Origin of the sequence: Sphingomonas sp. SORGH_AS_0950, assembly GCF_030818415.1 — a bacterium.
GTDB lineage: Bacteria > Pseudomonadota > Alphaproteobacteria > Sphingomonadales > Sphingomonadaceae > Sphingomonas.
Genome location: NZ_JAUTAE010000001.1, coordinates 3,164,448 through 3,222,118, shown reverse-complemented (window position 1 = coordinate 3,222,118; position 57,671 = coordinate 3,164,448). Strand labels below are relative to the sequence as shown.

Below are 57,671 nucleotides of genomic sequence, written 5' to 3'. Positions count from 1 at the left end.
GAATTAGGTTCGTTGGAGGAGCGATCCCGTTCCGTCACGCGAAGGGGCGTATATGTGACGCATATCCGTTACGCGCGGGCATCCAACGCGGACGGCAGCCACGTCCACGATCTTCAGCGCGATGCGCTGATTGCGGCCGGCGTCGATCCCGATCCTATCTATGACGACAGTGCATCGGGTCGGCTTGGCAGCGGCCCGGTCTCGATGGCGCGGCTGACCACGACCAGATCGCCATCGGCGATGCCCGCGTCGGTCATCGAGTGACGCGCATCACATAACTCACGGCCGGCTGACCGATCAGCCAAGCGGCAAGATCAATCGGCTGATTCAGGACGCCCTGGGCAGGAGACGGCAAGGCGATGCTCGCCGGCGTACCCTTTGTGATCGCCGAGGGCGATGGTCCGATATTCCAGCGCGTGTCCATCGAACGTGTCGACATGCTCCGGCTCTGCCGGTTGCAATTCGACCATGCCGCGTGGCCGGATCACTTTTCCAGCGAGGTTATCTTGGAGGACGCCCTGGAGATTCTGAATCTCACTTCGAAGCACAGGGACGTCGTTTTCTCGAAGCGTGTCATCGGCAGAATGCCGAAGCGCATCGCCCTCAATGACGTGCTCGACCTTGCGACAGTCTACGTTTCCACGACGGAGCTGATGGCGCGAACCCGCAAACCGCCGCTCACCGTCCGGAACTTCTTAAACGATAGTGGCCTCGAACAGCCCTACCCCGGATGCTGGAAACGGATGAGTGCGGAAGAGCGGCTGATACTTGCCAGCTGGAACGTCAGCGAAACACCTCCGGCGAGCAGAGATGATTTATGAAACGGGGCGGTTCTTCCAAGAGCTTAGAAAATCCCTTTGCAGACATCGATAGAAATCCTTGCTTTAGTCTCAAGGATCCGGACTCGGCTCTGCCCGGCATTCTGCTTGCTAAGGCCTTCCGGCAACCACGCCGGCTTGGTGGCAAATCAATCATCACACCCCTGCCGGGCCACCGTCGGGATTCGGAAAAGTCAACATCCACCACTCACAACCTGATCTGGCCCCCGTTTCACCGGACGGATTCAGGCGGTTGCAGAAACCAGTGCGCGATGTTCGCGCGGTGAACGCATTTTGAGCCCTGAATGGGGGTGGTTGTCGTTGTAGTCCTCGATCCATCCGGCAAGCGATGTCAACGCGGTGGGAGCATCAGGCAGCGGCGAGACGCGGACGTAATCGCGCTTGAGGGTATGAACGAAGGCCTCCGAGATGCCGTTGGACTGCGGGCTGCGAACGGGCGTGAAGCAGGGTTTGAGGCCCAGCTGCCGGGCAAAGGTGCGTGTTTCGCGGGCAGTATAGGCCGAGCCGTTATCGGACAGCATCTCGACCGGCACGGGCGCGCGCATACCGCCGAAGCGGGTTTCCACGGCTTCCAGCATGATGTCGCGCACGTCCGAGCCGCTGATGCCCGCATTGGCGATCGCGCGCCAGGCGATGATCTCGCGGTCATGGGCGTCGATGATGAAGGCGCCGCGCACGACCTCGCCGTTCCAGCAGGTGAACTCGAAGCCGTCCGAGCACCAGCGCAGGTTCGAGCGGATCGCCACCACGACGCCGTCATGGCCATAGTCGGCCCGCTCGGTGTAGCGCCGCGCCAGCAGCAGGCGGTCCGCGGCCATGATGCGATAGACGCGCTTGTGATTGACCGGCGCCAGTCCTTCGGCGCGTTGCTGTCGATTGAGGACTGCCGCGATGCGGCGGTAGCCGTAGGTGGGCCGCTGCGCGGCGATCTGGCGTATGCGGGGCAGCAGGTCCGCGTCGTCGGCCTTGGCGTACGGCCCGCGCGTCCGGGTGCGGCCGGTCAGGCGGTCGTACACCGTCGAGCGCCCGACCCCGAGCGTCTTGGCGACCAGGCTCACCGGATAGTCTCCGGCAACGGCGAGTGCATGAGCAAGCTCGCTTTTTTTGGGCGTGAGCGCTCCAGCGCCTCCTTCAGGATCTCGACCTCCAGCGTCTTGCGGCCGAGCTGGCGCTCCAGTTCGCGGATGCGGGTCTCCATCTCGCGGACCTGGCGATTGCTGGTCACGTCGTCGTCGCCGGCGACCGCGACGCTCCCGCCCTCCAGCATCAGCCGCCGCCAGCGGTACAGCAGGTTCGGCGCCACGCCGTTGCGGCGTGCCACCACCGATATGCTCTCGCGACCATCGAGCGTCTCCTCGACGATCCTCAGCTTCTCAGGCGTGCTCCAGTGACGGCGACGACCGCCGTCGGTGATGATTTCGGACACGGACATAAGCCTATGCTTAGGGGATAGCCCCAAGCCTCCTTCTTAGGCTTGAATCCGTCCGGTCGAAATGGGGGCCAGCTCACAACCACGGCGTAACGCCCCGTCTGAATGCCACGCAAGCCGTAGTGACAGCATCGCAAAAAGATGCGATATGGTGCGACATGGCAGAACGTGCTGAGAACAAGGCTGAGCATTATCCCGGGGGCAAGGGGCGGTCGTATCAGCACGTCATCAATCTCATGCCTCCCCACCGCCGCTACATCGAGAGCCACGTCGGCGGCGGGGCGGTCCTCCGTCGGAAGCGGCCCGCGGCAGAAAGCATCATCATCGATTTAGACAGAACCGTCACGGATCGATGGCAGGCAAGGAACATGAAGAACGTCGTGGTTAGGAACGGGGACGCTCTGCGTATCATACCCGAGCTCGACGTCTCGCAAGACGATTTGATTTATGCAGATCCACCGTACCTACCGGCGACCCGGCGAACGCGCCGGTACTATCGCTACGACTACGACGAGGCAGACCATGTCGCTCTGCTGAACCTGCTGTCAGGGCTGCCTTGCAAGGTGGTACTGAGCGGGTATCGCAGTGACCTGTACGATCGACATTTAGCCGGATGGACCCGCACTGACTACACTGCACTCACTCACAATGGCCTAGTCACGGAGTCGGCCTGGACCAACTTTCAGCCTGGATCCGTCCTCCACGATTATCGCTACATAGGAAGCGACTTCCGCGAGCGCGAAGCCTCGAAGCGCCGGAGGGAGAACCTCTTTCATCGTATCGCGACGGTCGATCCAGTCGAACGCAACGCCGTACTCGCTGAGCTAGCCGCCACCCACCCAGAGGCCGTCCTGCAGGCCGCTCGGAGGATTGCCGCATGAGCATGCAACAACCATCTGTCCGCATGTCGACCGGTCCGCGCCCGGCCGTTCCGCGCGGGATCGTGGGCACTTGGACGAACGAAGATCTCCATCTGTATCTCGATCGCTGCCAGGTGGACACGCCGGACCGGCTGGTTCAGGCGACCTGGAACCACATCCTGGAGCGTCGCGACAAGGTCGGATCAGTTGTGGACTTCGGCGCAGGTGATGGGCGCTTCGCGCATCATGGCCGATACGAAAGCTATGTCGGCTACGAAATCGACAAGGACCGCTCTCGGAACGCTAAGTTGCCCGCCAACGCCAAGCTGGTTCACCGCTGCGCGTTCTCGCGCGACGTCACCGATGCATCGGTCTGCATCGGGAATCCGCCCTTCGTCCGCAATCAGGACCTGCCGCTCGGTTGGCGGACCGAAGTTGCCTCGAAACTGCACAAGCGGGCTGGCATATCTATTTCAGGCTTGGCGAATGCTTGGCAGTACTTCTTCCTCCTGTCTATTGTTAGCGCCGCCGAAGACGGTCTGGTAGCGCTCGTCATTCCCTATGAGTGGGTTTCGCGACCGTCCGCCGCGCTATTGCGGGACTTCATTCACGCCCAAGGTTGGGAGGTCGATGTCTACCGCCTTGTCGATGCCGCTTTCGACAGCGTGCTCACGACCGCGTCGATCACAATCGTCGACAAGGCTGCGAAGACTGGCACTTGGCGGTATTTCGAGGAGAATAGCGACGGGTCATACCGCCCCCTAAATTCAGCCAGCGGATCCTCGCTCGGCTATCTACCCTATGAGTCGGGACGCAAGGTCTGCAACGAAACCCCTCGGGCGATACGCGGCCTCAGCCCGGGAACGCAGAAGGTATTCACCCTCACTGAGGCCGAGCGCTGCCGCTTTGGCCTCCGGATCGAGGAGGACGTCGTGCCGTGCGTGACATCGCTGCGCGGCGTCGGCGCCAGTGGTGAGATTCTTGATGAGGTCACGTTCAACCGCCTATTCAGACAAGAGGGTCGACGTTGCTGGCTTATCCGAGCAGACCGAGAACCCTCCCGGCAACTTAGCGACTATTTGCAGTCAGTGCCTGAATCGGACTACCAGACGGTCACGTGCCTTCAGCGGGATTCATGGTGGAAGTTCAAGATGCCCAGCGTTCCTGAAATCCTGATTGCGACCAGCTTCAAGGGCGGGGCCCCCAAGTTCGCGCTGAACCGTATCAGAGCACGTGCGGTCGGCGGCGTAGCGGGCATTCATCATCTCTCGCCTTCGCAAGAAAGCGCATTCTCATACGCTATTGCGGAACTGGACATTCGCGATCGGATCGTCGCGCATGCGAACGGCCTGCGGAAGATCGAAATCAATCAGCTTAACGCCCTGTTGACGGGCATCGTCGCATCAGCTGAACAATGACCGAGAAGATCCTCGTTGAAGGCACAATCCCATTTTCGATCGAGGCTCGCATCCTGCGCGAACTCGGCGAACGGCTGGTCAAGGAGCCCGAGGTAGCTATCCTCGAGCTGATCAAGAACGCCTACGACGCAGACGCCAGCAACTGCTCCATATCCCACGACTACCCCAATCAGATTGTGGTTCAGGATGATGGCGTCGGCATGACCTTCGAGCGGTTTCGCGATGGCTGGATGCGGATCGGCACCAGTTCCAAAGAAGGGGACAGCCTGACCGCTCAGTACGGCCGCAGAATCACCGGCGAGAAAGGCATAGGTCGCTTCGCAGTACGCTTCCTCGGTATGACGCTGACGCTTGATTCCGTCTGCGACGACCCGGAGCGGGGTGTACGCACCCGTCTGCGCGCGACTTTCGACTGGGCGTCTTTCGATCGACATCAGGATCTCGGAAAGACGGAGGTGGATTTTGTCGTCACGCAGGTTGGAAACGATGTTCCGACTGGTACGATGCTCACCATCGGCGCACTGAGGCCAAGCTCAAGGCACATCCGCTGGAAAGACATCGGCACCGGATCCGTCAACGTCGTCTCCGCCGCGCGCGCGCTGCCCCCGCCTCCCGACTGGCAGCAGCTTGATCGCCGATCCACGCGCGATCCCGGTTTCTCGATCAGGTTGAAGGTCGTCGAGGAGGACGGCGAGATCGACCTGTCTGGCGAGATACTCGAGCATTACGTCCTTCGCGCAGTCCTGAGACTTGACGGCACCGCGCTCGAGCTGAAAGTTTATAAGGGCGGGGGCGATGAGCCCTTCGTCAGTGTCACCGACGAGTATGTCAACGACATCGGCCGAGTGTACGCTGATATCCGGTTCTTTCCCCGCAGGCCGGGGACATTCGAGGGGGCGCTCGTTGACGGTCGCAAGGCCTACAACTGGGTTCGCAGCAACAGCGGGGTGCTGGTGTTCGACCGGGGATTCCAAGTTAGGCCATATGGCGTCGAAGGCGACGACTGGCTGAGCCTTGTCGCCGATGCTGCGCGGAATAGGCGTGATCCGGAGTCAACGATATCGAAGCATCACTTCGGAATGACAAAGGCCGTCGCCGCCGCTCCTTCGGAAAACTGGATGTTGCGACTGCCTGAGTCGGCCCAGCTAATAGGCGCAGTTCATGTAGAGGGTGCTCGAAGCAGCGTAACGGACGATAGCGGCCTTCATGCCGCCGCGGATCGAGAGGGCTTCGTCATCAACAATGCCTTCCTGCAACTGAAGGACATCGTACGTGGCGCGGTCGAGGCGATCGCCTATGCGGATCGCCGCCTTCAGCAGGCGCAGGCCGACGAGAAGGCGGCCGCCGAGCTTCTGAAGAGCCGCGGCGAGACTCAGCAAGCGATTGAGGAGATCGAGGCAGATCCCAACCTCTCGCGACCGCAGAAAAACCGCATCGTCGCGATGCTGGTTGAGAGCCAAGAACGCGTCGAACAAGCCGATGATCACAACAAGGAAAAGCAAAAGCAGCTGGAGATCATGAGTCTTCTGGGCGTGATTGCCGGCTTCATGACCCACGAATTCGGCGTAGCGATAGGCAGCCTCAAGGAAGCTCAGGCAGAGTTAGATAACGTTGCGAAAGAGCTACCTCAGTTCGCCGACCGAGCCAAGGCATTTCGGCGCCATGCAACGACACTGCAAAACTTCGTTTCCTATTCACGTGCCTACGTTGAAGGCGCAAAGATCAAGCCCACCAAGCCGTACCGCTCGATTCCTCGCCTACGGCAGGTCGTCAAGGTATTCGGCGATTATGCGCGCGATCGCGACATAGAAGTTGAGATCGGTGTCGAGCCCGAAGTCATGGTGCCGCTAATACCAGCGGCGCTGTACAATGGCATCGCCCAGAATCTATTCACCAACGCCCTGAAGGCAGTGACAGCGAAGGATGGCGGTGAGAAACGCATCGCGTTCAGAGCCTGGAACGACAAAGGATATCACCATCTTCAGGTCTCAGACTCTGGTGTCGGCATCCCCAGCCCTGTGAAAGCCAAGATCTTCGATCCGCTCTTCACTACCACGGAATCCCGGAACGATCCGCTTGGGTCCGGGATGGGATTGGGGCTAGCACTTGTACAGCGCGGCGCCGAAGCCTTCGGGGGCAAGGCGCAGCTCGTAGCGCCTCCACCGGGCTTCACAACCTGTATGGAAGTTCGTTTTCCCCTCGATTCCTGAGGATTACAACCTTGACCGACATTGGTGCGGAGAGGGACTTCGTCCTCCTCATCGACGATGAAGAAACTCAGATGAAGAGGCTCACCGACGCCGTCGAAGCTGCGCTGGCGGGCACCGGCGTCGCGGTGCGCTGCTGGATGCCCCGGCCAGAGGACAAGGGCCTCGAACGGCTAGAGGCACTCACAGCCGAAAAGCCGCTGCTGGCAGTGACGGATTACGACCTGACGCGGGGCGGCAAGACCGGTCTGTTCGGATTCAGCATCGTCGCTTTCGCACAGAAGGAGGCAATCCCTGTCGGCGACTATTCTAGGCAACTGGGCGCCCTTACTGACGAACCCGACGTGTTCGAGTTCCGCCTTCCTGACAATGCCGACCAAGCCGCGCCAATAATCGCGTCGGTTGCGCTTGGTTTCCGCTGGATCCGCGACCAGCTTTTGGCAAAGCTCGAGCTTCTGGACGACGGAAGCCCCGCCTCGCTTTTGGCCGATCTCCTAGGACAGCCGGACGTGGGATCTGCCTTTTCCCTTTATAGTTCGCGCCTAACTTCCGGCAACTCCGCGCTTATTCAGATGCTGCGGAATGCGACAGGACATCGTGATGAGGTCCGCGTGCGGATCGCCTCCTATGTGGCCGGCCATCTCCTCTTCAACTCGATCATGCGCTATCCTGGGCCCATCCTTCATTCCGACGCGCTGCATGCATATTTCGCTACTTCGCCTACCCCGGACGCTGAACTAGACTCCCTCCTTGCTGCCTCCAAGTACGATGGCCCGTTCTCAGCGATCGGCCCATTTTACTGGCAGACGAAGATTGATGACATCATCGAGAAGCTCGCGGTAAAAAAAGAACTTTCGCTTGGTCAGCACGATCCGGACGAAACGTTCGACCAGTTCCGACGTCGAGTGGCAGAGATTGCCCTCAACCGCCAGATGGAGCGACATGACTGTGCGCGATGCGGTGGCGAGCGTGGCGGCTACTGGTGCCCACTTACGAAGCGTCCCGTCTGCGACAGATCCGACTGTTCCGTGCCCTCAAGCAGCTGGATCCCCGAAGGTGCCTATCTCACTCGCGTAGAATGTGACTTCTACGAAGAGTGGGCGACATTGATCGGCCTCTGACGGTGGCCTCAAACCTGTTCGCGCTCAAGCGGCTGATCGACAATGCTTGGCGCGACTTCCAGGCAAAGCTCAAAATCATGGCTCCGAGCTGCGCGGTACGCCCCAGCCGAGTGGACGAGATATTCCACTACGTGGATGGCGATCCAATCGTAGTGACGATTAGGCCGGTAACGTTCCTTTTGAAAGAGAAACCTGAACATACGCGCCCCTTGCTATACGCCGTGGTCGAAGGACTTATTCACTTTCAAATAGAACCTGAAGGAAATTTCAGGGCTATAGAATCCAAGACTAGGGTTGGCTATTTCGTGAAGCGCAATAGCGAGCTTGCGCACGTTTTCGGAGTGCACCACGATTTCGACGCTACACACGTAGCACACCCGGTGTTCCACTCACAGATGGCTCCGATGAAGGAATACCGCGAAAACATTAACGAGGTCTGGAAAGAACGCTTCGAAGACGTAACAAATCATGTCGCAAATGTTCTTACAAACGTTCGTATCCCATCAGCCCAAATGGATGCGTTCGCCGTGTTTCTTCAGCTGTGCTCGGATCATCTTGTTGGCCCAAAATCCGGTAGGATCGAGATTTCCGCCTATCGCGCCGTTCTTCAGGCCTGCAGCTTCTACCAGAGCGCTTATCCTGCTATCCCAAGGCTGCGGACCGCGATCGATCAAACATGCTTTCGACCGCACCACTGGTATGATGGTTCGATTTTACCTTCAGCTAACCACGGGACTACCACGGCAGTTTAGACGCAAACGCCCCCCTCACATCGATTCTCGATGGCGGTCATCTCGCGCGCCTCATGCGCATCTCGACCAATGCAGCTTCCTGACCACCTTGCTCGCCAGTTTCGACCCGCAGTCCGGTAAACTCGCAACGCCGAATCGGAGCCTGAGCACTTCCTGATCTTAGAGCGGATTCTGATCAGTCTGGATCATAACCACAGGAGGTGAAGTAGTTGGCGCATTCCTGTGGTTGGAACAGATCGACCAACCTGCCGATGAGGGACCACAAGCCCGACACGGTGCGTTCGCCGGCCCTGCGCAGCATAGCCTTGAGGCGGGCGAAGGCCTTCTCGATCGGGTTGAAGTCGGGACTGTAGGGCGGGAGAAACATGAGGCGGGCGCCTGCGGCTTCGATGGCTTCACGGACGCCGGCACGCTTGTGGCTGGACAGGTTGTCCATGATGACCACGTCGCCGCGTCCGAGGTCGGGCACGAGAACCTGTCGGACGTAGGCCTCGAACCAGTCGCCGTTGATCGGGCCGTCGAGCACCATCGGCGCGATCATGCCGGTCATGCGCAGGCCAGCGACCAGCGTGGTCGTCTTGCGATGACCATGTGGGTAACCCATCCGCAGCCGCTCGCCCCGCCGGCAGCGGCCGTGGCTGCGGGTCATATTGGTCGCCGTCCAGGTCTCGTCGATGAAGACGAGCCGCGCAGGGTCGAGGTCGAGCTGGCCATCAAACCAGTCCTCACGCGCACTCAGGACGTCGGCGCGATCCTGCTCGATCGCATGCCCGGTCTTTTTTTGCGCGTGATCCCGTGACGGGCAAAGAAGCGGTGCAGCGTCGAGATCGCCACCGTCACGCCCGCCTGACCCAGCTCGCGACGCAGCTCGTCCAGCGTGATGTCGCGACGCGCTTCGTGCAGCGCCAGGATCGTGGGCGCATGCGCTTCGATCCGCCGCGACCGCGTGTCCCCGCCCTGCGGCTTGGCGGCATAGGTGCCCGTGCTGCGGCGCTGGTCGTGCCACCGGATCACCGTCGCGGCCGCCACACCGAACCGCACCGCCGCAGCCCGGCAACTCATCCCCTCGTCAACCGCGGCCAGCGCTCGCGATCGTAGATCCATCGACAACGGCTTGCCCATCAATGCCGGCCTCCATCCAGCCAGCACCGTGAATCAGATCAGCTCGGCCATGGGAATCCCCCTTCGACTCAGGTCGGCCGGGAAACGCTCTAAAACAGGCCGATTGAGCAGAAACTGCACTTGCATGCCCGATGCGTTATATGCTGGATTTCTCGTCCGGTCAGGGGGTTAGCGGTATGGTTTACTCGCTGCGACGACATTTTCCCGACATCGCCGGAATGATCGCGCAGCTTCTGCGGTAAGCGCCGCTCTGCGCCTCCCGTCCGGAAAGCCTCCGCCACGACAGACGTCATCCCAACGAACGCCGGGATCATTGGCCGCAGGGGGCCCTTACGGCGAAAGACCCCAGCCTGCGCTGGGGTGACGGCAGGCTGCCGGGGATTTCAGTTTACCGGCCGCCGCCCCACGCCCGGCGGAGTCGCGGGGTCCACTTCGTCGATCTCGTCGCCGCGATGGCCACCACCGGCACCTGCCCCGCTGCCATGGACTTCGCCCGTCTTCGGATCGACCGTTGCGCGCCTGCCATCGTCGTCGGGCAGGCTGGTGTCGGCATTGCCCTCACCCGGCGCTGGCGGGGTGGTCGTTACGCGGCCCGAGGGCTCCGCCCGGCCCATCGCGTGCTCGTCGTCGCGATGATAGTCCTGGCCCGTATAGCCACTATCGCGATCGAAGGGCTGAGGGTCGCGCTTTTCCTGCTCGGACATGGATGATCTCCTTTGCCCGGACTCAACGGGGCAAGGGTGACGCCGTTCCCCATCACGCAAAAGGGGCGCCCACCGGTCGGTGGACGCCCCCTTTCGTCAAGCCGAAGCGTGCCGATCAGCTGCGGAACAGCGAGTGCGGATCGATGATGTCGCCATGCCCGATCGAGTCCGAATCACGGCTCTGCTGATCGCGCTCGGCGCGCAGCGAGGCGAGCAGCGCTTCGCGGTCACCCTCCAGGCGGGTGTCGGTCGGCTGCGCATCGGCATTGCCGCCGGTCGCCTTCGCCGCCTTGGCCACCGCCGAGTCGAGCTCGCGCTGGGTGGTCAGGCCCAGCGTCACCGGGTCCTTCGGCGTGATGTTGGCGATGTTCCAGTGGCTGCGGTCGCGGATCGCGGCAATCGTGGTGCGGGTGGTGCCGATCAGGTTGCTGATCGCGCCGTCCGAGATTTCCGGGTGGTTGCGGATGATCCAGGCGATGCCGTCGGGCTTGTCCTGCCGCTTGCTGACCGGCGTGTAGCGCGGGCCCTTGGTCCGGCGGACCTGCTCGGGGCCCTTGGTCATCTTCATGCGATAATCGGGATTGGCCTGCGCCTTCTCGATCTCGCTCTGCGTCACTTCGTGCGCGCGGACCGGATCACGGCCGGTCAACTTGGTCGCCGCCGTGTCGTCGGCGATCGCCTGCACTTCCAGGATATGAAGGCCGCAGAAATCCGCAATCTGCTCGAAGGAGAGCGAGGTGTTGTCGACCAGCCAGGAAGCGGTCGCATGGGGCATGAGCGGCTGGGCCACGGGGATCACTCCAGTCGGAAAATAAAAGGGCCGCCCCTCATCGGAGCGGCCGTAGCGGCGGCAAATCTAATGCGAGCCGCCTCCAAGAGCAAGGTGCGGCGCCACAAAGTGACCGAAACAGTGCCTCATACGCCCCTGCCCTTGCGCCGTCCAGCGCCCCGGCGGCCGTGCGTCGCATCAATTGCCGTCGTCGAATCGTCCGAAGGGAAGAAGCTGCGAGGCCAGCCTGCGGGTTGCCGGACCGTCACCCGCGCGCACCGGCGTCAGCACGGCGACGGCGGCGCGTTGCAGGATGCGGTCGATCGGCGTCACCGTCGCGGCATGCGCCGCCGCCTCCGCCAGAGCAGGGCCACGCGGGTCGCGCGGATCGAGCTCCAGCCGAAGCAGCGCCGCCAGTCCGGGAAACAAGGCCCGGTCGCCGCCCAGCGCGATGGCCCGGTCGAGCAGGGCGAAGCCGGCCCCCCGCTGCGCCCCGAGCGCCGCGCGCCCGACGATCGCCCCCAGCTTCTTGACCGCGCCGATATGCCAGGCGCCCAGCGCCAGCTGCGCCTCGGCGTCGCGGGGATTCTGCGCGATCAGCGCCTCGAACTGACGCCGCGCGGCGATCGCATCGGTGCGGTTGCCGGTCAGCTTGGCGCGGTAGCCCAGCGCGGTGGCGCGCATCAGCAGCGCCTCGTGATCGTCGGGACTGTGCTTCAGCATATTGCCGGCGGTCGCATAGGCCAGCGTCACCCGGCGCAGCGCGCTCGCCTCGTCGGTATCGGCGAAGGAAGCCTGGGTCAGGATGTCGCGCGCCGACTGGGCAGCGGCGGGTATCGCCGCCATATTGCCCGCCATCACGATCCCGGCGGCCAGCCCCCATCGCAGCATTCGCATCCCCCTTGGCCATTCGTGCGGACCGAACCGATCGGGCCGACCCGGCCGATTCGCTCGTCCGATCCGTTACCCCGGTCGATCACAGTCCGAAATGGGCAGATCGGATTATTCGCCGATGGTCAGGACGATCTTGCCCATATGGTCGCCCGCTTCCATGCGGCGATGCGCGTCCGCGGCCTGCGCCAGCGGAAAGCTGCGATCGATGACCGGGCGCAGCCGCCCTTCCTCGACATGCGGCCAGACGATCCGCGCCACCTCGTCGGCGACCATCGCCTTGAACTCGGCATCGCGACCGCGCAGCGTCGATCCGGTCAGGATCAGGCGGCGGCGCATCACCTCCCAGAGCGGGATTTCCGCCTTCGCGCCGCGCTGGACCGCGATCGAGACATGCCGCCCCTCCTCGCCCAGGCATTTCAGGTTGCGCGGCACATAATCGCCGCCGACCATGTCGAGGACGATGTCCACACCCTTGCCGCCGGTGAAGGCCTGGACCGCCTCGACGAAATCCCCGGTGCGATAGTTGATCGCGCTGGCTGCGCCGAGCTTTTCGGCGGCCGCGCATTTGTCGTCCGATCCGGCGGTGACGATCACCGTCAGGCCGAACAGCTTGCCCAGCAGGATCGCCATGGTGCCGATGCCGCTGGTCCCGCCATGGACGAGCAGGGTCTCGCCCTCGCGGGCATAGGCGCGCTCGAAGACATTGGTCCACACGGTGAACAGCGTCTCGGGCAGCGCCGCCGCCTGTACCATCGACAGGCCGTTGGGCACGGGCAGGCAGTGCTCGGCCACCGCCACCGCATATTCGGCATAGCCGCCGCCGCCGATCAGCGCGCAGACCGGCTGGCCCAGCAACTCGGGCCCAACGCCCTCGCCGATCGCGACGACCTCGCCCGCGATTTCCAGACCGGGGATGGAGGGCGCGCCCGGCGGCGGCGGATAGAGCCCCTGGCGCTGCATCACATCGGGCCGGTTGACCCCGGCGGCGGCGATCCGGATCAGCACTTCGCCCGCACCGGGCCGCGGGGTCGGCCGACGGGTCGGGACCAGCACCTCCGGCCCGCCCGCCGCTTCGGGATCGATCGCGGTCATCATCTCGGGGAGATCGCCGATCCCCATCACGTCGTTATCCGCGTGCACCGATTACCGCCCCTTCGTGAACGTCGCCATGTCGCCCCGTTATTGACATCGGCGACGACCGGGTCAACGCTGCATCCCGATATGGAACAGGACGACTCCCCGATCCGCATTCCCGACAGCCTGACCATGCTGGTCCGGACCGATCTCGACCCGCTCTCGCTCGCCGAGCTGGAGACGCGGATCGCCGTGCTGGAGCAGGAGATCGACCGGACCCGCCGCCACATCGACCGCGCCGCGATCCACCGCGCCAGCGCTGACGCGCTGTTCAAGCGGTGACGCAGGGGGCCCCCACCCGGCGCGCACGCTCCGAGGCGGTCCCATATTTTCGTTCGCGCGATACGCTTTGTTCAGCCGCCGCGCGTTACACCCGCTTGATGCCGGGGCGAACCATCCCGACATTGGTCGAAACGAGGCGTCAGTCCATGGCGCTTCGGAAGGAGTATCGTAGATGCCATCTTTCGCCCCCGCGCTCGAGACCACGCTTCACAAGGCGCTGGAAGCCGCGACCGTGCGGCGCCACGAATATGCCACGCTGGAGCACCTCCTCCTCGCGCTGATCGACGACGACCATGCCTCCAAGGTGATGGAAGCATGCCATGTCGACCTGGGCGAGCTGAAGGCGACGGTCGCCCAGTATCTCGACACCGAACTCGACGCGCTGAAGGTCGAGGCGGCGACCGACCCCTCCCCCACCAGCGGGTTCCAGCGCGTCGTCCAGCGCGCGATCCTGCACGTCCAGTCCTCGGGCCGCGACGAGGTGACCGGCGCGAACGTGCTGGTCGCCTTGTTCTCCGAACGCGAATCCTATGCCGTCTATTTCCTCCAGCAGCAGGATATGAGCCGCCTGGACGCGGTCAGCTTCATCAGCCACGGCGTCGGCAAGGGTGGTGCCGCCAGCGAGTCGACCCCGCCCAAGGGCGTCGAGGAGGAAAAGCCCGCCAAGCCCGCCGAAAAGGGCAAGGGGGAAAGCGCGCTCAAGCAGTTCACCGTCGACCTCAACGAAAAGGCCAAGCTGGGCAAGGTCGATCCGCTGATCGGGCGCGGGCCCGAAGTGGACCGCACCGTCCAGATCCTGTGCCGCCGGTCGAAGAACAACCCGCTCTATGTGGGCGATCCCGGCGTCGGCAAGACCGCCATCGCGGAAGGGCTGGCGCGCAAGATCATCGAGGGCAATGTGCCCGAGGTGCTGCTGAACGCCGTCATCTATTCGCTTGACATGGGCGCGCTGCTCGCGGGCACGCGCTATCGCGGCGACTTCGAGGAGCGGCTGAAGGCGGTCGTCAACGAACTGGAGAAGCTGCCGCACGCGGTGCTCTTCATCGACGAGATCCACACCGTCATCGGCGCGGGCGCGACCAGCGGCGGGGCGATGGATGCGTCGAACCTGCTCAAGCCCGCGCTGTCGGGCGGTACGATCCGCTGCATCGGCTCGACCACCTACAAGGAGTTCCGCAACCACTTCGAAAAGGACCGCGCGCTGCTGCGCCGGTTCCAGAAAATCGACGTGAACGAGCCGACGATCGAGGACACGATCAAGATCCTGGCGGGCCTGCGCTCAGCGTTCGAGGATCATCATCAGGTCAAGTATACGCCCGATGCGATCAAGTCGGCGGTCGAGCTGTCGGCGCGCTACATCAACGACCGCAAGCTGCCCGACAAGGCGATCGACGTGATCGACGAGGTCGGCGCGATGCAGATGCTGGTGCCGGTCAGCAAGCGCAAGAAGACGATCACGCCCAAGGAGATCGAGGCCGTGATCGCCACCATGGCGCGCATCCCGCCGAAAAGCGTGTCGACCGACGACCGCCAGCAGCTGGAGACGCTGGAGACCGATCTCAAGCGCGTGGTGTTCGGCCAGAATGCGGCGATCGAGAATCTGTCCTCGGCGATCAAGCTCAGCCGGGCGGGCCTGCGCGATCCCGACAAGCCGATCGGCAACTATCTGTTCACCGGCCCCACTGGCGTCGGCAAGACGGAAGTGGCGCGCCAGCTGGCGACGATCCTGGGCATTCCGCTCCAGCGGTTCGACATGTCCGAATATATGGAGCGTCACTCGGTCAGCCGTCTGATCGGTGCCCCTCCGGGCTATGTCGGATACGACCAGGGCGGCCTGCTGACCGATGCGGTCGACCAGAATCCGCATTCGGTGCTGCTGCTCGACGAGATCGAGAAGGCGCATCCCGATCTGTTCAACATCCTGTTGCAGGTGATGGACAATGGGAAGCTGACCGATCACCACGGCAAGACGGTCGATTTCCGCAACACGATCATCATCATGACGACCAATGCGGGCGCCGCCGACATGGCGCGCGAGACGGTCGGGTTCGGCAACCTCACCCGCGAGGGCGAGGACGAGCAGGCGGTGCAGAAGATGTTCTCGCCCGAGTTCCGCAACCGCCTCGATGCGATCGTGCCCTTCGGTTACCTGCCGCCGGAAGTCGTCGCGCGGGTGGTGGACAAGTTCATCCTCCAGCTCGAACTCCAGCTGGCCGATCGTCACGTCCATATCAGCCTGGACGAAGCGGCGAAGAGCTGGCTCACCGAAAAGGGCTATGACCGCCTGTACGGCGCGCGTCCGATGGGCCGTTTGATCCAGGAGAAGATCAAGCAGCCACTGGCCGAGGAACTGCTGTTCGGCAAGCTGGTCCATGGCGGTGAGGTGACGGTGAGGATGAAGGACGGCGCGCTGTCCTTCGCGATCGAACCCGCTGCGCCGAAGAAGCCGCGCAAGAAGGGCGGCAAGCCAGCGGAAGTCGACGCAGGCTAATTGGCGACATGATCGGGCCGGGTGGCATCACCCGGCCCTTTTTCGGGCGGCCGTGCAAGGGGCCGATGCGGCGGTTTTCCCAAATCAAGCCGTTAACCACACACCCATAAAATTTAAGCCAAATTTAACCACGCCATGATATGGTCCACGCCATGGGTGGTGGATGGCTGACCAGGATTGGCACGCTGATTCTGGCGATCATGCTGGGCCTTGTGCCATTGTCTGCCGCGCAGGCGCAGGTCGGCCAACCGCTGACCACCTGTATCCGGCCCATCCACCCCGGCGATACGCCGCAGGCGATGCTGGCGGCCCCGCAGCGTTTCGACTGCCGGAGCGACCAGTCCTCCTATGGTGTCGGCGACTATTGGGTGCTCTCCCAGCCGCTGCCGGTGATTGCCGGCGATCCGCGCGATCGGCTGGCGGTCCGCTTCGCCAGCACCTGGCAGGACGCAACGACCCTGCATATCCTCTATGCCGACGGCCAGATGCGCCGGGTCGCCTATACCAGCGCGACCACCTCTCCCTATCTGCTGCTGGGCGCGATGATCGGCGTACCCCTGCCGCGCGAGGGGGCCCGGCCGGTCCGCATCCTGTGGGAGGCGCATGGCGCGGCGAACATGCGCGGCGTCGTGCGCGGCGCGCGCCTGGGCCGTCATGGCGACATGCTGGCGACCGAATCCTCGCTGGGGCTGATCTATGGCCTGATCATGGGAATGGTGATCGGACTGGCGGTCTATAATCTCGCGCTCTGGCCCGCGCTGCGCCAACCGCTCCAACCCGTCTATTGCCTGTTGCTGTTCTTCATCACCGGCTATGCGCTGGCATCGTCGGGGCTGATCGGCCAGTGGCTGCCCTGGCTGGACAATAACGAGCGGCACCGATGGAATGCCATCATGCTGGGCGGGGTCGCGCTGACCCTGGTCATCTTCGCGCGCCACTTCTTCGAGCGGAAGGTGTTCGAGGGCTGGCTGGACCGGTTGGCGATCGTGTCGTTTGTGCTGATCGCCATCCCCAACGTCGCCTTCGCGCTGCTCGCGCCGCGCTGGATCCTGCCGCTCGACCAGGCCGTGGTCTTCGGCTTCCTCATCCTGCTGTTCTTCCTGATCGCGGTGCTGGTCCAGGCCTGGCGGCGACGGAGCAATTTCCTCTGGGCCTTCGCCTTCGCATGGGGGGCGCCGATCATTCTGGCCATGTTCCGGCTGCTCCACGCCGCGCATCTGATCGCCTGGCGACCATGGATCGACCAATCGACGGTGCTGTCGATGGGGGCCGAGGCGCTGATCGCCAGCCTGGGCGTCGCCTATCGCATCTATCTGCTCAGCCGCGACCGCGATCTGGCGCGCGCCGACGAGCGGGTCGCCCGGCGGCTGGCGGATACCGATTCGCTGACCGGGCTGTTCAACCGCCGCGCCTTTCTCGACCAGGCCATCGGGCGCAGCGGGCCGCAGACGCTGATCCTGGTCGATATCGATCATTTCAAGCGGATCAACGATCAGCTGGGCCATGACGGCGGCGACGAGGTTCTCCGCGGCTTTGCGCATGCGCTGGCCGATCTCGTCGGCCCCGACACGCTGATCGCCCGGATCGGCGGCGAGGAGTTCGCGCTGCTGACCGACGCCGCGCGCGGGCCGGACATCGACCTGCTGCTCGCCCGGCTGCGCGAGGTCGCCTATCCCTCGGGGCTGAAGGTCACCGCCAGCCTGGGGCTGTGCACCGGCCCGATGCTGGACGAGACGGACTGGAGGGCGATCTACCGCGAGGCGGATCAGGCGCTCTACGCCGCCAAGAATTGCGGGCGCGACCGGGCGTGCCGGGGCCGCTCCCTCCCGATGACCGGCGGGATGGCGGAAAGCCGCCCCGCAGCCCCCTTGCCGCTCGTCCGGACACGGCCTAGACCGGCGCGCGGGGAGACGGGGGCGTGCGCGAACGGCGGATCGTGATGGCAATGGCGGTGCTGGCGCTGGTCGCGCTCGCCTATCGCCATCCGACCGCCGATATCCGCCTCATCACCCATGACCTCACCGACCGGTCGCCGCGCCGGGTGCAGGCGGCGGTCGATCTGGGGCTGCTCAGCGTCTCGTTCCTCTACACCTGGACGGTCGACCGACTCCGATAGGGACAGGCGCGGCATAAGGATGGATCAAGCATCCTTGCGCGCGCCGGATGCGTGCCGCATAGCGACATCATGGATACGCCCATCGAAGAACTGACGTTCGAGGACGCCCTCAAGGAACTGGAGAGGATCGTCGGCCGACTGGAAAGCGGCGAAGCGACGCTCGACGAATCGATCCGCCTCTATGAGCGCGGCGACCGTCTGCGTCAGCGTTGCGCCGAGCGGCTCGACGCCGCCCAGGCCCGGATCGAGGCGATCCGCCTCGACGCCGAAGGCAAGGCCGCGGGCACCCGCCCGTTCCAGGCGGGTTGAACGTGACGCTGACCGCCACGACCCTGTCGGGCGCGCTGGCCGAGGTCGCCGAGGATATCGACCGCCGCTTCGCGCAGGTGCTGGCCGATCCGGGCGATCCCCGCGCCTCGCTCTATGCCGCGATGCGCCATGCCGCGATCGGCGGGGGCAAGCGGCTGCGCCCGCTTCTCGTCTTCGCCACCGCGCATCTGTTCGACGTGGACCGCGACTGTGCGGGCTGGGTCGCGACCGCGCTGGAGGCGATCCATGTCTATTCGCTGATCCATGACGATCTGCCTGCGATGGACGATGACGACCTGCGGCGCGGCAAGCCGACCGTCCACAAGGCATTCGACGAGGCGACGGCGATCCTGGCGGGCGACTGCCTCCACGCGCTGGCCTTCGAGATCCTGGCCGATCCGTCGACCCATGCCGATCCCTTCGTCCGGTCCGAGCTGATCCTCGACCTCGCCCGCGCCTCGGGCCCCAGCGGCATGGCGGGCGGGCAGATGATGGACCTGGAGGCCGAGCGGCAGGTGTTCGACCTCGCCACCGTCACCCGGCTCCAGCAGATGAAGACCGGCGCGCTGATCTGCGCCGCGGTCGAGGCGGGCGCGATCCTGGGACGCGTCGCGCCCGAGGGCCGCATCCATCTGCGCGGCTATGCGCACGACCTGGGTCTGGCCTTCCAGATCGCCGACGACCTGCTCGACGCCGAAGGGGACGAGGCGGCGGCGGGCAAGAAGCTGCGCAAGGACGAGGAGGCGGGCAAGGCCACCTTCCTCAGCCTGCTCGGCGTCGAGCGCGCGCGCGAACAATGCCGGATGCTGGTCGCCCAGGCGATCGCGCATCTGCGCGATTACGGCCCCGAGGCCGACCTGCTCCGCGCCATCGCATCCTATGTGGTGGAGCGCGACCGATGACCCGGATCGGCGTCTATCCCGGCACCTTCGATCCCGTCACGCTGGGCCATATGGACATCATCCGGCGCGGCGCGAAGCTGGTCGACCGGCTGGTGATCGGCGTCACCACCAACCCGTCCAAGTCGCCCATGTTCACGCTGGACGAGCGCATGGAGATGGTCCGGCGCGAGGTCGCCGGCGTGGCGGGCGAGATCCATGTCGTCGCCTTCGATTCGCTGCTGATGGACTTTGCCGAGCGCGAGGGCGCCAAGGTCATCGTCCGGGGCCTGCGCGCGGTCGCCGATTTCGAATATGAGTACCAGATGGCGGGGATGAACCAGCAGATCAATCCGCGCGTCGAGACCGTCTTCCTGATGGCCGATGTCGCGCTGCAACCCATCGCCAGCCGCCTGGTCAAGGAGATCGCGCTCTATGGCGGCAATATCGCCAAGTTCGTGACCCCTGCGGTGCGCGAGGATGTCGTCGCGCGGGTCGAGAAGATCGGCCGCAAGGGATCTTAGGATCCTCCCCGGCACGGGGAGGTGGCAGGGCGCAGCGCTGACGGAGGGGGCTCTCCGCAACCGGCGTCCTTTGCCGCAAACCCCCTCCACCATCGCTTCGCGACGGTCCCCCTCCCCGTGCCGGAGAGGAGTTGATCCTCGAAAAGGTTCAGATTGGCGCAAGGGGCGATTTGCTCTACAGCCTCCCCATTCCTTTCCTTGTCGTAGAGATGTGATGCGCGTTCTCGCCGCTCTTGCCATGATGATGGCCAGCCTGATCGCCGTTCCGGCACAGGCCCAAAGCAGGTCCCAGGCCCAGCCCAAATTCACCACCCCCGCCAAGGCGGCACAGGTGCTGGAGGACAATGTCACCGGCCGCCCGGCCCCGCCGCCCGTCACCGACAAGGAGAATCTCTGGCTGCTCGACCTGTCGACCGGCGGCCGGGTGACGATCTGGCTGCGTCCCGATGTCGCCCCCAAGATGGTCGAGCGGATCAAGACGCTGACCCGTCGCCATTTCTATGACGGGCTGACCTTCCACCGCGTGATCGACGGCTTCATGGCGCAGGGCGGCGATCCCAAGGGCGACGGCACCGGCGGGTCGGACCTGCCCAACGTGCCCGCCGAGTTCAACTATCTGCCGCATGTCCGCGGATCGGTCGCCGCCGCGCGCGCCGACGATCCCAACAGCGCCAACAGCCAGTTCTACATCGTCTTCCAGCCGCGCTTCTCGCTCGACAAGAAGTATACGGTGTTCGGCCGGGTGATCGACGGCATGCAATATGTCGACAAGATCGAACGGGGTGAGCCGCCCGCGAACCCCAGCCGGATCGTCCATGCCTATGTCGCGGCCGACAATCCCCCGGCTTATGTCCCCGCCCCCGTCGCCGCCCCCAACCTGGGCGCGCCGGTGACGCTGCCCGGCGCGGCCCCCGCGACGAAACCCGCGCCCCGGCCCGCTCCGGCCCGTCGTTCCGCCCCCAAGGCGGCCCCGGCCAAGAAGGCGGCAACGGCCATCAAGTGAACGTAGATCTCTTCGACTTCGCGCTGCCGCCCGAGCGGATCGCGCTTTATCCGGCATCCCCGCGCGATTCGGCGCGGATGCTGGTCCTCGACGGCGACGCCACCCGTGACGAGCGGGTGAGCGACCTGCCCGCCGCGCTGCGCCCCGGCGACCTGCTGGTCTTCAACGACACCCGCGTCATTCCCGCTCAGCTGGAGGGGATACGCGGCGAGGCGAAGATCGGCGCGACGCTGCACAAGCGCGAGGGGACGCGGCGCTGGCGCGCCTTCATCCGCAACGCCAAGCGGCTGCGCGACGGCGACGTCATCGACTTCGGCGCAGGCGTCAGCGCGACCGCGCGCGACCGGGCCGAGGACGGCAGCTTCGCGCTGGACTTTGCCGGGGACGAGCCGGTCGAGCTGCTGCTGGAGCGGGCGGGCACCATGCCGCTGCCCCCCTATATCGCGCAGAAGCGGGGCGTGACCGAGAAGGACGCCGACGACTATCAGACGATGTTCGCCAACGAGCCAGGGGCGGTCGCCGCGCCCACGGCGGCGCTGCACTTCACGCCCGGCCTGCTCGAATCGCTGGCGGCCGCAGGGATCGAGCATGCCACGCTGACGCTGCATGTCGGTGCGGGCACCTTCCTGCCGGTCAAGGCCGACGACACGGTTGATCACAAGATGCACGCCGAATGGGGGCGGATCGACGCCGCCACCGCCGACCGGCTGAACGCCGTCAAGGCGCGCGGCGGCCGGGTGATCGCGGTCGGCACCACCTCGCTGCGGCTGATCGAGAGCGCGGCCGGAGAGGACGGCGTGATCCGTCCGTTCGAGGGCGACACCGCGATCTTCATCACGCCGGGCTATCGCTTTCGCGGGATCGACGGGCTGATGACCAATTTCCACCTGCCGCGCTCGACCCTGTTCATGCTGGTCTCGGCGCTGATGGGGCTGGATCGGATGCAGGCGGCCTATGCCCATGCGATCGCGCAGGCGTATCGCTTCTATTCCTATGGCGACGCCTCGCTGTTGCTGCCGGGGCCGCGCGCATGATCCTGCTGGCGCTGCTGCTCCAGGCGGCGACGCCGATGCCGGGGGCGAACGAGACGGTGACCGTTACCGCGCGCCCCGCGCCTTTCGCCCAGACCCCGGCGACGATGGTGGTCGAGCCGGTGGCGATGATGATCGCCGCCTTCGACGCGGACGGCGACGGAAAGACCACGCGCGAGGAGATGGAGGCGGGGGTCAAGCGATCCTATGACGCCATCGACACCGCGCATCGGGGATCGATCGGCTATCTCCAGTTCGCCGACTGGGCCGAACGCTGGCTGGGCGACCGCAACGCGCTGCCCAGCCCGTTCGACGTCGACAAGGACAATGACAACCGCATCACCCTGCCCGAGTTGCAGGCGCATTTCTCGCGCCTGTTCTCGCGCTTCGACCGCGACCATGACGGCGCGATCAGCCGCGCCGAGGCGCTGACCATCCGCACCATTCCCGCCGACGCCAATGGCCCCACCGGCCCGCTCGCGCCCCGAGACAGAAGAAAATGACCGCCCGCTTCTCCTTCGCCATCCACGCCACCGACGGCCGCGCCCGGACCGGCACCATCACCATGAAGCGCGGCGAGATCCGCACCCCCGCCTTCATGCCCGTCGGCACCGCCGCCACCGTCAAGGCGATGAAGCCCGGCGACGTGCGCGCCAGCGGGGCGGACATCATCCTGGGCAACACCTATCACCTGATGCTGCGCCCCGGCGCGGAGCGGGTGAACCGGCTGGGGGGCTTGCACGGCTTCATGGGCTGGGACCGGCCGATCCTGACCGATTCGGGCGGCTATCAGGTGATGAGCCTGGCCGACCTGACCAAGCGGTCCGAGGACGGCGTGTCGTTCAAGAGCCATCTCGACGGCACCCGCCATATGCTCAGCCCCGAACGCTCGATCGAGATCCAGCGGCTGCTGGGCTCGAACATCGTCATGGCGTTCGACGAACTGGTCCCGACCACCTCCTCGCCCGAGGTGCAGGCCGCCGCGATGGAACGCTCGATGCGCTGGGCCAGGCGCAGCCGCGATGCCTTCGACGCGGGCGGGCAGCATGCCGAGGACAATGCGATCTTCGGCATCCAGCAGGGTGCGCTCAACGAAGGGTTCCGCAAGGCGTCCGCCCACGCGCTGATCGATATCGGGTTCGACGGCTATGCGATCGGCGGCCTGGCGGTCGGCGAGGGGCAGGAGGCGATGTTCGGTTGCCTCGACTTCGCGCCGGGCCAGTTGCCGGTCGAGAAGCCCCGCTATCTGATGGGCGTGGGCAAGCCGACCGACATCGTGGGTGCCGTCGAGCGCGGGGTCGACATGTTCGACTGCGTGCTGCCGACGCGTTCGGGGCGCACGGGGCAGGCCTTCACCCGATCGGGGCCGATCAACATCCGCAATGCGCGGTTCGCCGAGGATCAGGGGCCGCTCGATCCCGCCTGCGGCTGCCCGGTCTGCGCGCAATATAGCCGCGCCTATCTGCACCACCTGGTCCGCGCGGGCGAGATCCTGGGCGCGATGCTGATGACCGAGCATAATATCTGGTTCTATCAGCAGATGATGGCCGATCTGCGCGGCGCGATCGCCGAGGGGCGGCTCACGGCCTTTGCGGACGACTTCCGGGCGCGCTACGCTGCCAAGGAATAAGCTGGTCGAGTAGGAGAGTAACATGACCGATCATACCGAAGACGCCCCCAACGAAATCCTCGCCGCCGCCAAGGAGGCCAAGGAGCATGCCGTCGCCGCGGCCGAAGCCGCCGCCGACTCGGTGAAGGACAAGACGCGCAACTGGCCGCTGGGCAAGATCGGCCTGGGCGTCGGCATCGGATCGGCCGCGATCGCCGCCGCCGTTCTCTACGGCAACCGCAACAAGTCCAAGTAACCCGCACTCCATAAAGAGGGTCTTCATGCGCCTTTTCCGTGCCGCGCTCCTGCTCGGCGTCGCCGCCCTTCCCTCGCTGGCGGGGGCACAGACCGCCGCTGCTCAAGGTGAACAGGGGGCGCGCACGGAAAGCGTGAAGCCGATCGCCTTCACCACGCGCACCTTGCCCAACGGGCTGCGCGTCTATGCCATTCGCGACACGACCACGCCCAATGTCTCGGTCCAGGTCTGGTACGATGTCGGGTCGAAGGACGATCCCAAGGGCCGCTCGGGCTTTGCGCACATGTTCGAGCATCTGATGTTCAAGGCGACGCGCAACCTGGTCCCCGAACAGATGGATCGCCTGACCGAGGATGTCGGCGGCTATAACAACGCCTCCACCGCCGACGACTATACCAATTATTTCGAGGTGGTGCCCGCCAACCACCTGCAACGCCTGCTCTTCGCCGAGGCGGACCGGATGGCCGCGCTGGTGGTCGAACCCAAGAGCTTCGCCAGCGAGCGCGACGTGGTGAAGGAGGAACTGCGCCAGCGCACCCTCGCCCAGCCTTATGGCAAGCTGTTCTCCATCTATTATCCCAAGCTGGCCTATACCACGCACCCCTATGCGCGGCCGGGCATCGGCAGCCTGGAGGAGCTGGAATCGGCGGGAATCGACGATGTCCGCGCCTTCCATGCGACCTATTATCGGCCCGACAATGCCGTGCTGGTGGTGTCGGGCAATTTCGATCCCGCGCAGCTCGACCGCTGGGTCGACCAGTATTTCGCGGGCATCAAGCGCCCCGCCGGTCCGATCCCGCGCGTGACGGTCGCCGAGCCGGCGCGAACGGCGGCGGTGTCGCGCACCGGCTATGACGCCAATGTGCCGCTTCCGGCGGTCCTCATCAGCTATCACATCCCGCCCGAGCGAAGCGCCGACACGCCCGCGCTGATGGTGCTGAACGCGATCCTGTCGGCGGGCGAAAGCTCGCGGCTGTACGAGACCCTGGTGTATCGCGACCAGCTGGCGCAGTCGGCCGCGACCTTCCTCGACACCAAACAGTCAACCGGCAACCTCGTCGCCTATGCGATGATGGCCAGCGGCAAGCCGGTGGCCGAAGGCGAGGCCGCGCTGAAGCGCGAGATCGCCCGCCTGCGCGACCAGCCCGTCAGCGCCACCGAACTGGCCGAGGCGAAGAACGAATTGCTGACCAGCGCGCTCAAGCAGCGCGAGACGGCGGAGGGCAAGGCCAGCCTGATCGCCAACAGCGTCATCGTCGATGGCGATCCCCATGCCGCCGATCGCCAGATCGCCGCGATCCAGACGGTGACCGCCGCCGACATCCAGCGCGTGGCGCGCGCCTATCTGAAGGATCAGCAGAGCGCGACGATCCGCTACCTCCCCGACTCGGACCGCCCGGCCAATGTCCGGGAGATGCCGATCGAACTGGCGCCGACCGTCCAGACCGCCGCGCTGACCCCGCCCGCCGACATCCCGGTGGTGACCCCGGCCCCCGAGGGGCAGCGCATCCTGCCCCCCGCCCCCGGCGCGCCGATCGCGCCCGTCCTGCCCCAGCCGGTCGAGACGCGGCTGGCCAATGGCGTGCGCGTCGTGACGGTCGAGCGGCACGACCTGCCGCTGGTCACCGCCTCGCTGGTCGCGCTGGGCGGCGCGGCGACCGATCCGACCGGCAAGGCCGGGGCGAGCAGCCTGTCCGCCGAACTGATGACCAAGGGCACGACGACCCGCTCCGCCACGCAGATCGCGCGCGCGGTCGAAAGCGTCGGCGGATCGATCGCCAGCAGCGCCACCGATGACGGCGCGACCATCGACCTGACCGTCCCCTCGGCGCAGATCGACACCGCGATGACCATCCTGGCCGATGTCGCCACCCACCCGGCCTTTGCCGCCGACGAGATCGAGCGCGCGCGGACCCAGTCGATCGACGGGCTGAACGTGGCGATGAAGAACCCGGCGCAACTGTCCGCGATGGTCGCCGACCGGGTGGTGTACGGCTCGCGCGCCTATGGCCAGCCCCTGTCGGGCACGCCCGCCTCGCTCAAGGCGCTGACCCGCGCCGACCTAACCGCCGCCTATGCGCGCAGTTGGAAGCCCGGACAGGCCACGCTGCTGCTGGTCGGCGACATCACCCCGGCGCGGGCCCGGCAGGTGGCCGAGCGTTATCTCGGCAACTGGCGAGCGTCCGGCGCCTCGGCCGCCGCGCCGCGCCCCGCCGAACCCGCCTTCCCCGCGCCGCGCGTCGTCGTCATCGACATGCCCGATGCCGGACAGGCCGGGGTCGTGGTGGCCCGCCCGGGCATTCGCCGCGCCGACGATCGCTATTATCCGCTGGCGGTCGCCAATACGGTACTGGGCGGCGGCTTCTCGTCGCGGCTCAACCAGGAAATCCGCATCAAGCGCGGGCTGGCTTACGGCGCGAGCAGCTCGGTGGCGACCGGGCGCGACATCGGCCTGATCTCCGCACGGACCCAGACCAAGAACCCCTCGGCGGCCGAGGTGGTCGACCTGATCGATGCCGAGATGCGCAAGCTGGGCAGCGAGCCGGTGCCGCCCGCCGAGCTGGCGACGCGGCAGGCGGTGCTGGTCGGCGGCTTCGGCCGGACGGTCGAGACCACCGACGGCATCGCCGACATCCTGGCCAGCTATACGCTGCAAGGCGTGCCGCTGGGCGAGCTCAGCCACTATATCCCGCGCGTCCAGGCGGTCGATCCGGCGGCGGTGCAGACGACCTCGGCGAGCCTGCTCGATCCCAAGGCGGCGAGCATCGTGGTGGTCGGCGACGCGAAGCAGTTCCTGCCCGCGCTACGCCAGGCGCATCCGGATGTGGAGGTGATCCCGGCGGCGGCGGTCGATCTCGACACCCCCAAATTGCGTTGAAGCCAAATCCTTAACCCCAGGCGTTATAGCGCGCTGAAAAGCCACGGGACGGGAAGGACGGCGGCGCGTTGCGGGTGGCGAGGCGGACAGTAAGGCGGTTGGTGCAGGCATGGTTCGCCATGCTGGGCCTGATGCTGGCCGGGGGGCTGATGCTCGCCGCCCAGGCCGCCTGGCGACGCGGGGACGGGGCCCCGCCCCGGCCGTCTCGCGCGCCGGTCGCGCCCGCGCCGGTCATGGCTTCGTCGCGCCCCCTCCCCGCCTCCGACGGCAGCACCGGCACCGTCGCGCTGCCCAGCCTGCCCATCCCGCCCGGCGCGGTCCTGGCCGACAGCGGCGTGGTCGCCGCCCAGCCCTTTCGCTGGGGCCGGGCGACGGTCGTGGACCGGGCCCGCGCGATGCAGTGCCTGACCGCCGCCATCTATTACGAAGCGGGCGGCGAGAGCATCGATGGGCAACGCGCGGTGGCGCAGGTCGTGCTCAACCGCGCGCGCCATCCCGCCTTTCCCGCCAGCGTCTGCGGCGTCGTCTATCAGGGGGTGGAACAGGCGCATTGCCAATTCAGCTTCGTCTGCGACGGAGCATTGTCGCGGACGCCCGCCGTGGCGGGCTGGGCACGTGCGGCGCGGATCGCCGCGGCGGCGCTGGCGGGCAGCGTCTATGCGCCGGTCGGGCTGGCGACCCATTATCACAGCTTCGCGGTCGCCCCCGGCTGGAACCGCGCGATGGTGATGACCGACATGGTCGGCGCGCATCTCTTCCATCGGTGGAAAGGCTATTGGGGCACGGCGGCGGCGATGAACCGCAGCTATGCCGGGGGCGAGGTCGTGCCGGTCCTGCCGTCTGCGCGCAGCGAAGCCCCGGCCGAGCTGGCGGTCGCGCCGCCGACCATGGCCGTGCCGCCGCTTGCCGCATCCGCGAGCCCGGTCGCGACGCCGCCCCGACCGACGACCGAGCCGCCCAGGGCCGCGCCCGCCGGCGATACCGGCATCAGCGATCGGCTGGCGACGTCGGGGCAGATTCTCGACAAGTGGAAGGACAGCGGCCGCCCGCTGCCGCCCCGCGACTGACCGCGCCCGAGCGGCGGGCGCGGTCGTGCTCACCGATCAGCGACGATGGTTGCGGTCATGCTTCTCGAAGCGGACCTGGCGGCTGAGCACCGCATAGCGACGGTCGAGATCGTTGCGCTCCGACATGCTCAGGCCCCCGCCCGAGCGGCGATAGCGATCTTCCAGCCGGTCGAGCTGGCGAAGCTCGCCCCGCAGCCGATCCGCCTCGCGACGGTTGAGCGCACCCGAACGGATGCCCTGGTCGATCCGCCCCTGAAGCTGGCCCTGACGCTGGGCGATCGGGGTCCAGCGCTGCGCATCGGCGACGGTCGGAACCGCGATGGTGGCGAACCCCAGGGTCGCGAGGATCATGGCTTTCATAGCGTTACTCCCATAACAAGCGGGCGAATACTGGCCCGATCCGCAATATGGGTGGCGCTGATCCCAAAGCTATCGCAACCACCCCGCGAATATGTCGCCAAGTGTCGCAATTCGTTCGACTTTGTTCATCTTCCTTGGCCTCAGGCCGCCCCCGCCAGCTCGCGGATGCGCACGACGATCGCCTCTTCCAGCCGATAGATGTCGGTCAGCGCGGCCACCGGATGGCGTGTCTCGACCTTGCCCTCGAAGGTGCCGACATAGCGCGTCGTCGGGCTGTTGAAGTGCAGCCGGACCAGCGACTTGCGGTTGTTGTCGTCGAGCAGCACCGCGCAATAGGATTTGGAGTCGCGGATCACCACCCGCTCCGGGTCGACATGCCGCGCGGCGATCGCCTGGACGATGCGAAAGCCCGCAATCTCGTCCTCGGTGGTGATGATCCCCGAGCCCTCGGACATATCGTCCGACGCGCCCTCCTCGATCATGTCGGGGATCGGATTAGCGACGTTGAGCGCCGAGGTCAGTCGCTCGTTCACCCGGTCGCGGATCAGCGTCGCGATCGAGTTGGTCAGCGCGGCGTGATATTGCTCCTTCATCGCGGCATTGGCACGGCCGTTATAGAGGCGCGCCATCATCATCCGCACGAAATCCTCCGAGGGGTGGGCGAACTCCTTCTCCAGTTCGATACGCAGCAGCGACTGGAGCTTCAGCCGCCCCGCCTCGGCGATGATCAGGTCGATGTCGAACGACGCCTTGGCGAAACGTTCGAGGATCGCCGGATCGGTGCGGCGAATGCCGTCCATCGTGAAGACGAAGAACGGCTTTTCGTCCATCTTGTTGGGCTGTTCGGTGTCGGAATAGAATTGATAGACGACCCCGTTGGTCAGGATCGCCACCCGTGCCTCGGTCGTGGAAAAATACCGATAGAGTTGCGAGGCGTGTTTCAGGTCGAGTTCGATCGAGGAGGGCTTGCACTCGATCAGGATGGCCAGCTTGCCGTCGATCGCCAGCGCGTAATCGACCTTCTCGCCCTTCTTGATGCCGACATCGGCGGTGAATTCCGGGATGACCTCGGCCGGGTTGAACACGTCATAGCCCAGCGCCTGGATGAAGGGCATGACCAGCGCGGTCTTGGCCGCTTCCTCGGTCAGCAGCAATTCACGGTGCTGCGCGGTCCGCTTTTCCAGTTCGACCAGCTTCGTCGCCAAATCCATCGCCACCCCCATGCCTTGATCGGCGACAGCGTAGGCGAGGCGGGTGCGAAAAAGCCGGCCAGTCGCATCCGAAACGGAGGTGACCGACCGGCCCTTGATCGATCAGCGCTTGCGATCAGCGGCAGCGGACATTGTTGCGCTCGATCGCACGGCCCGCCAGCGCGCCGCCAGCGGCACCCAGCAGCGTTCCCAGCGTCTGCGACCCACCCGAGGTGATCGCCGCGCCCAGCGCGCCGCCCGCGATACCGCCGACGATCAGGCCGGTGGTGCCGTCGTTGCGGCGGCAATAATAGCGACCGTCCTGACCGACATAGACGCGGTCGTTGGCGCCCAGGCGACGCTCGCGATAGCGGCTGTTGTCGACATAATAGCGGTCGGCATAATAGCCGCCATAGGCCGGGTCGGGCCGGTCATAATCATAGGCGTAGCGCGGGCCGCCATAGCCGCCGCCCAACCCGCCGCCATAGGTCGAACAACCCGAAACCAGCGTCGCGGCCGCAACCAGACCAAGTGTCAGTGCACGCATCACATCCTCCCTTATGGGTGATGTGGGGTAATCGCTTTGATGCGACAAAAGTTGCGATATGTTAAATGGGTTTTGCCGTGTGGGAGCCGGGTTGTTTGCGAGTGCCGGGCGTGCACTTCGACTTCGCTCAGTGCGAACGGGTTGGGTCGCCAAGGCCATTCCCATCCCCCACACTCCGTTCAGCCTGAGCGAAGTCGAAGGCCAAGGGAAAACCCGTCCCGCCCCCAGTGCGCCAAAGACGCCCCTGCCGGACGAGATGTCCAAGCAAGTCATGCCGCTATCAGCGCCCCCACCATCCCGGCGAAGGCCGGGATCCAGTTGGGCGGACATTGATGCGTTGCCCTACGCGTCCCGCGACTGGCCCCCGGCCTCCGCCGGGGTGGTGCGGAAAGCAGCAAGCAACACGCTGCCCCCTTCCCCATACTGGCATGGTTCCCCCCTTACCGGGGAGAGTTGCGATATGTTAAATCGGTTTGCCGTATGGGAGCGGGGTTGTTTGCGGGTGTCGGGCGTGCACTTCGACTTCGCTCAGTGCGAACGGGTTGGTCGCCAAGGCCATTCCCATCCCCCACACTCCGTTCAGCCTGAGCGAAGTCGAAGGCCAAGGGAAAACCCGTCCCGCTCCCAGTGCGCCAAAGACGCCCCTGCTGGACGAGATGTCCAAGCAAGTCATGCCGCTATCAGCGCCCCCCACCATCCCGGCGAAGGCCGGGATCCAGTGGGGCGGACATTGATGCGTTGCCCTACGCGTCCCGCGACTGGCCCCCGGCCTCGGCCGGGGTGGCGCGGAAAGGAGCAAGCAATAGGCTGCCCCCTTCCCCATACCGGCATGGTTCCCCTCCCCATGCCGGGGAAGATCGCTATTCCGCCGCCTGCGCCTGCCCCTTGTCGAGCAGCGGCTTCAGATACTTGCCCGTAAAGCTACGCGGTTCTGCCGCGACCACTTCGGGCGTGCCGACCGCGACGATCTCGCCGCCCTTGACGCCGCCTTCCGGCCCTAGGTCCACGATCCAGTCGGCGGTCTTGATGACGTCGAGATTATGCTCGATCACCACCACCGTATTACCCTGTTCGACCAGCGCATGCAGCACTTCGAGCAATTTGCGGACGTCCTCGAAGTGAAGCCCCGTGGTCGGCTCGTCGAGGATGTAGAGCGTGTTGCCGGTCGCGCGGCGCGACAATTCCTTGGCCAGCTTCACCCGCTGCGCCTCGCCGCCCGACAGGGTCGTCGCCTGCTGGCCGACCTTGACGTAGCCTAAGCCGACCTCGACCAGCATCGCCATCTTGTCGCGGATCGACGGCACCGCCTGGAAGAATTCGGCGGCGTCCTCGACGGTCATGTCGAGCACATCGGCGATCGAGTGGCCCTTGAACTTCACCTCCAGCGTCTCGCGATTGTAGCGCGCGCCGTGGCAGACGTCGCACGTCACATAGACGTCGGGCAGGAAGTGCATCTCGATCTTGAGCACGCCGTCGCCCTGGCACGCCTCGCACCGGCCGCCCTTGACGTTGAAGCTGAACCGGCCGGGCTTGTAGCCGCGCGCCTGCGCCTCGGGCAGCCCCGCGAACCAGTCGCGAATCTGGGTGAAGGCGCCGGTATAGGTCGCCGGGTTCGATCGCGGGGTGCGGCCGATCGGCGACTGGTCGATGTCGATCACCTTGTCGAGATGTTCGAGCCCGCTGATCTTCTCATGCTTGCCTGCCAGGATGCGCGCGCCGTTGAGCGTCCGCGCGGCGGCGGCATAGAGGGTGTCGATGGTGAAGCTCGACTTGCCCGAGCCCGATACGCCGGTGATACAGGTGAAGGTGCCGAGCGGAATGCTCGCGGTCACGCCCTGGAGGTTGTTGGCGGTCGCCTTGTACACGGTCAGCTTCTTGCCCGAGCCCTTGCGGCGCTTGGCGGGCACCGCGATCTCGCGCGTGCCGTTGAGGTAATCGGCGGTGACGCTGGTCTTGGACTTGAGCAATTGCTTCAGCGTGCCGTGCGCGACGATCTGGCCGCCATGCACGCCAGCACCCGGCCCCATGTCGATGACATAATCGGCGGTGCGGATCGCATCCTCGTCATGCTCGACCACCAGCACGGTGTTGCCCAGGTCGCGCAACCGCCGCAGGGTCGCGAGCAGCATGTCGTTGTCGCGCTGGTGAAGTCCGATCGACGGCTCGTCCAGCACGTACAGCACGCCCGAGAGGCCCGAACCGATCTGCGACGCCAGGCGAATCCGCTGGCTCTCGCCACCCGACAGCGTGCCGCTGGTCCGGTCGAGATTCAGGTAATCCAGCCCTACATTGTTGAGGAAGCCCAGCCGCTCGACAATTTCCTTCAGGATCGGCTGCGCGATGGCGCGCTGCTGGTCGGTCAGATGTTCGGGCAGGCCGGTGAAAAACGCCAGCGCGTCCACCACCGACAGGCGGGTCGCATAAGAGATGTCCTGCATCGCGACCTTCACCGCCCGCGCCTCGGGCTTCAGCCGCGCGCCATGGCAGACTTCGCAGGGCTGCGACGACTGATAGTTGGACAGTTCCTCGCGCATCCAGGCGCTCTCGGTCTGGAGCATCCGGCGGTTGAGGTTGCCGATCACGCCCTCGAACGGCTTCTTGACGTCATAGGACTTCTTGCCGTCGATGAAGGTCAGCGTGACCGCCTTGCCCTTGGTGCCATGCAGGATCACCTCCTGCACCTTGGGGTCGAGGTCCTTCCACGGCGTCTCCAGCGAGAAGCCGAACTCACGCGCGAGGCTGCCCAGCACCTGCATATAATAGGGGCTGGGCGGGTTGGACTTGGCCCAGGGCACGACCGCGCCCTTCTTGATCGACAGCTCGTGATTGGGGACGACCAGATCCTCGTCGAAGATCAGCTTCTCGCCCAGGCCGTCACAGGCCGGGCACGCCCCCTGCGGCGCGTTGAACGAGAAGAGGCGCGGCTCGATTTCGGAAATGGTGAAGCCGGAGATCGGGCAGGCGAACTTCTCCGAGAATACGATCCGGCCATCGGGCGCATTGTCGCCCAGCACCGCCGACTTGGGCGTGTGCGGCTCGACCGGATCGGCGGGGTCGACATAGGCAAGCCCGTCGGCCAGCTTCAGCGCGGTCTCGAAACTGTCGGCCAGGCGGGTCGCGATATCCTCGCGCACCACCAAGCGGTCGACCACCACCTCGATGTCGTGCTTGAACTTCTTGTCGAGCGCCGGCGCCTCGTCGATCTCGTAGAGCTGGCCGTCGATGCGGACGCGGGTGAAGCCCGCCTTCTGCCACTCGGCCATTTCCTTGCGATATTCGCCCTTGCGGCCGCGCACCACGGGCGCGAGCAGATAGAGGCGCGTGCCCTCGGGCAGCGTCATCACCCGGTCGACCATCTGGCTGACCGTCTGCGCCGCGATCGGCTCGCCGGTGGCGGGGCTGTAGGGGATGCCGACACGCGCCCAGAGCAGGCGCATATAGTCGTAGATTTCGGTGACCGTCGCCACGGTCGAGCGCGGGTTGCGGCTGGTCGTCTTCTGCTCGATCGAGATGGCGGGCGACAGCCCCTCGATATGGTCGACGTCCGGCTTCTGCATCATCTCCAGGAACTGGCGCGCATAGGCCGACAGCGACTCGACATAGCGGCGCTGCCCCTCGGCATAGATGGTGTCGAACGCGAGGCTGGACTTGCCCGACCCCGACAGGCCGGTGATCACCGTCAGCGTGTCACGGGGAATGTCGATATCGACATCCTTGAGATTGTGCTCGCGCGCGCCGCGGACGGAAATCTTGGTCAGCATGAGGCAGGTTCTACTTCTGTTCCGGAGAGAAGGCCAGAGGCGAGATAGGAAGCGACAGGCCCCATTGCGAGGGGCGGTTTGGGACGGGCTTGCAGGAACGCCGGAGCTTCGCCCATGATCCCTTTGAAAAGCCGGGGGCTTGGCAATTCCCGCGCTTTGCATGATACACTGTCTCATTTCCGAGGGGGAGCGTTTCCATCTTGTCCAAGACCCTGCACCTGTCCGCCCTGTTGCTGTTGGCCGCTCAGACGACGCCTGCGCTGGCGCAAAAGGCCGAGAAGACCGAGACCAAGACCACCGAAACCAAGGACGACGACAGCAAGCGTCCGCCGCTCCCCGCCGACAGGACGATCACGCAAAGCGCGCGGATCGGCGGCCGGGTCGTCACCTACAAGGCGACCGTGGGCACGATCCCGGTGCGCGACGACAAGGGCAAGGAGATCGGGCAGGTCGTCTATACCGCCTATACCGTGCCCGGCGGCGATGTGCGGCGCCCGGTGACCTTCGCGTTCAACGGCGGGCCGGGCGCGTCGTCGGTCTATCTGAACATGGGCGCGGTGGGGCCCAAGCGCGTCCCCTTCGGCGCGCAGGGCGATGCGCCGTCCGACGCGCCGGTCACGACCGACAATCCGAACAGCTGGCTGGACTTCACCGACCTGGTCTTCATCGACCCCATCGGCACCGGCTTCAGCCGCAGCCTGGTGGACGAGGCGGAGACCAAGAAGGCCTTCTACGCCAACGACCCGGACATCAAATATCTGTCCAAGGTCGTCTATGACTGGCTGGTCAAGGAAGGCCGGTTGCGCTCGCCCAAATATGTGATGGGCGAAAGCTATGGCGGCTACCGCGCGCCGCGCATCGCCTATGAGCTTCAGTCGCAGATCGGCGTCGGGGTCAACGGGCTGGTGATGGTGTCGCCCTATCTCGACCCGGCCTCGGGCGACGACGCCACCGCGCTGTCGCCGCTGCCCTGGATGATCGACCTGCCCTCGATGGCGGCGGCCCAGCTGGAGCGGCAGGGCAAGCTGACCCCCGAGGCGATGGCGGGCGTCGAGGCCTATGCGCGCGGCGATTACCTGCGCGACCTGATGCGCGGGCGGTCGGACACCCAGGCGGTCGACCGGCTGGTCAGCCGCGTCACCGAGCTGACCGGCCTCGACCCCGCGCTGGTCCGCCGGCTGGGCGGGCGGATCGATACGCGGACGTACTTGCGCGAGATTCACCGCAACGATTCGACGATCGGCAGCATCTACGACTCGAACGTCACCGCCTTCGACCCCTTCCCCTGGTCGTCGCAGCAGCGGTCCAACGACCCGCTGCTCGACTCGCTGATCGCGCCGACGACCAGCGCGATGGTCGATTTCGTGACGCGCGAAGTGGGCTGGAAGACCGACGCGCGCTATCATGCGCTGTCCTATGAGGTGAACAGCGCCTGGGATCGCGGCAAGCCCGACGACACCCCCGTCACCGACCTGCGCAAGGCGATCGCCAACGATCCCAAGATGAAGGTGATGATCGTCCATGGCTGGGACGACCTGTCCTGCCCCTATTTCGCGTCGCGGCTGATCGTCGACCAGATGCCGAGCTATGGCGTGGCGCAGCGGGTGCATCTGAACGTCTATCCGGGCGGGCACATGTTCTACAGCCGCACCGACAGCGGCGCGGCGTTCCGGCGCGATGCGATGGCGATGTACGGGGGATAAGTCTTGCATCCATTGTCGATGCTTTTGACCGATCCCGACAGCCGTTCACGCTGAGCGAAGTCGAAGCGCACGCCAGGCGGGTTCCCGATTCCCTTGGCCTTCGACTGCGCTCAGGCTGAACGGAGCGAGGGATTGGGCGAAACCGGTTCCAACTTTGCTTTGCCCTTTTGAAATCCTCTCGATGATCCCCATCGGGAGGATTTCAACTTATGGCGAGCCCGGCGGCGATCGAGGCGTTCATTCGGCGCTGGCAGGCGTGCGAAGGCGGGGCGGAGCGCGCCAATTATGCGCTGTTCCTGACCGAGCTGTGCGCGATCCTCGGCGTCGCCCCGCCTGAGCCCGCCCATGCCACCAGCGCCCGCAACGACTATGTCTTCGAGCGCGCGGTCATCCTGCCCGGTGACGAGGACCGGCGCGGGCGGATCGACCTCTACAAGCGCGGCTGCTTCGTGCTGGAGGCCAAGCAGAGCCGCGAGGGCCTGGGCGCGAAATCGCTCGCCGCCGAAGGTCCGCTGCTCCCCGGCCTGCTCCCCGGCCTGCTCCCCGATGGGGCGGGCGCCGCGCCCCGGTCGCGGCAATGGGACATATTGATGCGCCGCGCGCGCGAACAGGCCGAGCAATATGCCCGCGCGCTACCCGTCGATCATGGCTGGCCGCCCTTCCTGATCGTGGTCGATGTCGGCCGGGTGATCGAGCTGTTCGCCGACTTTTCGGGCCAGGGGAAGCATTACAAGCAATTCCCCGACCGCGCCCGCTTCCGCATCGCGCTGGACGATCTGCGCCGCGAGGAGGTGCGCCAGCGGCTGGCGGCGATCTGGGACGCGCCGCATTCGCTGGACCCGACCCGTCATGCCGCCGCCGTCACCCGCGACGTGGCGACTCGGCTGGCCAGCATCTCCAGGCTGCTGGAGGAGCGCGGGCATGATCCGGAGGGGGTGGCGCTGTTCCTGATGCGCTGCCTGTTCACCATGTTCGCCGAGCATAGCGGACTGCTGCCCGCCGGGGGTTTTGTCACCCTGTTGTCGGACGCGCGCGAGCGACCCGATGCCTTCGTGCCCTGGATCGAGGATCTGTGGCATTCGATGGACCGGGGCGGCGAGGCCAATGTGCTGCGCTGCGCGGTGCGGCGGTTCAATGGCGGGCTGTTCCACACCGCCGACGCCCTGCCCCTCAACCGCGAGGAGATTGGCGAGCTGCTCGCCGCCGCCAAGCGCGACTGGCGCGATGTCGAGCCCGCCATCTTCGGCACGCTGCTCGAACAGGCGCTCGATCCGGCGCAGCGGCGGCGGCTGGGCGCGCATTACACGCCGCGCGCCTATGTCGAGCGGCTGGTGACCGCGACCGTCATCGCCCCCTTGCGCGACGACTGGGCGCAGGTGCTGAGCGCGATGGAGAATGAACGCGCCGACAATCCCCGCGCCGCCGTGCAGCGGGTGCGCGATTTCCACCGGCGGCTGGCGGCGATCCGCGTCCTGGACCCCGCCTGCGGGACCGGCAATTTCCTCTATGTCACGCTCGAGCTGATGAAGCGGCTGGAGGGCGAGGTGCTGGAGGTGCTGGCCGAGCTGTCGGGCGAGGAGATACTGCACCTCGATACCGAGACGGTCCACCCGCGCAATTTCCACGGGATCGAGGTCAACGCCCGCGCCGCCGCCATCGCGCAGCTGGTGCTGTGGCTGGGCTATATCCGCTGGCAGTTGCGCAATGGCGGGCAGGTGTCCGACCCGGTGCTGGAGGATGTCCAGTCGATCGTCACCGCCGACGCGCTGCTCACCCCCACGGGCCAGCGGACGCCCTGGCCGGAGGCGGAGTTCATCGTCGGCAACCCGCCCTTCATCGGCGGCAAGGACCTGCGCGGGCGCTTGCCCGAGGGCATGGCGGAGGCACTGTGGCGCGCCTATCCCAAAATGCCGCGCGCCGCCGATTACGTCCTCTATTGGTGGGACCGCGCCGCGCAGGCGCTGGCGGTGCGGGATACGCCGCTGATCCGCTTCGGCTTCGTCACGACCAATTCGATCACCCAGACCTTCGGCCGCCGGGTCATCGCCCGCGCGCTGGAGGGTACGCCGCCGCTCTCGATCCTGCTGGCGATCCCCGACCATCCCTGGACCAAGGCAACGCCCGATGCCGCGATGGTGCGGATCGCGATGACGGTCATGGGGCGCGGCACGGTCGACGGCCGACGCCTGCGCATCGCCGGGGAGAGCGGGCTGGACAGCGACACGCCCGACATCCGCTTCGCCGAGACGGTCGGGCGGATCAATGCGGACCTGTCGGTGGGAACGGACGTGACCCAGGCCCGGCCATTGCTCGCAAACCAATGGCTATGTTCGCCCGGCGTGAAACTCCACGGCGCGGGCTTCATCGTGTCCTCGGCCGAGGCGGAGATGCTGGGGCTCGGCCGCCGCGAGGGGCTGGAACGACATATCCGCCCCTATTGCCACGGCCGCGACCTGACCGCGCGGACGCGCGGGGCCATGGTGATCGACCTGCTGGGCCTGTCCGAAGCCGAGGTGCGCCAGCGCTTTCCCGAGGTCTATGGCCATGTGCTGCGGAGCGTGAAGCCCGAGCGCGACGACAATGCACGGGCGACCTATCGCAACCAATGGTGGCTGTTCGGCGAACCCCGCCGCGAGCTGCGCCCCGCGCTCGACGGCTTGTCGCGCTATATCGCGACCGTCGAGACGGCCAAGCATCGCATCTTCCAGTTCCTGCCCGCCGACACCCTGCCCGACAACATGCTGGTCTGCGTCGCCACCGAGGATGCCTTTCATCTTGGCGTCCTGTCGTCCTCGGCGAGCCTGGCATGGACCTATGCCAATTGCGGGCTGATGGGCGTCGCGAAATTCGAGCAGGGCCATCGCTATACCAAGACGCAAGTCTTCGACCCCTTCCCCTTCCCCGATGCCAGCGACCCCGCCCGCCGGGTCATCGCCGACCTCGCCGAGGAACTCGACGCCACGCGCAAGCGCATCCTGGCCGAGACGCCCGACCTGACCCTGACCGGCCTGTACAATCTGCGTCACCGGCTGGTCGCGGGGGACAGGCTGACCGCCGGGGACGAAGCGCTTCGCCGCCGGGGATCGGTCGACCTGATCGCGCGGCTGCACGACCAGATCGATGCCGCCGTCATCGCCGCCTATGGCTGGCCCGCCGCGATCCCGGCGGCGGAGAGGGTCGCGCGGCTGGTCGCGCTCAACGCGCAGCGCCGGGCGGACGAGCGCGCCGGCCATGTCCTGTGGCTGCGTCCCGACTTCCAGAGCCGCCGCGCGGGCGCGACCCCGCTCGGCCCGACCGAACGCGCGCTGCCGCTCGCCGAGCCTGCCGCGACCAAACCCAGCTTTCCGCGCGACCTTGGCGGGCGGATCGCCAGCGTCTTCGCGCTGCTCGGCACCGACCGCCCCTTGTCCGCCGCCGCCATCGCCCGCCATTTCGCGCAAGGCCGCCAGGTCGAGCGCGCGGTCGTCGCCGCGCTTCAGGGCGCGGTGCGGCTGGGCTATGTCGCGCAGGGGCCGGAGGGCTATCGCCTGCGCCGGGTGGCATGAGTCGCCGATCCACGCTAGAGCCGCAACCGTATACGAAACGGAGCGAGTGACATGGCAGGGATGATCGGCGGATCGACGGCGGAGCGCGAACTGGCGGAGCTGTCGCCCTGGGCCAACCCCGCGCCGCCGATCGATGCCGCCGAACGCGCCCGCCGGATCGCGCGCGCCCGCGCGCTGATGGCCGAGACGGGCGCCGATGCACTGCTGATCGGCGCGGGGGCGTCCTTGCGCTATTTCACCGGCGTCGCGTGGGGGCCGACCGAGCGGCTGGTCGCGATGCTGCTTCCCGTCGCGGGCGATCCGATCTTCATCTGCCCCGGTTTCGAACTGGGCTCGTTCGAGGCGAGCCTCGCCATCCCCGCCACCGACATCCGCCTGTGGGAAGAGGATGAAAGCCCCTCCGCGCTGGTCGCCGATGCGCTGGCGGCGATGGGGGCCAGGACGCTCGCCATCGATCCCGCCATGGCGTTCCTGTTCGTCGAGCGGATCCGCGCCGCCGCGCCCGGCGTCGCGCTGGTCAGCGGCGCGGCGGTCGTCGATGGATGTCGGATGATCAAGTCGCCCACCGAGATCGCGCTCATGCAGCAGGCAATGGACATGACGCTGGAGGTGCATCGCCGCGCCGCGCGCATCCTGCACGAGGGCATTCGCGCGTCGGAGGTGATCCGCTTCATCGACGCCGCGCACCGCGCGCTGGGCGCATCGACCGGCAATTATTTCTGTGCGGTGCAGTTCGGCCGCTCGACCGCCTTTCCGCATGGCCTGCCGCAGGACGACGTGCTGCGCGACGGCGACGTGGTGCTGGTCGATACCGGCACGCTGATCGACGGCTATCATAGCGATATCACCCGCACCTATGCGTTCGGCGATGTCGGCGACGAGGTCCGCCGCATCTGGGACATCGAGAAGGAGGCCCAGGCCGCCGCCTTCGCCGCCGTCCGGCCTGGCGAACCGTGCGAGGCGGTCGACTATGCTGCCCGCGCGGTGCTGGAGCGCGCGGGGCTGGGTCCCGACTATCGCCTGCCCGGCCTGCCGCACCGCACGGGCCACGGCATCGGCCTGTCGATCCACGAGCCTGCCTATCTGGTGCGCGGCGACCGGACGCCGCTGAGCCCCGGCATGTGCTTTTCCAACGAACCGATGATCGTCGTGCCGGATCGCTTCGGCGTGCGGCTGGAAGATCACTTCTATGTCACGGAGACGGGTGCCGCCTGGTTCACCGAGCCGCAGCCCGCGATCGACGATCTGGGGTGAGGCGCGAGCCCGGCTGAGGCCGGGATTGGTTCACGCGAAGGCGCGAAGACGCGAAGGATTTTGTTCGCGCGGAGACGCGGAGGCGCGGAGATGATCGCCCGCGCGGCAGCGCTCTGGAATCAGCAACGGGTGGAGATTGGAGGGCCGCTGGCGCGGCGAGTCCCTCCACCTCCGCGTCTCCGCGCGAACCTCTTCTTCTTCGCGCCCTCGCGTCTTCGCGTGAAAATCGCCTCAGACGACGGTGAACCCGGCCCAGAAAGGGTCCTCGCGATCGATCCAGATCGTGTTGAAACCCGTCGCCACCGCCGAGCCCTGGATCGACGGCACGATCGCCGCCTGCCCGCCGAGTTCGGTCGCTTCCTCCACCCGGCCGATGAAGCGGCTGCGGATATAGCTTTCGTGGACGAAGCGGTCGCCGACGCGCAAGCGCCCCTTGGCCGCCAGATGCGCCAACCGCGCCGAGGTGCCGGTGCCGCATGGGGAACGGTCGATCGCGCGTTCGCCATAGAAGACCGCGTTGCGCCCATCGGCATCCTCGGCCGAGGGCTTGTCCGCCCAGAGCACATGGCTGACCCCCCGGATCGAGGGTTCGAGCGGATGCACCGGCTCGAACTTCTCGCGCACCAGTTCGCGGATCGTCCGGCTCAACTCGACCAGCTTCGACGCGCCCAGATCGTCCAGCCCGGTATAGGCCCCCTGCGGCTCGACGATGGCGTAATAGTTGCCGCCATAGGCGACATCCAGCGTCAGCGGGCCGAAGCCCGGCACGTCGATTTCGATGCCCTCGGCCGCCAGATAGGCGGGGACGTTGCGGATGCGGACCGCCGTGACCTTGGCGCCTTCCTTCTCATATTCGATATGGATGGTGCCCGCCGGCACCTCGACCTTCAGCTTGCCCGGCTCGCGCGGGGTGATGAGGCCGTTTTCCAGGCCGAAGGTGATCATGCCGATCGTGCCGTGCCCGCACATGGGCAGGCAGCCGCTGGTCTCGATGAACAGGATCGCCGCGTCGCTGTCGGGCTCGCACGGCGGATAGAGGAAGCCGCCCGACATCATGTCATGCCCGCGCGGCTCGAAGCACAGCCCGGTGCGGATCCAGTCGAAGCGTTCCAGAAAGTCCAGCCGCCGCTCGGCCATGCTGCTCCCGCGCAACAGCGGCGCACCGCCCGCGACCAGCCGGACCGGATTGCCCGCGGTATGGCCGTCGATACAGAAAAAGGTGTGGCGGATGGTCGGTGACGTCATCGGGATTCCCTTGCTAGGAAATCCGTATACGATATGACCCGACTTATGCCCAAGCCCGAAAATCACGCCGCCGCCCCGCAAGATCGCACCGCCCTGATCGTCGGGGGCGGCGTCATCGGGACCACTACCGCGCTGGCGCTGCAACGGGCCGGATGGGCGGTGACGCTGGTCGAGGCGGAGGAGACCCCACGCGCCGCCTCCTGGGGCAATGCGGGCCATATCGCGACCGAGCAGGCCGAGCCGATCGCCTCGCCCGCGATGGTGCGCGGCTTTGCCAGACGGCTGTTCTTTCGCGGCGGCGCACTGGCGCTGCCCCCGCGCGAGATCGCGACCTGGCTGCCCTTCGCGCTGCGGTTGCTGGGCGCGGCACGGGCCGATCGCTATCGGCGGGCGCATGGCGCACTTGCCGCTCTGCTGGCACAGGCCATGCCCGCCTGGCGGCGTCATGTCGCGGCGCTGGGCGCGCCCGAGCTGCTGCGCGAGGACGGTCATGTCGTGCTGTGGGAAACCCCCGAAAGCGCCGCGCGCGGGCTTGCCGGGTGGCAGGCGGCGGACACCGGCACCGCGCGCTTCCGCGCCCTGACCGAGGCGGAGTTGCAGGACTGGCGCACCCGCGTCCACGCCCCGCTCGCGGGCGGCATCCGCTTCGAGGGGAGCGGCCAGATCGCCGACCCGACCCAACTTGCCGAGGCCGCCCTCGCCCGCTTCCTGGCGGACGGCGGCACGCGCATCGTGGGACGCGTGGCGGCGGTCGGCGACGGCGAGGCGCGGCTCGAGGACGGCCGCCGCCTGTCGGCGGCGCAGATCGTCGTGACGGCGGGCGTGGCGAGCGCCGTGCTGCTCCGTCCGTTCGGGCTCAAGGCCCCGATCATCGCCGAGCGCGGCTATCACCTCCAGACCGGCCCGGCGGTCGACTGGCCCGCCGACCTGCCCCCGGTGGTGTTCGAGGACCGCTCGATGATCGTCACCCGCTTCGCCGGTGGCCTGCGCGCCGCCAGCATCGTCGAGTTCGCCCGCGCCCAGGCCAAACCCGACCCCGCCAAATGGAACCGCCTGCGCCGCCACATCGCGGCGCTGGGCCTGCCGATCGGCGAGGACGCCAAACCCTGGATGGGCGCGCGGCCGACCCTGCCGGATTACTTGCCAGCGATCGGGCGGGCGCCGGGGACGACGGGCGTGTCCTATGCCTTCGGGCACAACCATCTGGGCCTGACCCTTGCGCCGATTACGGGGGAGTTGGTGGCGGCGATGCTGGATGGAAAGGCGTCACCCGTGCCTCTGGAACCGTTCGGATTGGCGCGGTTCGGGTGATCCGGAAACGACATGCACCGGCGCGAATGACGGAAATTGGTGGTGAGCGGTCCGGCAGCTTTCAGAGGTGAGCCAAAGATAGTTGTTGTTCAATCCAGCAGAGCAATCGCGTTCAGCGTTTCCGCCCGAGAGGGTCGCCATTCATCATTGCCCGTGGCAAACCGGCCGCTGTCATCTTCGATGAAGAACACGGCGCCCCGCACGGCATCGTCCGCAAATTCAAAGTCGTCGTTCATGACGATGCAATCTGCGAGGTAGTTCGCCGCATCGAACGGCAACCGATCGTCGGCTACGGCTTTTAGCAAACGTCGTGCGCCCTCTCTGGTCACCACAAATCGCGGCCCCCTGGAGACTAGGATGTTGCCCTTCGCCGTGTCTCTCAGTGCGGTTCTAAATGCGGCAACTTCAGCGCGTATCTCTCGTGCCAAACCTTCCGCGGAGAGTGTGCCCGACAAAAACTTGACGATCGATCCGTGCTGCATTCTGACACGCTGCACCGGGCAATCAACGTCCGCAATCAAGAAGTACGAGGGTGACGGTCAATGTCCGCAAGTGGGCGTTAGCGGACGACCTGCTCGATAGCATTTGCCCAATCATCCGGCGTTGCCGGGTCGTTGTGGATGATCGACAAAAGCTGGGCAATGTCATCAGATGACCGCAGGCCTCGCTCCCAGTAAGCCTCAAGATAAACGCACATCGCCCTGAAAGCGGTTTGTTCGTCCAACAGGCGCGGCTGGTGTTCAAGCGACATTACCGCACGATGACAGATCGCAAAGCCATGCTCAATGTCTGCAAGTGGGCGACATCCCCCATTCCGTGCGAAGAATCCCCAACCACGCCGCGAGCGTCTCCACCACGCCTCCCCCCTCGACATCCCGCCTCCATCCGCTATCGGTTAACCACAGCGCATCGGGGGGAGCGGCGACCGGGTCCGTGCAGATCAAGCGGCTTCGCATTTCGGGTTTCAAGAGCTTCGTCGATCCGGCCGATCTGGTCATCGAACCGGGGCTGACCGGCGTTGTCGGGCCCAATGGCTGCGGCAAGTCGAACCTGCTCGAAGCGCTGCGCTGGACGATGGGGGAGAACAGCGCGCGGTCGATGCGCGGTGCGGGGATGGAAGACGTCATCTTCGCGGGCACCGCCAGCCGCCCGCCGCGCGACTTCGCCGAGGTCACGATCCTGGCCGAGCGTGAGGGCGAGGAGACCGAGATCGTCCGCCGGATCGAACGCGGCGCGGGCTCGGCATACCGGATCGACGGGCGCGACGTGCGCGCCAAGGACGTGGCGCTGCTGTTCGCCGATGCCGCAACCGGCGCGCATTCGCCAGCCCTCGTCAGCCAGAACCGGATCGGCGCGGTCATCGCCGCCAAGCCCGCCGAGCGCCGCGCGATGCTGGAGGAAGCCGCCGGGATCGCCGGGCTCCACGTCCGCCGCCGCGATGCGGAGGCCAAGCTGCGCGCGACCGAGGCCAATCTCACCCGGCTGGACGAGGCGATCGCCGACCAGGATGCCCGCATCGCGACCCTGCGGCGACAGGCGCGCGCGGCGGAGCGCTATCGCCTGATCTCCGACCAGATCCGCATGGCCGAGGCGCGGATGATCTTCGCCCGCTGGCGCGACGCCGCCGATGCCGCCGCAGCCGCCCGGATCGAGGCCGACGCCGCCGAACGCCGCGTGACCGAGACGACGCAGGCCGAACGGATCGCGGCCGGGGCGCAGGAGCAGGCGGTGGCGCTGGCCGCGCGGACCCGCGCCGCCGCGCTGGCGGCGCGCGATGCGTTGAGCGAGGCGGGCCATGCCCTGTCCCGCGCCCGCGACCAGCGTCACGGGCTGCAACGCCGGATCGAGGAACTGGCATCCTCGCGCACCCGCGTCGGCGAGGACCGGGCGCGCGAGGATGCGCTGGCGCATGACGCCGCCGCCGCCATCCAGCGGCTGACCGACGAGCGCGAGGATCTGGACGCGCGCATCGCCCATGCGACCCAGGCCATGCCCCGGCTCGACACGCTGCTGGCCGAGGCGGAGAGCAAGAATCGCGATGCCGAGGTGGCGCTGGCGCGGGCCCTGTCCGCCCAGGCCGCCGAAGCCGCCGAACGCCGCATCGCCGAGGCCGGGCTGAGCTCCGCGCGCGCGCGCCACGAACGCGCCGAGCGCGAGGCGCGCGGGGTCGCCGCCGCGATCGAGGCGCTGCCCGACCTGGCCGGGCAGGAGGCGGTGCGCGACGCTGCCATCGCCGCGCAGGCCGCCGCGCGCACCGATGCCGACAAGGCGCGCGCCGCCTCGCAATGGGCCGAGGAGAGCGAGGCGATGGCCACCGCCGAACGCGATCCCGCCGAGGCGGCGCGCGCGCAGGCGATCGCCGCGCTCGCCGCGCTGGAGGCCGAGATGACCGCGCTGACCCGCGCGACCGAGCGCAAGGGCGGCGACCGCCTGCTGGACGAGGTGCAGGCCGATCCGGGCTTCGAGCGCGCGCTGGCGGCGGCGCTGGGCGACGAGCTGGATACGCCTTTGGTCGACTGGCAGGGATCGCCCATCGCCGAGGACGATCCCCCCGCCCCGGTCGGCACGCTGCCGCTGGGCGCACGGATCCAGGCGCCCGAGACGCTGGCGCGGCGGCTGTCGCAGATCTTCCTGGTCGAGGCGGATTCGGGCCAGCCGCTCCGCGTCGGCCAGCGGCTGGTCACGCGCGAGGGGCGGCTGCGGCGCTGGGACGGCTATGTCGGCGAGGGCGGCGGCGCGGCGGCGGCGGAGCGGATGGAACGCCGCAACCGGCTGGCGAAGCTGGAGGCGGAGCGTCCGGCGGCGGAAAGCGCGGTCGCCGCCGCCACCGCCGCGCGGGTCACGATCGACGAGCGGATCGCGCGTGCGCGGGGCGCCGCCGCCAGCGCCCGCACGCTGCTCGCCCAGGCCGAGGCCGCGCATCGCGAGGCGCAGCGCGCCGAGGACCGGGCGCAAGCGCAGATCGAACGCCTGTCCGGACAGCGCGCCGACCTCGCCATCCGCGCCGAACGGATCGCCAACGAGATGGACGAGGCGGCGGTCGAATGCGACCGCGCCGCCGCCGCGCTCGCCGCCCTGCCCGACGGCAGCGCGAGCGCGGCGGAGACGGCGCGGCTCCTGACCGAGACGCAGCTCGCCCGCTCGGCGGTGGCGCTCGCGCGGTCGGAGCGGACCACGCTGGAACGCAGCCTGGCGCAGACCCGCGACCGGCTGGCCGCCGCCATTGCCGAGGCACAGGGCTGGGAACAGCGGGCGGGTCAGGCGGCGGGGCGGATCGCCGAGATGGATGCCCGCGCCGCCACGCTGGACCGCGATACCGCCGCCATCGCCGATCGCCCGGCGCAGCTGGCCGAGGAGATCGCCACGCTCGCCGCCGCGCATGATGCCGCCAAGGCGGAGGCGGAGCGGACCCAGGCGGAGGAAGCCGAAGCCGAACGCGCGCTGCGCGCGGCGGAGGCCGCGCATGCCGGGGCCAACGCCCTGCTGTCGGCGGCGCGGGAAGCGCGGGCGGGCGCGCTGGCGCGGGTCGAGAATCACGAATTGCGCCGGGTCGAGCTGGGCCGCGTCTCGGGCGAGCGCTTCGCCTGCCCCGCGCCGGTCCTGCCGGAGAAGCTGGGGTTCGAGAGCGCGGGCGTCGGCTCGCCCCAGGCCGAGGGAGCCGCACACGAGAAGCTGTCCGCCGATCGCGAGCGGATCGGTCCGGTCAACCTCGTCGCCGAACAGGAACTGGCCGAACTCGAGGCCAGCGGCGCGGCAAGCGCGGCGGAGCGCGAGGATCTGGTCCAGGCGGTGGCGCGGCTGCGCGGTTCGATCGGGCTGCTCAACCGCGAGGGGCGGCAGCGGCTGCTCGAGGCGTTCGAGGCGGTCAACGGGCATTTCCAGACGCTGTTCGCGACGCTGTTCGACGGCGGCTCGGCGCATCTGGCGCTGGTCGATTCGGACGATCCGCTGGAGGCGGGGCTGGAGATCATGGCGCAGCCCCCGGGCAAGCGGCTCCAGTCGCTGACCCTGTTGTCGGGGGGCGAACAGGCGCTGACGGCGGTGGCGCTGATCTTCGGGCTGTTCCTGACCAACCCCGCGCCGATCTGCGTGCTGGACGAGGTCGACGCGCCGCTGGACGACGCCAATATCGACCGTTTCTGCGGGCTGCTCGACCGGATGACGCGCGAGACGGACACGCGCTATCTGATCGTGACCCACAATGCGGTGACGATGAGCCGGATGCACCGGCTGTTCGGCGTGACGATGATCGAACGCGGGGTCAGCCGGCTGGTGTCGGTGGATTTGCAGGCGGCGGAGACGTTGCTGGCGGCGGAGTGAGGCCCGTTTCAAAGCGCGATCCAGCGAATTACACCCGTTCCCCGGCGAAGGCCGGGGCCCAGTTGCTATGTGCCATCGAAGGCGCCGGGCATTGGCCTCCCCCGCATCGCGTGGCGCGCCACAGGCTTGGTGGAGCCTGGGCCCCGGCCTTCGCCGGGGTGCTGAACCCCATTCAAGCTGAACGAAAAAGTCGAAGCCCGCACCCGGCCGCTTATGGCAGAAGGAACGCCCCCTCGATCACCGTGACGCATCCGCCGCCCAGCACCACCCGGTCGCCTTCCATCCGGCAGCGCAGCCGCCCGCCGCGCGCGCTCGCCTGCTCCGCCACAAAGGCATCGCGGCCCAGCTTCTGCGTCCAATAGGGCGTGATCACCGCATGCGCTGCGCCCGTCACCGGGTCTTCATCGATGGCGAAGGCCGGTACGAAGACGCGGCTGACCACATCCGCCTCACCCGCCCCGCCGCGCGCGGTCAGGATCACGACGTAGCGGCCCGCCGCCGCAAGCGCCGCGAAGTCGGGCGTACAGGCTCGTACCCGCGCCGCATCGTCGACCACGACCACCGCATAGCCCGCCGGATGGCGCAGCGTCGCGACCACGCCCTCCACGCTCAGCGCCTCGACCACCCCCGGCAGCGCCGCAGGCACCGGCGTCCGCTCGGGCAGCGACAGGCTGTAGCCCAGCCCGTCGCGCGCCACCTCCAGCACCCCGGCATGGCGGGTCGCGAAGCGCACCCGCTCGCGCGTCGTATCGGAGGATAGCACGACATGCCCGCTCGCCAGCGTGGCGTGGCCGCACATCTCGACCTCGTCGCCCGGCGTGAACCAGCGCAGCTCGAAATCCGCCGCCGCGCCGTCGGCCGCCACCAGGAAGGCGGTTTCGGACAGGTTGTTCTCCTGCGCGATCGCCAGCAGCATGGCGTCGTCCAGCCACGCCGACAGCATCATCACCGCCGCCGGATTGCCGCCGAACGCCGCCTCGGCAAAGGCATCGACCTGGGTGAAGGGGATGCGCATCAATAGCCGATCCGCTTGCCGAACCAGTGCGGGGTCACGTCCGCCTCGACCAGCGGATTGTCGGTGTCGACATGGCCTTCGGGATCGAGATGGATCAGCACCTCGACCTTGGGGAAGGCCCGGCGCAGCGCGCGTTCCACCCCCTCGACAATGTCATGCGCGGCGGCGACGGTCAGGTCGCGCGCCACCTCCATATGGAATTGCGCGAAGTCATGGCTTCCGGAGCGGCGGGTGCGGAAGTCGTGAATGCCCTTCAGCCCCGGCTGGCGCGCGGCGACGTCCAGGAACGCGGCGCGCTGGTCGTCGGGCCATTCCTTGTCCATCAGCTGGTCGATCGCGGTCGAGGATGCCTGGAACGCGCCCCAGGCCAGCCACAGCGCGATGGCGATGCCGAAGATCGGGTCCGCGCCGTGCCAGCCGAAATACTGGTCGAGCACCATCGCGACGATCACCGATCCGTTGAGCAGCACGTCCGACTGGTAATGGACATTGTCCGCCAGGATCGCGACCGACCCGGTGCGACGGATGACGCTGCGCTGATAACCGAGCAGCACCACGGTCGCGGCGATCGCGATGACCGACACGCCGATGCCGAACTCGGCGTCGGAGGTGGGATTGTCCGCGCCCAGCGCCATCACCGCGCGCCACGCGATGCCCGCCGCCGAGGCGGTGATCAGCGCCACCTGGAACAGCGCCGCCAGCGCCTCCGCCTTGCCATGGCCGAAACGATGGTCATGGTCGGCCGGGGTCGCCGCCAGCCGGACGCCGTACAGCGTGACCAGGCTGGCCAGCAGGTCGAGCGCGGTGTCGGCCAGCGACCCCAGCATCGCGACCGACCCCGTCCGCCACGCGGCAAAGCCCTTCAGCGCCAGCAGGAACAGCGCCATCGCGACGCTGGCCAGTGCCGCCTTGGTCGCCAGCGGAATGACCTTCTTGCGTTCGTCCTGGGTCACGGGAACAGCAGCCCTTCGTCCCAGCCATTCTCGGGCGTGCGGGTGAAGACACGCCGTTCGTGCAGCCGGTGTTCGCGGTCGAGCCAGAATTCGATCCGCTCGGGGGACACGCGGTATCCGCCCCAATGCGGCGGGCGGGGCACCTCGCCGTCCTCGAACCGGGCGCGCATTTCTTCGAACCGCGCCTCGAACGTCGCGCGGTCGGCGAGCGGCCGCGACTGGTCGGAGGCCCAGGCGCCCAGCTGCGAGTCGCGGCCCCGGCTGGCGAAATAGGCATCCGATTCCGCATCGGAGACGCGGGCGACCATGCCCTCGATCCGGATCTGGCGGCGCAGCGACTTCCAGTGGAACAGCAGCGCGGCCCGGCTGCCCTCGCCCAGATCCTGCGCCTTGCGGCTCTCGCGATTGGTGTAGAACACGAATCCGCGGGCATCATGCCCCTTCAGCAGGACCATGCGGACCGAGGGCTGAAGGCGCGCATCGACCGTCGCCAGCGCCATCGCGTTGGAATCGTTGATTTCGCTCGCACGCGCTTCGGCAAACCACGCATCGAACAGGGCAAAGGGATCGTCAGCCATGCGCGCGTCCATACGCCTGTGGCCGACGAAAACCAATGTCGGGAACGGAAACGCAGGGTCCGTCATTGGTCCCGTTACGCAACGGAGAAATTCCCAATGCCCGCACGCGCTTACTGGCAGGGTCAGATCCGCCTCGCCCTCGTGTCGATCCCGGTCGAGCTGTATCCCGCGACCAAAAGCGGCGCGACCATCCAGTTCAAGCAGATCCACGAACCCAGCGGCAAGCCGATCCATTACGAAAAGGTCGTCAGCGACATCGGCCCGGTCGACACCGACGACATCGTGAAGGGCTATCAGGTCGCCAAGGGCGATTATGTCCTGCTCGACCAGGACGAGATCGACGCGGTCAAGCTGGAGTCGAAGAAGACGCTGGAGCTGACCCGCTTCGTCGATGCGGGCGAGATCAACGTCCTCTATTACGAACGCCCCTATTTCGTCGTCCCCGCCGACGATCTGGCCGAGGAAGCGTTCATCGTCCTGCGCGAGGCGTTGAAGCGGACGGGCAAGGTCGGGCTCGGCCAGCTGGCGCTGCGGGGTCGCGAATATATCGTGTCGCTTCGGCCGTGCGGGCGCGGGCTGATCCTGGAGACTTTGCGCTACGCGGACGAGGTGAACAAGGCGCAAGGGTTTTTCGGCGATATCGGCGATGCCAAGCCCGATGCCGAACTGCTCGAGCTGGCCGAAGCGCTGATCGAGAAGAAGTCGGGCCCCTTCGACCCCAAGCAGTTCCACGACCATTATGTCGAGGCGCTTCACCGCCTGATCGAACGCAAGCGCAAGGCCAAGGGCCGGAAGATCATCGAGGACGAGGATGACGCGCCCGCGCGCTCCGGCGGCCATGTCGCCGACCTGATGGCGGCGCTGAAGCAATCGATGGAGACCGGCGAGACGCGCAGCCGCCCGCGCAAGGCCCCGGCCAAGACGACGCGCAAGGCGCCCGCCAAGAAGCCCGCCCGCAAGGCCCCGGCGCGCAAACATGGCTGATCCGCTCGCCCGCTATAACGCCAAGCGCGACTTCACCCGCACCGCCGAGCCTGCGGGGACGCTGGAACCCGGCAGCGGCAACAGCTTCATCGTGCAGAAGCATGACGCGACGCGGCTCCACTGGGACTTCCGGCTGGAGGTGGACGGCGTGCTCAAGAGCTGGGCGGTGACGCGCGGGCCGAGCCTGGACCCGGACGAGAAACGGCTGGCGGTCAGGACCGAGGACCATCCGCTATCCTATGCGACGTTCGAGGGCACGATCCCTTCGGGCGAATATGGCGGCGGCACGGTGATGCTGTGGGATCGCGGCACCTGGTCGCCGGTCGCGGGCAAGAGCGCCGCCGATCTGGAGGACGGGCATCTCCACTTCATCCTCGATGGCGAGCGGATGAAGGGCGAATGGCTGCTGGTCCGCATGAAGCCGCGCGGCCGGGAGAAGCGCGAGAACTGGCTGCTCCGCAAAGTGGCCGATGCGCAGGCCGGGGGCACCGACACGCTGACCGATCAGGCGCTGACCAGCGTGTCGACCGGGCGGACCATGGCGCAGATCGCCGAGGGGAAACCGGCCAAGGCAAAGCCCGCCGGAAAGGCGAAGCCCACCCCGCGCCGGACGAAGGCGAAAAAAGCCGCGCCGCCGGCGTTCCAGCCCCCGGCGCTGTGCACGCTGGTCGACCGGGTGCCCGCAGGCCAGGGCTGGCTGCACGAGATCAAATATGACGGCTATCGCGCGCTGATCGCGGTCGGCGGCGGGAAGGCGCAGGTGTTCACCCGCAACGGGCTGGACTGGAGCGACAAGTTTCCCGGCATCGTCGCGGCGGCGGCCGACCTGCCCGTCACCTCGGCGCTGATCGATGGCGAGATCGTCGCGTTCAAGGACGGACGGCCCGACTTCTCGACGCTGAAGGACGCGATCGGCAGCGACAAACCGATGAGCCTGTTCGCCTTCGACCTGCTCTCGCTCGACGGCGAGGATCTGGCCGAGCTGCCGCTGGTCCAGCGCAAGGAGCGGCTGCGCGCGATCGTGCCCGACGGCGACGAGACGATCCGGTTCGCCGAACATGTCACGGGCTCCGGCGAGGCGCTGTTCGACAGGCTGTGTGCCGAGGGGCTGGAGGGCGTCGTCTCCAAACGCGCCGACAGCCGCTATCCCGGCGGCCGGAGCCGCGACTGGCTGAAGGCCAAATGCCTGAGGCGGCAGGAATTCGTCATTATCGGTTGGCTCCCCTCGGACAAGGCGCGGCGCGGGTTCAAGTCGCTGCTGCTGGGCGTGAACCGCGACGGCAAGCTGACCTATGTCGGCAAGGTCGGCACCGGCTTCACGGCGGCGCGGATGGACGAACTCCGCCGCCTGCTCGACGCCCGCGCCCGCCGGACCGCGACCGTCGAGGCGCCGCGCGCCATGGTGCGGGGGGCCAAGTGGGTCCGCCCCGATCTGGTCGCCGAGATCGCCTTTACCGAGACGACGCCCGATGGCCTGCTCCGCCATCCCAGCTTCATCGGGCTGCGCGAGGACAAGCCCGCCGATCAGGTGGTCGAGGAACGCCCCGCCCCCACCCCCGCTTCCTCGTCGGGCGAAAGCGCGGTCACGATCACCCATCCCGACCGGGTGATCTTTCCCGACAGCGACCTGACCAAGGGCGATCTGGCCGATTATGTCGCGACCGTCGCGCCGCTGATGCTTCCCTGGGTCGCGCGGCGGCCGGTCAGCCTGGTCCGCTGTCCGCAAGGCCGCGCGCGGGCCTGTTTCTTCCAGAAGCATGACGCGGGCAGTTTCGGGCCGCAGGTCCTTTCGGTGCCGATCCGCGAGAAGGACGGCGGCACCGAACCCTATCTCTATGTCGAGGATGCGGAGGGCCTGCGCGCCTGTATCCAGATGGGGTCGATTGAATTCCATGGCTGGGGCGCGGGCATCGCCGCGCTGGAACAGCCCGACCGGATGATCTTCGACCTCGATCCCGATCCCAGCGTGTCGTTCGACGAGGTGAAGCGCGCCGCCGTGCATATCCACGACCAGCTGGCCGAACTGGGGCTGACGAGCTTCGCGATGCTGTCGGGGGGCAAGGGCGTGCATGTCGTCGTGCCGCTGACGCCCGATGCCGACTGGCCTGCCGTATCGGACTTTGCCGAGCGTTTCGCCAAGGCGCTGGCGCAGAGCGATCCGGGACGCTTCGTCGCGGTCATGACCAAGGCCAAGCGCAAGGGCCGCATCTTCATCGACTGGCTGCGCAACCAGCGCGGCGCGACGGCGGTCATGCCCTATTCGGCGCGGGCACGGGCCGGGGCGCCGGTGGCCGCCCCGGTGGCGTGGCGCGAGCTGGACGCGATCGACCGGGCGGCGCGCTGGACCATCCGCGATGCCGCCGAACTGGTCGCGCGCGCCGACGGCGCCGCCCTCCGCGGCTGGGGGGTCGCGGATCAAATCCTGCCCGATCTCTAATCGCCTGTTGCAACCTTGGGCGGATACGGCGATTTTCCCCGCCCGATGGACCCATCCGAGGACAGCCCCGCGCAGGCCGCCGCCTGGATCGCCACCTATCGCAGCATCGCGACGCCCTCGGACGTGCTGGCGGGATCGACCGACCCGGCCTGGCCCGCGATGCTCGAGGAACTGGCCGCCGTCGCCAGCAACCTGGCCCATGCGCGCGAGCGGGTGCAGCGCCACGCCGCCGATATCGGCACGGGGTTCCGCATCATCGGCGAGACCGACGAGCGCCCCTGGCCCGTCTCGCCCGTGCCCCTGTTGATCGACACCGCCGAATGGGCGGGGATCGAGGCGGGCGTGGTCCAGCGTGCCGAACTGCTGGAGACGATCCTCGCCGATCTCTACGGCCCCGGCGATCTGGTGGCCGAGGGGCATATCCCCGCGGCGCTCGCGACCGGCAGCCCCTATTTCCTGCGGCCCATGGTCGGGGTGACGCCGCCGGGCGGGCATCATCTCAGCTTCGTCGCCTTCGACTTGGCGCGCGGGCCGGACGGCGAATGGCGGGTGCTGGCCGATCACCTGCGCAACCCGGCTGGCGCGGGCTATGCGCTGGAAAACCGGCTAGCGGTCAGCCGGACGCTCGGCGGGCTCCAGAACCGGCTGAACGTCCAACGTCATGCCCCCTTCTTCGCCGCCTTCCGCGCGGGGCTGGCGGCGCAATGCCGTCGCGCCGATCCGCGCATCGGCCTGCTGACCCCCGGCCGTTTCAACCCCAGCTATCCCGAACAGGCGCATCTGGCGCGCTATCTGGGGCTGTTGCTGGTCGAGGGCGCCGACCTGGCCGCGATCGAGGGGCAGGTCTATGTCCGCACGGTCGGGGGGCTCAAGCGGATCGACGCGCTGTGGCGGCGGCTCGATCCCCGGCTGCTCGACCCGCTGGCGTTCGACAGCCATTCGCAGATCGGCGTGCCCGGCCTGATCGACGCCTATGCCGAAGGACAGGTGGTGCTGGCCAACGCGCCGGGCGCGGGCGTGCTGGAAAGCCCGGCCTTCTCCGCCTTCCTGCCCGCATTGTCGCAAAAGCTGGCGGGCGCGCCGCTCAAACTGCCCAATATCGCGACCTGGTGGTGCGGCGGTCCAGCACAGGCCGGGCATGTCGCCGCGCATCTCGACCGGCTGCTGATCGCCCCCGCCTTCGGCCCCCGGCCGCTCGGCCTGCCGGAGGGCGCGCGGCCGGGCGCGACCCTGTCGGCCGGGGAGCGCGCGACATTGCTCGCCGACATGGCCCGCCGCCCGCAGGATTATGTCGGGCAGGAGATGGTGCGGCTGTCGACCATGCCCGTCGTCATCGGCGACCGGCTGGAGCCCCGCCCCTTCACCCTGCGGGTCTTCGCCGCGCGCGATGCCGAGGGGCGCTGGATCGTCCTGCCCGGCGGCTTCGGCCGGATCGGCGACCATCCGGAAGCCACCGCCGCGATGATCGGCGAAGGGCTGTGGTCCGCCGATGTCTGCGTCCATGGGCCGGACCCGGTGGCGCCGATGTCGCTGCTCGCCGCGCCCGATTCGCTGCATGTCCGGCGCAATCCGGGGACCTTGCCCAGCCGGGTCGCCGACAATTTCTACTGGCTGGGCCGGTATCTGGAGCGTGGCGAGGCGCTGCTCGCCGCGATCCGGGTGATGCTGGGCAATTCGATCGACGTCGATGGCGGCGCGGCGCTCGACCCGCGCACCGTCGGACGGCTGGTCGGGCTGATCACCGGCGGCGGCGCCGCGCCGCATCCCGACAGCCTGCACCGCGCCGCCCTCACCCAGTTCGCCCGCACCGCGATGGAGGACGAGGCCTGGCACTCGGTCGCGCGGATCAACCGGCTGGCGCGCGGGATCAGCGAGGGGTCGCGCGATCGCCTGTCCGCCGACATGGTTCGGTTGCTGGAGGCGCCCTTCCCCAGCCATGCCGGAATGCTCGACCGGGCGGGGTCGCTCCAGCGCCGCTATGCCGCCATCGCCGGGCTGTCGGCCGAGCATATGGTCCGCACCACCGCCTGGCGTTTCCACGATCTCGGCCGCCGGGTGGAGCGGGCGATGGCAGTGGCGCGCGCGACGCGGCTGTTCGGCATGGCGGGGGCTTCGGCGGACGACCTGTCGACGCTGCTCGACCTCGCCAACAGCCAGATCAGCTATCGCCAGCGTTATCCGACCGGACTGGCGCGTGTCGCGGTGGTCGATCTGGTCGCGCTCGACCCCAACAACCCGCGCGCGCTCGCCTATCAGACCGCGCGCATCGCCGACTGCCTGTCGCGGCTGCCGGTCCTGTCCGACGACGACATGGCCGAGCCGCAACAGGCGCTGGCCGTCGCCATCCGCGCCGCCGTCGAGACCCAGGATGCGCGCACCCTGGACGCCGATACGCTGGGCGATGTCGAGCGGCGGCTGGGCCTGCTCTCCGAGGCGATCGCGCGCCGCTATTTCCTGCAGGGAGCCGAGCCTTTGCGGGCGGGCGGATTGACACTGGCATGATCTACGACATCCGCCACATCACGCGCTTCGATTACGGCGCGCAGGTCAAATATGCGCGCTGCAACCTGCGGCTGAAGCCGATCGACTGGCCGGGCCAGACGCTGGAGGCCTATGACCTGATCGTCGAGCCGGTCGGCCGCACCCGCACCGCACGCGCCGAGGCGGGGTTGGCGCATGTCACCCGGCTGGTCGTCGACCGGCCGGTGCGCAGCCTGACGATCGAAAGCCGCGCGCATATGGTGGTCGACCGGCCGGTGCCGATGCCCTCGCCCGGCGACCCGACGCTGGCCGAGGTGTCCGCGCTCGCCCGGTCGAGCCGCGACCTGTCGGCGGCGGGCCCGGCCAATTACATCTTTCCCTCGGCGCTGATCCCGCTCGATCCCGCCATCGCCGAATGGTGCGCCCCCGACCTGTCGCCGGAGCGTGGCGCGCTGGAGGCCGGGTTCGCGCTGGCGGGGCGCATCCAGCGCGAATTCGCCTTCGACCCCGCCGCCACCCTGGTCGACACGCCCCCGGCCGAGGCGTTTCGCCAGCGGCGCGGCGTGTGCCAGGATTTCGCGCAGATCATGATCACCGGCCTGCGCGCTGCGGGGATTCCGGCGGCCTATGCCTCGGGCTATATCCGCACTTTGCCGCCGCCGGGCCAGCCCCGGCTGGTGGGGGCGGATGCGACCCATGCCTGGGTGCTGATCTGGTGCGGGCCCGAACGCGGCTGGGTCGGGGTCGATCCGACCAACGGCATCTGGATGGCGGGCGACCATATCATCGTCGCGGTCGGCCGCGACTATGCCGAGATCGCGCCAGTCGATGGCGTGGTGCTGGGCTCGGGCGCGCAGAAGATGGACGTCAGCGTCGACGTCGCGCCGGTCGGGGAGATGGTGGCGGGGTAGCCGGCCTCCGCCTCGCCACCGTTCGAACGGAGCAAAGGGCGCAGACCGGCGTCAGACCGAATCCCTTGGCCTTCGACTTCGCTCAGGCTGAACGGGGGTTGGGGTTTTAGCCCTCTTCCGTCACCGCATTGGGATTGTCCTTGTCGGGGTCGGGATGGCCGCCCGTGCCGTGATAGGCCGCGCCGCTCTGGCCGCCGTGGAAATCGCCCTCGCGCTCGGGCACGCCTTCGTAACCGCCGCCCTGGCTTTCGCCGCCATGCTTGCCGGGCGCGTCGGATACGCCGTCGGGGGCGCCTTTCTTGGCGTCGCCCATCTTGCCGTCTTTGCCGGTCGCCTGCATCGGCTGGGTCATGATCCGTCTCCTTCGATGCTGCAACGCATGGGAGACGGATTGCGCTCCGGTGCGGACTTCCCCACATAGATCGGTAATACACTGGCAACGGGGACAAGAGTGGCCGATCCATATCAGACGCTGGGCGTAAGCCGCACGGCCAGCGAAGCCGATATCAAGAAAGCCTATCGCAAGCTGGCGAAGGAACTGCATCCCGACCGCAACAAGGACAATCCCAAGGCGGCGGAAAAGTTCAGCCAGGTGACCAACGCCTATGACCTGCTGAACGACAAGGACAAGCGCGCCCGGTTCGACCGGGGCGAGATCGACGGCGACGGCAACCCCGCCGCGCCCTTTGGCTTCGGTGGCGGCGGCGCGGGGCCGCGCCCCGGCGCGGGCGGCTTTCGCCAGCAGTTCGACTTTGGCGGCGAGGGTGCGGACATGTCCGACATCTTCGAGGGGATGTTCGGCGGCGCGCGGCGCGGCGGGTTCAGCGGCGGCTTTGGCGGTTTCGGCGGCGGCGGCCGTCGCGAGGCGCCCAAGGGCAACACGATCACCTATGCGCTCAAGGTGCCCTTCATCGACGCCGCGACGCTCAGCCCGCAGCGGGTGACGCTGGGCGACGGCAAGACGATCGACCTGAAGCTGCCCGCCGGGGTGGAGACGGGCACGCAGATGCGTCTGGCGGGCAAGGGCGAGCCGGGTCCGGGCGGCGCGGGCGATGCGATCGTCGCGATCGAGGTCAGTCCGCACGCCTTCTTCATCCGCGACGGCGACGATGTCCGGCTCGACCTGCCCATCTCGCTGGGCGAGGCGGTGCTGGGTGGCAAGGTGAAGGTTCCCACCGTCGAGCGCCCCGTGATGCTGACCGTGCCGCCGGGCACCAGTTCGGGGAAAACGTTGCGATTGAAGGGAAAAGGTTTCCACCGCAAGGATGGCGGACGCGGCGATCAGCTCATCACGCTGATCGTCGACATACCGGCCCATGATGCAGCCTTGCAACGCTTCGCGGCCGAATGGAGCGACGACAGGAACCCGAGGGCCGCGCTGGG

General features: G+C 67.2%; 48 protein-coding genes (1 of these 48 only partly in view). 31 read left to right on the top strand and 17 right to left on the bottom strand.

What is annotated here, in order from left to right:
- Positions 1–54 precede the first annotated feature (54 nt).
- Together QE385_RS19870 and QE385_RS14405 are read left to right on the top strand one after the other, a co-directional pair.
- On the top strand, positions 55–264 hold the full coding sequence (locus tag QE385_RS19870; protein ID WP_373424671.1) for a hypothetical protein: 210 nt from the start codon (positions 55–57) through the stop codon (positions 262–264).
- A gap of 95 nt (positions 265–359) precedes the next feature.
- Entirely contained in the window at positions 360–821 is a 462-nt protein-coding gene (locus tag QE385_RS14405; protein WP_307102979.1) for a hypothetical protein, read from the top strand.
- Positions 822–1,063: 242 nt separating this feature from the next.
- Here the strand turns inward: QE385_RS14405 and QE385_RS14400 are convergent.
- Positions 1,064–2,271, bottom strand: a protein-coding gene (locus QE385_RS14400) for an IS3-like element ISGbe2 family transposase (RefSeq protein ID WP_307098189.1) whose coding sequence is annotated in 2 segments (ribosomal slippage) — positions 1,064–1,947 and positions 1,947–2,271 — 1,209 coding nt in all. Because the reading frame shifts where the segments join, the coding sequence is not laid out codon by codon here.
- A gap of 155 nt (positions 2,272–2,426) precedes the next feature.
- Between QE385_RS14400 and QE385_RS14395 the strand changes: the two genes are divergently transcribed.
- The 5 genes from QE385_RS14395 to QE385_RS14375 are packed head-to-tail and all read left to right on the top strand — an operon-like array spanning position 2,427 to position 8,626.
- A complete protein-coding gene (locus tag QE385_RS14395; protein ID WP_307102977.1) occupies positions 2,427–3,149 on the top strand; it encodes a DNA adenine methylase in 723 nt (240 codons plus the stop codon).
- Entirely contained in the window at positions 3,146–4,546 is a 1,401-nt protein-coding gene (locus QE385_RS14390; protein WP_307102975.1) for an Eco57I restriction-modification methylase domain-containing protein, read from the top strand. The genes QE385_RS14395 and QE385_RS14390 overlap by 4 nt, the downstream gene beginning before the upstream one ends.
- Positions 4,543–6,756: an ATP-binding protein gene (locus QE385_RS14385; RefSeq protein ID WP_307102974.1), complete on the top strand. Its 2,214-nt coding sequence runs from the start codon at positions 4,543–4,545 to the stop codon at positions 6,754–6,756. The genes QE385_RS14390 and QE385_RS14385 overlap by 4 nt, the downstream gene beginning before the upstream one ends.
- Before the next feature lie 11 nt (positions 6,757–6,767).
- Positions 6,768–7,874 carry a hypothetical protein gene (locus tag QE385_RS14380; protein WP_307102972.1) on the top strand — a complete coding sequence of 369 codons (1,107 nt, stop codon included), beginning with the start codon at positions 6,768–6,770 and terminating at the stop codon, positions 7,872–7,874.
- Positions 7,850–8,626, top strand: a complete 777-nt coding sequence (locus tag QE385_RS14375) for a hypothetical protein (protein ID WP_307102970.1) — start codon at positions 7,850–7,852, stop codon at positions 8,624–8,626. The genes QE385_RS14380 and QE385_RS14375 overlap by 25 nt, the downstream gene beginning before the upstream one ends.
- A gap of 175 nt (positions 8,627–8,801) precedes the next feature.
- On the opposite strand, the gene QE385_RS14370 is transcribed toward QE385_RS14375, so the two are convergent.
- The 5 genes from QE385_RS14370 to QE385_RS14350 all read right to left on the bottom strand — a co-directional run bounded on the left by QE385_RS14370 (position 8,802) and on the right by QE385_RS14350 (position 13,207).
- Positions 8,802–9,748 (bottom strand): IS630 family transposase gene (locus tag QE385_RS14370; RefSeq protein ID WP_307098127.1). Its coding sequence is split into 2 segments (ribosomal slippage): positions 8,802–9,412 and positions 9,412–9,748, totalling 948 coding nucleotides; the frame shifts between segments, so codons are not numbered across the junction.
- A 383-nt stretch (positions 9,749–10,131) separates the two neighbouring features.
- Positions 10,132–10,452 carry a hypothetical protein gene (locus QE385_RS14365; RefSeq protein ID WP_307102968.1) on the bottom strand — a complete coding sequence of 107 codons (321 nt, stop codon included), beginning with the start codon at positions 10,450–10,452 and terminating at the stop codon, positions 10,132–10,134.
- Between the two features lie 115 nt (positions 10,453–10,567).
- The gene (locus tag QE385_RS14360) at positions 10,568–11,242 is read right to left on the bottom strand and encodes a DUF1013 domain-containing protein (RefSeq protein ID WP_307102965.1); all 675 of its coding nucleotides are present in this window, start codon (positions 11,240–11,242) and stop codon (positions 10,568–10,570) included.
- 177 nt (positions 11,243–11,419) lie between these two features.
- The gene (locus tag QE385_RS14355; protein WP_307102962.1) at positions 11,420–12,112 is read right to left on the bottom strand and encodes a hypothetical protein; all 693 of its coding nucleotides are present in this window, start codon (positions 12,110–12,112) and stop codon (positions 11,420–11,422) included.
- Positions 12,113–12,223: 111 nt separating this feature from the next.
- Positions 12,224–13,207: an NAD(P)H-quinone oxidoreductase gene (locus QE385_RS14350; protein ID WP_307104737.1), complete on the bottom strand. Its 984-nt coding sequence runs from the start codon at positions 13,205–13,207 to the stop codon at positions 12,224–12,226.
- Positions 13,208–13,336: 129 nt separating this feature from the next.
- Between QE385_RS14350 and QE385_RS14345 the strand changes: the two genes are divergently transcribed.
- From QE385_RS14345 to QE385_RS14280, 14 genes are all read left to right on the top strand, one after another.
- Positions 13,337–13,531 (top strand): DUF1192 domain-containing protein, encoded by a 195-nt coding sequence (locus QE385_RS14345; protein WP_307102960.1) that lies wholly within the window; start codon positions 13,337–13,339, stop codon positions 13,529–13,531.
- Between the two features lie 172 nt (positions 13,532–13,703).
- Complete coding sequence (clpA, locus tag QE385_RS14340) at positions 13,704–16,022, top strand: ATP-dependent Clp protease ATP-binding subunit ClpA (RefSeq protein WP_307102958.1); 2,319 nt, start codon at positions 13,704–13,706, stop codon at positions 16,020–16,022.
- Between the two features lie 140 nt (positions 16,023–16,162).
- Positions 16,163–17,962 carry a diguanylate cyclase gene (locus tag QE385_RS14335; RefSeq protein ID WP_307102956.1) on the top strand — a complete coding sequence of 600 codons (1,800 nt, stop codon included), beginning with the start codon at positions 16,163–16,165 and terminating at the stop codon, positions 17,960–17,962.
- Positions 17,941–18,138, top strand: a complete 198-nt coding sequence (locus tag QE385_RS14330) for a hypothetical protein (RefSeq protein WP_307102953.1) — start codon at positions 17,941–17,943, stop codon at positions 18,136–18,138. Before QE385_RS14335 ends, QE385_RS14330 begins: the two co-directional genes overlap by 22 nt.
- 69 nt (positions 18,139–18,207) lie before the next feature.
- On the top strand, positions 18,208–18,447 hold the full coding sequence (locus QE385_RS14325) for an exodeoxyribonuclease VII small subunit (protein WP_007406073.1): 240 nt from the start codon (positions 18,208–18,210) through the stop codon (positions 18,445–18,447).
- A 2-nt stretch (positions 18,448–18,449) separates the two neighbouring features.
- A complete protein-coding gene (locus QE385_RS14320) occupies positions 18,450–19,349 on the top strand; it encodes a polyprenyl synthetase family protein (protein WP_307102951.1) in 900 nt (299 codons plus the stop codon).
- Positions 19,346–19,849: a pantetheine-phosphate adenylyltransferase gene (gene coaD, locus QE385_RS14315; protein ID WP_307102949.1), complete on the top strand. Its 504-nt coding sequence runs from the start codon at positions 19,346–19,348 to the stop codon at positions 19,847–19,849. The genes QE385_RS14320 and coaD overlap by 4 nt, the downstream gene beginning before the upstream one ends.
- A 214-nt stretch (positions 19,850–20,063) precedes the next feature.
- A complete protein-coding gene (locus QE385_RS14310) occupies positions 20,064–20,852 on the top strand; it encodes a peptidylprolyl isomerase (RefSeq protein WP_307102946.1) in 789 nt (262 codons plus the stop codon).
- On the top strand, positions 20,849–21,886 hold the full coding sequence (gene queA / locus QE385_RS14305) for a tRNA preQ1(34) S-adenosylmethionine ribosyltransferase-isomerase QueA (protein ID WP_307102944.1): 1,038 nt from the start codon (positions 20,849–20,851) through the stop codon (positions 21,884–21,886). The genes QE385_RS14310 and queA overlap by 4 nt, the downstream gene beginning before the upstream one ends.
- Entirely contained in the window at positions 21,883–22,386 is a 504-nt protein-coding gene (locus tag QE385_RS14300; protein ID WP_307102942.1) for an EF-hand domain-containing protein, read from the top strand. Before queA ends, QE385_RS14300 begins: the two co-directional genes overlap by 4 nt.
- Entirely contained in the window at positions 22,383–23,513 is a 1,131-nt protein-coding gene (gene tgt / locus QE385_RS14295; protein ID WP_307102940.1) for a tRNA guanosine(34) transglycosylase Tgt, read from the top strand. Before QE385_RS14300 ends, tgt begins: the two co-directional genes overlap by 4 nt.
- A gap of 22 nt (positions 23,514–23,535) precedes the next feature.
- Entirely contained in the window at positions 23,536–23,748 is a 213-nt protein-coding gene (locus tag QE385_RS14290; RefSeq protein ID WP_307102939.1) for a hypothetical protein, read from the top strand.
- 25 nt (positions 23,749–23,773) lie between these two features.
- Complete coding sequence (locus QE385_RS14285) at positions 23,774–26,626, top strand: pitrilysin family protein (protein ID WP_307102937.1); 2,853 nt, start codon at positions 23,774–23,776, stop codon at positions 26,624–26,626.
- Between the two features lie 101 nt (positions 26,627–26,727).
- Positions 26,728–27,693 (top strand): cell wall hydrolase, encoded by a 966-nt coding sequence (locus QE385_RS14280; protein ID WP_307102935.1) that lies wholly within the window; start codon positions 26,728–26,730, stop codon positions 27,691–27,693.
- Between the two features lie 36 nt (positions 27,694–27,729).
- Here QE385_RS14280 and QE385_RS14275 read toward each other — a convergent pair whose 3' ends face one another.
- The 4 genes from QE385_RS14275 to uvrA form a co-directional block, all read right to left on the bottom strand.
- The gene (locus tag QE385_RS14275; RefSeq protein ID WP_307102934.1) at positions 27,730–28,053 is read right to left on the bottom strand and encodes a hypothetical protein; all 324 of its coding nucleotides are present in this window, start codon (positions 28,051–28,053) and stop codon (positions 27,730–27,732) included.
- Between the two features lie 140 nt (positions 28,054–28,193).
- Positions 28,194–29,264, bottom strand: a complete 1,071-nt coding sequence (locus QE385_RS14270) for a type I restriction endonuclease (RefSeq protein WP_307102932.1) — start codon at positions 29,262–29,264, stop codon at positions 28,194–28,196.
- A 115-nt stretch (positions 29,265–29,379) separates the two neighbouring features.
- The gene (locus tag QE385_RS14265) at positions 29,380–29,790 is read right to left on the bottom strand and encodes a glycine zipper 2TM domain-containing protein (protein ID WP_307102929.1); all 411 of its coding nucleotides are present in this window, start codon (positions 29,788–29,790) and stop codon (positions 29,380–29,382) included.
- A gap of 860 nt (positions 29,791–30,650) precedes the next feature.
- Positions 30,651–33,551, bottom strand: coding sequence for an excinuclease ABC subunit UvrA (uvrA, locus tag QE385_RS14260; protein WP_307102928.1), 2,901 nt, complete (start codon positions 33,549–33,551; stop codon positions 30,651–30,653).
- 200 nt (positions 33,552–33,751) lie between these two features.
- Between uvrA and QE385_RS14255 the strand changes: the two genes are divergently transcribed.
- The 3 genes from QE385_RS14255 to QE385_RS14245 all read left to right on the top strand — a co-directional run bounded on the left by QE385_RS14255 (position 33,752) and on the right by QE385_RS14245 (position 40,053).
- Positions 33,752–35,254 (top strand): S10 family peptidase, encoded by a 1,503-nt coding sequence (locus QE385_RS14255; protein ID WP_307102926.1) that lies wholly within the window; start codon positions 33,752–33,754, stop codon positions 35,252–35,254.
- A gap of 209 nt (positions 35,255–35,463) precedes the next feature.
- A complete protein-coding gene (locus QE385_RS14250) occupies positions 35,464–38,799 on the top strand; it encodes a DNA methyltransferase (protein ID WP_307102924.1) in 3,336 nt (1,111 codons plus the stop codon).
- A 51-nt stretch (positions 38,800–38,850) separates the two neighbouring features.
- A complete protein-coding gene (locus tag QE385_RS14245) occupies positions 38,851–40,053 on the top strand; it encodes a Xaa-Pro peptidase family protein (RefSeq protein WP_307102923.1) in 1,203 nt (400 codons plus the stop codon).
- Positions 40,054–40,284: 231 nt separating this feature from the next.
- Here QE385_RS14245 and QE385_RS14240 read toward each other — a convergent pair whose 3' ends face one another.
- Positions 40,285–41,298 carry a 4-hydroxyproline epimerase gene (locus tag QE385_RS14240; RefSeq protein ID WP_307102921.1) on the bottom strand — a complete coding sequence of 338 codons (1,014 nt, stop codon included), beginning with the start codon at positions 41,296–41,298 and terminating at the stop codon, positions 40,285–40,287.
- Between the two features lie 33 nt (positions 41,299–41,331).
- Here QE385_RS14240 and QE385_RS14235 point away from each other — a divergent pair, with 33 nt between their 5' ends.
- On the top strand, positions 41,332–42,609 hold the full coding sequence (locus QE385_RS14235; protein ID WP_307102919.1) for an FAD-binding oxidoreductase: 1,278 nt from the start codon (positions 41,332–41,334) through the stop codon (positions 42,607–42,609).
- A gap of 89 nt (positions 42,610–42,698) precedes the next feature.
- Here QE385_RS14235 and QE385_RS14230 read toward each other — a convergent pair whose 3' ends face one another.
- Positions 42,699–43,091 (bottom strand): hypothetical protein, encoded by a 393-nt coding sequence (locus QE385_RS14230; protein ID WP_307102917.1) that lies wholly within the window; start codon positions 43,089–43,091, stop codon positions 42,699–42,701.
- Between the two features lie 77 nt (positions 43,092–43,168).
- Positions 43,169–43,360 carry a hypothetical protein gene (locus QE385_RS14225; RefSeq protein ID WP_307102915.1) on the bottom strand — a complete coding sequence of 64 codons (192 nt, stop codon included), beginning with the start codon at positions 43,358–43,360 and terminating at the stop codon, positions 43,169–43,171.
- A 182-nt stretch (positions 43,361–43,542) separates the two neighbouring features.
- On the opposite strand from QE385_RS14225, the gene QE385_RS14220 reads away from it, so the two are divergent.
- Positions 43,543–46,929 carry a chromosome segregation SMC family protein gene (locus QE385_RS14220; protein WP_307102913.1) on the top strand — a complete coding sequence of 1,129 codons (3,387 nt, stop codon included), beginning with the start codon at positions 43,543–43,545 and terminating at the stop codon, positions 46,927–46,929.
- A gap of 211 nt (positions 46,930–47,140) precedes the next feature.
- On the opposite strand, the gene QE385_RS14215 is transcribed toward QE385_RS14220, so the two are convergent.
- From QE385_RS14215 to pdxH, 3 genes are read right to left on the bottom strand one after another with little or no spacing between them, the layout of a single operon-like run.
- Entirely contained in the window at positions 47,141–47,944 is an 804-nt protein-coding gene (locus tag QE385_RS14215; protein ID WP_307102911.1) for a PhzF family phenazine biosynthesis protein, read from the bottom strand.
- Positions 47,944–48,897: a cation diffusion facilitator family transporter gene (locus QE385_RS14210; protein WP_307102910.1), complete on the bottom strand. Its 954-nt coding sequence runs from the start codon at positions 48,895–48,897 to the stop codon at positions 47,944–47,946. Before QE385_RS14210 ends, QE385_RS14215 begins: the two co-directional genes overlap by 1 nt.
- Entirely contained in the window at positions 48,894–49,475 is a 582-nt protein-coding gene (pdxH, locus tag QE385_RS14205; RefSeq protein WP_307102908.1) for a pyridoxamine 5'-phosphate oxidase, read from the bottom strand. Before pdxH ends, QE385_RS14210 begins: the two co-directional genes overlap by 4 nt.
- 96 nt (positions 49,476–49,571) lie before the next feature.
- On the opposite strand from pdxH, the gene QE385_RS14200 reads away from it, so the two are divergent.
- From QE385_RS14200 to QE385_RS14185, 4 genes are read left to right on the top strand one after another with little or no spacing between them, the layout of a single operon-like run.
- Positions 49,572–50,459 (top strand): Ku protein, encoded by an 888-nt coding sequence (locus tag QE385_RS14200; RefSeq protein WP_307102906.1) that lies wholly within the window; start codon positions 49,572–49,574, stop codon positions 50,457–50,459.
- Complete coding sequence (gene ligD / locus QE385_RS14195; protein WP_307102904.1) at positions 50,452–52,896, top strand: DNA ligase D; 2,445 nt, start codon at positions 50,452–50,454, stop codon at positions 52,894–52,896. The genes QE385_RS14200 and ligD overlap by 8 nt, the downstream gene beginning before the upstream one ends.
- Before the next feature lie 45 nt (positions 52,897–52,941).
- On the top strand, positions 52,942–55,398 hold the full coding sequence (locus tag QE385_RS14190; protein ID WP_307102903.1) for a circularly permuted type 2 ATP-grasp protein: 2,457 nt from the start codon (positions 52,942–52,944) through the stop codon (positions 55,396–55,398).
- Entirely contained in the window at positions 55,395–56,288 is an 894-nt protein-coding gene (locus tag QE385_RS14185) for a transglutaminase family protein (RefSeq protein ID WP_307102901.1), read from the top strand. The genes QE385_RS14190 and QE385_RS14185 overlap by 4 nt, the downstream gene beginning before the upstream one ends.
- A gap of 106 nt (positions 56,289–56,394) precedes the next feature.
- Here QE385_RS14185 and QE385_RS14180 read toward each other — a convergent pair whose 3' ends face one another.
- Positions 56,395–56,640 (bottom strand): hypothetical protein, encoded by a 246-nt coding sequence (locus tag QE385_RS14180; RefSeq protein ID WP_307102899.1) that lies wholly within the window; start codon positions 56,638–56,640, stop codon positions 56,395–56,397.
- A gap of 99 nt (positions 56,641–56,739) precedes the next feature.
- Here QE385_RS14180 and QE385_RS14175 point away from each other — a divergent pair, with 99 nt between their 5' ends.
- Positions 56,740–57,671: the 5' portion of a J domain-containing protein gene (locus tag QE385_RS14175; RefSeq protein ID WP_307102897.1), read on the top strand. It continues 7 nt past the right edge of the window; 932 of the gene's 939 nt are visible here — the first part of the coding sequence; it begins with the start codon at positions 56,740–56,742; its stop codon lies beyond the right edge, outside the window.

Coding starts and splice junctions, on each gene's coding strand:
- QE385_RS14200 (WP_307102906.1), top strand. CDS start 49,572: ATGCCCGCACGCGCTTACTGGCAGGGTCAGATCCGCCTCGCCCTCGTG.
- QE385_RS14215 (WP_307102911.1), bottom strand. CDS start 47,944: ATGCGCATCCCCTTCACCCAGGTCGATGCCTTTGCCGAGGCGGCGTTC.
- QE385_RS14265 (WP_307102929.1), bottom strand. CDS start 29,790: ATGCGTGCACTGACACTTGGTCTGGTTGCGGCCGCGACGCTGGTTTCG.
- coaD (WP_307102949.1), top strand. CDS start 19,346: ATGACCCGGATCGGCGTCTATCCCGGCACCTTCGATCCCGTCACGCTG.
- QE385_RS14405 (WP_307102979.1), top strand. CDS start 360: ATGCTCGCCGGCGTACCCTTTGTGATCGCCGAGGGCGATGGTCCGATA.
- QE385_RS14395 (WP_307102977.1), top strand. CDS start 2,427: ATGGCAGAACGTGCTGAGAACAAGGCTGAGCATTATCCCGGGGGCAAG.
- tgt (WP_307102940.1), top strand. CDS start 22,383: ATGACCGCCCGCTTCTCCTTCGCCATCCACGCCACCGACGGCCGCGCC.
- QE385_RS14285 (WP_307102937.1), top strand. CDS start 23,774: ATGCGCCTTTTCCGTGCCGCGCTCCTGCTCGGCGTCGCCGCCCTTCCC.
- QE385_RS14390 (WP_307102975.1), top strand. CDS start 3,146: ATGAGCATGCAACAACCATCTGTCCGCATGTCGACCGGTCCGCGCCCG.
- QE385_RS14235 (WP_307102919.1), top strand. CDS start 41,332: ATGACCCGACTTATGCCCAAGCCCGAAAATCACGCCGCCGCCCCGCAA.
- QE385_RS14365 (WP_307102968.1), bottom strand. CDS start 10,452: ATGTCCGAGCAGGAAAAGCGCGACCCTCAGCCCTTCGATCGCGATAGT.
- pdxH (WP_307102908.1), bottom strand. CDS start 49,475: ATGGCTGACGATCCCTTTGCCCTGTTCGATGCGTGGTTTGCCGAAGCG.
- QE385_RS14225 (WP_307102915.1), bottom strand. CDS start 43,360: ATGTCGCTTGAACACCAGCCGCGCCTGTTGGACGAACAAACCGCTTTC.
- QE385_RS14240 (WP_307102921.1), bottom strand. CDS start 41,298: ATGACGTCACCGACCATCCGCCACACCTTTTTCTGTATCGACGGCCAT.
- QE385_RS14300 (WP_307102942.1), top strand. CDS start 21,883: ATGATCCTGCTGGCGCTGCTGCTCCAGGCGGCGACGCCGATGCCGGGG.
- QE385_RS14325 (WP_007406073.1), top strand. CDS start 18,208: ATGGATACGCCCATCGAAGAACTGACGTTCGAGGACGCCCTCAAGGAA.
- QE385_RS14385 (WP_307102974.1), top strand. CDS start 4,543: ATGACCGAGAAGATCCTCGTTGAAGGCACAATCCCATTTTCGATCGAG.
- QE385_RS14250 (WP_307102924.1), top strand. CDS start 35,464: ATGGCGAGCCCGGCGGCGATCGAGGCGTTCATTCGGCGCTGGCAGGCG.
- QE385_RS14335 (WP_307102956.1), top strand. CDS start 16,163: ATGGTCCACGCCATGGGTGGTGGATGGCTGACCAGGATTGGCACGCTG.
- QE385_RS14310 (WP_307102946.1), top strand. CDS start 20,064: ATGCGCGTTCTCGCCGCTCTTGCCATGATGATGGCCAGCCTGATCGCC.
- QE385_RS14190 (WP_307102903.1), top strand. CDS start 52,942: ATGGACCCATCCGAGGACAGCCCCGCGCAGGCCGCCGCCTGGATCGCC.
- QE385_RS14275 (WP_307102934.1), bottom strand. CDS start 28,053: ATGAAAGCCATGATCCTCGCGACCCTGGGGTTCGCCACCATCGCGGTT.
- QE385_RS14270 (WP_307102932.1), bottom strand. CDS start 29,264: ATGGATTTGGCGACGAAGCTGGTCGAACTGGAAAAGCGGACCGCGCAG.
- QE385_RS14230 (WP_307102917.1), bottom strand. CDS start 43,091: ATGCAGCACGGATCGATCGTCAAGTTTTTGTCGGGCACACTCTCCGCG.
- QE385_RS14185 (WP_307102901.1), top strand. CDS start 55,395: ATGATCTACGACATCCGCCACATCACGCGCTTCGATTACGGCGCGCAG.
- QE385_RS14345 (WP_307102960.1), top strand. CDS start 13,337: ATGGAACAGGACGACTCCCCGATCCGCATTCCCGACAGCCTGACCATG.
- ligD (WP_307102904.1), top strand. CDS start 50,452: ATGGCTGATCCGCTCGCCCGCTATAACGCCAAGCGCGACTTCACCCGC.
- clpA (WP_307102958.1), top strand. CDS start 13,704: ATGCCATCTTTCGCCCCCGCGCTCGAGACCACGCTTCACAAGGCGCTG.
- QE385_RS14245 (WP_307102923.1), top strand. CDS start 38,851: ATGGCAGGGATGATCGGCGGATCGACGGCGGAGCGCGAACTGGCGGAG.
- QE385_RS14290 (WP_307102939.1), top strand. CDS start 23,536: ATGACCGATCATACCGAAGACGCCCCCAACGAAATCCTCGCCGCCGCC.
- QE385_RS14350 (WP_307104737.1), bottom strand. CDS start 13,207: ATGACCGCGATCGATCCCGAAGCGGCGGGCGGGCCGGAGGTGCTGGTC.
- QE385_RS14355 (WP_307102962.1), bottom strand. CDS start 12,112: ATGCTGCGATGGGGGCTGGCCGCCGGGATCGTGATGGCGGGCAATATG.
- QE385_RS14180 (WP_307102899.1), bottom strand. CDS start 56,640: ATGACCCAGCCGATGCAGGCGACCGGCAAAGACGGCAAGATGGGCGAC.
- uvrA (WP_307102928.1), bottom strand. CDS start 33,551: ATGCTGACCAAGATTTCCGTCCGCGGCGCGCGCGAGCACAATCTCAAG.